The sequence below is a fragment of the Frankia nepalensis genome (assembly GCF_016786325.1).
GTDB lineage: Bacteria > Actinomycetota > Actinomycetes > Frankiales > Frankiaceae > Pseudofrankia > Pseudofrankia nepalensis.
Genome location: NZ_JADWYU010000139.1, coordinates 26,769 through 84,439, shown reverse-complemented (window position 1 = coordinate 84,439; position 57,671 = coordinate 26,769). Strand labels below are relative to the sequence as shown.

Below are 57,671 nucleotides of genomic sequence, written 5' to 3'. Positions count from 1 at the left end.
CCGAGCGGGCCGACGTCGCCCGGGCCACCGCGGCGGCGCGCGCGGCCCTGGGGGAGGACCGGTTCGCCGTGGAACGGGCGCGCGGCGCCGAGCTGGGCGCCGCCGGCCTCGGCCTCGCCGACGGCCTCGCCGACGGCCTCGCCGACGGCCGCGTCACGGCCGGCATGGACACCTAGCGCCGGAGCCGTGATGGTTCGCCCCGGTTCGGAGCGGCGCGCGAGGCGGGTGATCATCAGTTGCTCGCGGAAACGGCGAGGAGACTGGTTGTCGGTCGAGCCATTTCCGCGGGCATTCGGCGATCAGGCCGGCGGTCGGGCGCGTGCTGGCCGGGCGAACGTCGCCGGCATCGACACCTGGCGCCACGCGGGCGGGTCACTCGGCGGCGGGCCCGTAGACCAGGTGGACCACGCCGGTGGTGAACGGCGTGGCGGAGCGCAGCGCGAGAGGCACCGAGGCGCCGTCGGCGAACAGCTTCTTGCCCTTGCCGACCACGAGTGGGTGTACCAGCAGGTGCAGTTCGTCGACCAGACCCTGCTCGAGCAGCCAGCGGACGAGGGTCGCGCTGCCGGTGGTGCCGAGCTGGCCGTGCCGTTCCTTGAGCCTGAGGATCTCCGCGCGCACGTCGCCCTGGACCAGCCCGGAGTTCTCCCAGGCCGCCTCGGCGAGCGAGCCGGACACCACGTACTTGCGGGCACCGTTCATCGCCGTCGTCGTCGGGTCGTCGGGGTCGGCGCTCGGCCAGTAGGCGGCGAACTCCTCGTAGGTGCGCCGACCCAGCAGCGTGGCGTCGCTCTCGGTCATCAGCTCGCCGACGACCGCGCCCATCTCGTCGTTGAAGTACGGGAAGTGCCAGGTCTCCGGCGCCTCGATGACGCCGTCGAGCGAGATGAACAACGCGGACTTGATGACTCCCATGATCTTCTCCTTCGTAAAATCGGGCTGTGCCAGTGGAGGCGGCCCGGTCGCGGATTTGGGCTGGTCGTGCCGGTTCAGGAGCGCTTCGGCTCCAGGCGCAGGACGGTGATCCCGCACTCGAACGGCCGCGCCGCGACGACGTCGAACCGCTTATGGCCACCGGTGGTGGGGAACACGGGGATGCCCGCCCCGATCGCGACCGGGTTGACGAACAGGTGCAGTTCGTCGAGCAGGTCCGCGGCGATCAGGCTGGTTACCAGCCCGCTGCCCCCGTAGGCGATCAGATCGCCGCCGGGCCGCGACTTGAGCTCGTTCACGGTCTCGACGAGGTCGCCACCGGCGATGGTCGCGTTCTTCCATGGCGACGCGGTGAGGGTCTTGCTGACCACGACCCGCGGCGTGTTGTTCATCCAGTCGATGGTCGCCTCGTCCTCACCCTCGGGCCGGGACTCCCAGGCGGGAATGAAGCCCTCGGCGAGTCTGCGGCCCAGCACGATGCAGTCGACCGGCTTCACGAGCTCGTCGGCGTAGGCCTTGAGGTCGTCGGACCAGCCGAACGTCATCCAGTCCATCTCGCCCTTCGGCCCGCCCATGTACCCGTCGACCGTGACCTGGGTCTGGAGCTTGAACCTGCGCGTCATCTTGGTACTCCCTGATTCCCCCCGGCTCGCGGTCCGGGCCGGCTGACAGATCCGACAGTGCCCGAACGCCCTTACAACCCTCTTCACACCCACTTACGACGTCACCCCAGCAGCCGGTCGTGCCCAGAGCTCCGTCCGGCATGTCGAGTCGTTTCGCGGTTCGAGTGGCGTACCGGTCGAGTCGGCGTGCCATGACCGAGGAAGCCGCCCGAGGCGACGCGCCGGCCGGCCCCGACGACGCCGACGCGTGCGGGCAGTCCACGACGTACCCGCACGGAGACGGCGTCGCCTTCCACGCCGGCCACCGGCCTCGGACCCGCCGCCGTTGGCAACCTATGGTTGCCATTCCGGCACGCTTTGCGACGACCCGGTCGTGGCGCGACCCTGAAGGGGCGAGTTGCGCGGACCGGTGCCGACTGGTGGGCACCGGCGAGCACGAGAGAGAGGAGCGCTCCATGTCGGCACAGGTGCTCACGCTGGGGGGCGACCGGCAGACACTCTCGGACGAGACGGTCGAGGAGATCCGTGCGATCTTCCGGGGGACGGTTCTGACTTCGGACGACGTCGGGTACGACGAAGCGCGGGTCATCCAGAACGCCATGCTCGACCGCAGACCAGGTCTCATCGTCCGGTGCACCGGGACCGCCGACGTCGTCGACGCCGTCAGGCTCGCCACGGAGCGAAACCTCCTCGTCGCCGTCCGAGGCGGCGGCCACAGTATCGCCGGGACCTGCACGGCCGACGACGTTTTGATGATCGACCTGTCGGCGATGCGAGGTGTCTGGGTGGACCCGGAACAGCGGCGTGTGCGGGTCGCGGGCGGCGCGACCTGGGGCGACGTCGACCGTGAGACGCAGCTGCACGGGCTCGCGGTACCTGGCGGGGTCGTGTCGACCACGGGCGTGGCTGGTCTTACGCTCGGGGGTGGAATCGGCTGGCTGCACCGCAAGTACGGGCTGGCCTGCGACGCGCTGCGCGCGGCCGAAGTGGTGACGGCCCGCGGCGACATCGTGCGTTGCGGCGCATCCGAGCGCGAGGACCTGTTCTGGGCGCTGCGCGGCGGCGGCGGCAACTTCGGCGTGGTGGTGTCCTTCGAGTTCGAGGCCTATCCGCTCGGTCCGGTCGTCTGGAACGGCATGGTCATCTACCCGAGCGACGCCGCCGCCGAGGTACTCCCGCGCTGGCGGGACTGGACATCCACCGTCCCCGACGAGGTCACCAGCCGTGCCATGTTCTGGTCGTTGCCAGCGGTGCCGGAATTCCCGCCCTCCGTGCACAACCGCGATGTGCTCATCACGGCCGCCTTGTACGCGGGTGACCCGAACCAGGGTCGACGGGTGTGCCGGGAGCTTGCCGAACTCGGCAGACCGCTCGCCGACATGAGCACGGCCCTGGCGTACCGGACGGCGCAGTCCGCCCTCGACCCCCTCTTTCCCAAGGGCGGGTTGCAGAGCTACTGGAAGTCCGTCTACCTGGACCGGCTCGACGAGGAGGCGACCGCGTTCGTGGCCCGCGTCGGTCAGGACCGCCCGCACCCGAAGACCTTGGTGCACACGCCGCTCATGGGCGGCGCCATGTCGCGGGTCGGCGCGACGGAGACCGCGTTCGGTGATCGCAGTGCCCGGTACATCCTGAGCCTTGACGGAAACTGGCTGGACCCAGCAGACAACGACGCGAACATCCGCTGGGTGCGCGACGCCTACGATGAGGCCGTCACGCTGCGGGCCGCGTCGGGCACCTACCTCAACTTCGGCGGCGACGCTGATCTCGACGACGCCGACCGGGCACGGGCCTGGGGACGCAACGTCGAACGTCTTCGGCGAGTCAAGCGCGACTACGACCCGGAAAACCGCTTCCGGCTCAACCCCAACATTCCCCCCGCCGAGAGCTGAGGCGACGCCTTGGGATAATGGTGGCCGCACGCCGCAACTGCGCGCCGACGCCCTTATCGAGATCGCCGAACGCGTCCTGGGCACCGGACCCTTCCGCTGTCCCGCGGTGACGGGCTGCGTCAACGCGCCGGTGCCGGCGTGTTTGGTCCCGCGGTCCTACCGTTGGGAGGGCAGTGTCCGATGGCGGGTCGTCGAGGTGGTGGCGGATGGACGAGCCGAAGATCGACTATGAGGCCGTCTTTCGGGATCTCCCCAGCGCGACCTTGTTGCTAGCCCCTGAACTCATCATTCTTGCCGCCAACGAGGCATATCTCCGGGTGTCGGGACGTAGGCGCGAGGACCTGCTAGGGCGTTACCTGTTTGACGCTTTTCCGGACAATCCGGAACATGGGTCGCCGTCGGGGGTGTGCGGGCTCGGCGTGTCGCTGCGGCGGGTGCTGGCGACCGGGGAGCGCGACACCATGGCGATCCAGCGTTACGACGTGAAGACGTCAGGGCATTCAGACGTGTTCGAGGAGCGGTACTGGAGCACGGTCAACACCCCGGTGCTTGATCCTGACGGGCAGGTGGCGTTGGTGGTGCACCGGGTGGAGGAGACGACCGACCTGGTCCGTGGGTGTGCTGGTGAGCTGGGGGAGGAGCAGCGGCACGCGCTGGAGGCGGAGCTGATGGCCCGTGCTCGGGAGCTGCACGAGGTGAACGAGCAACTGCGCCGAGCGCACGCGCGGGAACGTGAGGTGGCCCTGACCCTCCAGGAAGCCATGCTGCCCGCGCTGGCGCCGACCGGGCGCGTCAAGGCGGCCGTGCGCTACCAGCCGGCCGCCAGCACGATGAACGTGTGTGGCGACTGGTACGACCTGGTGGAGCTGTCTGAGGACCGCGTCGCGGTGGCCGTGGGCGACGTCGTTGGCCACGGACTGTCGGCCACGGGCACGATGGGCCAACTGCGCAGCGCGCTGAGCGCCGTGGTCCGCGTGGCCGACGGGCCCGCGGCCGCCCTGGAAGTGCTGGACAGGTACGCACGGTCGGTAAAGGGCGCCGAGTCGACCACCGTCGTGCAGGCGGTCGTCGACTACAGCACGCTCACCGTCACCTACAGCCGGGCAGGTCATCCGCCACCGGCGCTGGCGTGCGTCGGCGGCGACGTGGAACTCCTCGACCAGACCGTCGACCCGCCGCTGGGCGCGAGCCCGGAACACCTGCCCCGGTCCCAGGCCACCGCCACGTTCGCGGACGGGGCCACGCTGACGCTGTATACCGACGGCCTGATCGAACGCCGAGAGGAGAACGTCGACGTCGGGCTGTCCCGCCTTGCCGACAGTCTCGGCCGCCACGCGGGACTCGGTCCGGACGCACTGGCCGACGCGCTGCTGGCCGAGGTGGGCGGCGCGGACCGCGAGCCGACCGACGACACCGCCATCGTCGTCATCCGACTCTGACCGACCCGCTCACTGCCCCGTAGCCCATCTCGGGCCGGCCAGCGCGGCGATGCGGCTCAGCCGCCGAGTCGCGGTCACGCGCTGTCGCGGCTCTTCGATCTTCTGCCTCCCCGCTGGCGCGCTTACGTTGCAGGGCGCCCGCCGCTGGGAGCAGGCCGATCCGCGCGCATCCGGCGGTTTCGAGCCTTGAGGACGCCGTCGAGCTCACGAACGGCCGGCGCGGGTGGCCCGCGGGTACGTCGCCAGGCGTAGGCGGAGTCCCGCTCGTGGCATGACGCGGAAGCGGCGGGATCCCGGCATGGTCAGGCGTTATGACAACCATGACGCCCGGCCGTCCGGTCGGGTCCGCGCGCCCGGTCCCGGCGCGTCCCCTGCTGCGGCCGGGGCGGCGCAAGGCGGTCCTGGTGGCGCACGTGGTCGCCGCCGGTGCCTGGATCGGGATCGACGTGATGATGGCCGTGCTCGTCGGAGTCGGACTTGGCTCCGACGACCTCGCCAGCCGGGCGGCGGCCTTCCAGGCAATCGGCCGATTCCTCGCCGTGCCGATGCTCGTGGTCGCCATCGCCTGCCTGGCCACTGGGCTGGTGCTTGGCTGGGGCACGCGGTGGGGCCTGCTCCGGTTCTGGTGGGTGACCATCAAGCTGGTGATCAACGCGGTGCTGGTGGCGCTGGTCGGTGTGGCGCTGCTGCCGGGGATGGGCGAGGTCCGCGAGCACGGTGAGTCCCTCGCCGCCACGGGCGCGGCGACCGGCGACATGTCGTTCCTGGTGTTCCCGCCCGCGGTGTCGCTGCTCGCGCTGCTGGTCGCGACGGTCCTGTCGGTCTTCAAGCCCTGGGGCCGTGTCCGGCCGCCGGCCGGTCGCGGCGCCTGACGTGCGCCGGCGCGGCCCGCCGGCTCGGCCCCGCGCCGGCGACTCCCCGGGCGACAATGGCGCCATGGCGCCCGTTGCCGCCTACCGGCCCGCCCCCGGCGGCCGCGCCGCGCGCGGTGGTCTCGCCGGCGCCGCGGCCTCGGCCGTCCCGCCCGCGGCCCTGGCGGTGCTCGCCGTCGCCGGGACCCTGCTCGCGGACCCGCACACGCGGCCGTCGCGCGGCATCGACGCCGGCGGCCTCGTCCTGGTCGTCGCGGCGAGCCTGGCGCTCGTCGCCCGCCGCCGCTGGCCCGTGGTCACGCTGGCGGTGGTGACCTCGTTGGTCACGGCGTACCTGTGGCTCGGCTACACCTATGGCCCCGTGCTGTTCCCGTTCGTGTTCGCCATGTACGCCGTCGCCCGGCACCTGCCCGCGCGGGTGGCGCTGCCGGCCGGGACGGTGGCGCTCGCGGTGCTGCTCAGCCACATCTTCGTCAGCGAGGCGGCGCTGCCCGGGCTCGCGGGGCTGCTGCCGGGGTCCGCCTGGGCGGCCGTGCCGTTCGCGGTCGGGTTCGCGGCCAGGACCCGGGCCGACGCCGAACGGCGCGCGCGCGAGCAGCACGTCCGCCACCACGTCGACGCCGAACGTCTCCGGCTCTCCCGCGAGGTGCACGACGTCGTCGGCCACGGCCTCGCGGCGATCAACATGCAGGCGAACGTCGCGCTGCGGTCGGTGACCCGCAACCCGGCCCGGGTCGAGGAGGCGCTGAAGGCGATCAGCTCCTCCAGCGGCGCCGCGCTCGACGAGCTGCGGGCGGTGCTCACCCGCCTGGGCGAGACCGACGACCCGGCGCCGCGGCAGCCGCGGACCGGGCTGCGCGACATCCCCGCGCTCGCGCGGCGCCTCGAGCAGACCGGGATGAGGGTCGTGGTCGACGGCGACGGGCCCGAGCACGTGCCGCCGGCCGTCGACCTGGCCGCCTACCGCATCGCGCAGGAGGCCCTGACCAACGCCCTGCGGCACGGGCGGGGTGACCTGGCCGGCGTCTCTATCCGGCACACCGCGACCGAGCTCAGCCTCACCGTGACCAACCCGACGGGCGGCGACCGTGCCGCCGCGGCCGCGACCGGCTCCGGGCTCGGCGTCCCGGGGATGCGGGAGCGCGCCGAGGCCGTCGGCGGCCGGCTCGTCGTCTCGCCGGGGCCCTCCCGGTACGAGGTCCACGCCGTCCTGCCCCTGGAGGCGCCCTGATGATCACCGTGGCCGTCGTCGACGACCAGGACCTCGTGCGCCGGGGCCTGCGCAGCCTCCTCGAGGACGAGGACGACCTGGACCTGGTCGCCGAGGCCGCGGACGGCCTGGACGCGATCGCCGTGGTCCGTCGCGCCCGGCCGGACGTCGTCCTGATGGACATCCGGATGCCGGGCGTCGACGGCCTCGAGGCCACCAGGCGGATCATGGCCGATCCGACCCTGGAGAGCACCCGGGTGATCGTGCTCACCACGTTCGAGGTCGACGAGTACGTCCTGGACGCGCTGCGGTTCGGCGCGAGCGGGTTCCTGCTCAAGGACGCGCCGCCCGACGACATCCTCGCCGCGATCAGGGTGGTGCACGACGGCCAGGCGCTGCTGTCCCCGTCGGTCACCCGCCGGGTGGTCCGGCAGCTGGTCGAGCGCAAACCGCGGCTGCTGCGCCCCCATCCCCAGCTGTCCGACCTGACCGCCCGGGAACGCGAGGTCGTCGCCCTGGTCGGCCGGGGCCTGTCGAACGCGGAGATCGCCGCCGAGCTCGTGGTCAGCACCGCCACGGCCCGCACCCACGTCAGCCGCGCCATGATCAAACTTGCGGCCCGTGACCGCGCCCAGCTCGTCGTCTTCGCCTACCAGTCCGGCCTGGTGGACTGACCGGTGCCCGACGGCGGCCCCGGCCCGCGCCGCGGGCGGGCAGGCGCCAGACGGGACCACCAGGCCGTGGCTGCCTACCGCGCCTCGCGCGCGCGAGCCCTGGCGATGATCTCGTCGGCGGCGAGCGGCCAGGGCGCATGGTGGCTCAGGCACATCGGCGTCGTGACCCGCTGGAACGGCAGGCCCTCGCTGGTCGCGTAGAACTCGCCGACGCCGAGCCGGCCGATCTCCGGGGCCTCGCCGCCCAGCGCGGCCGCCAGCTCGCGGGCCGCGTCGATCTGGGCCGGCGCGTTCAGCCGGCCGAAGAACCAGGTGGCCGCGCGCGCGAGAACCTCTTCGCGCAGTCCCCTGGGGGACTGGGCCGCGAGCACCAGGCCGAGGCCGTGCTCGCCGGCCTCCGCGGCGAGCGCCAGAGTCGCGCGCGCGCTCGGGGTGGCCGCTCCCGCGGGCGCGAACGCCTGCGCCTCGTCCTGCACGAACAGGCCGGCGAGTCCTCGGCCGGTCGCCGGGGCGCTTCGCGCCCAGGCCGCGAGCGCCAGCTGCAGCCGGCCGACGAAGCGCTGCCGCTCCTCGTCGGCCGCGAGCCCCAGCAGGCTGACCACCGACACCCGGGCGCGCCGGCCCGGCACCGGGGTGAGCAGCTCGGCCGGGTCGACGTCGCCCTCGGCGCTCAGCGGCCGTCCGTCGTCGCGGCCGGGTGTCCACACGACGACGTCGGTGGCCTCCAGGTACTCGCGGGCGAGCTCCGCGTCGCCGCCCGCCCAGCCGACCGGCGGTGCCGGCCAGGCGTCGCCGAGGCGGGCCAGCTCGCCCGTCGCGTCCAGCACCACCGACGACACGCCGCGCAGCGCGCACCCCTCGACCAGGCGGCGGACCAGCGCCGTCTTGCCCGCCCCGGACCCGGCGAACACCACCGTGGGCTGGCGCAGCGCCGTGAGCGGTACCCGCGCGGGTGCCCGCGTCCCGGCCACGGCCCCGAGCACCAGGCCGGCCGGGCCGTCGCCGTCCGGGCCGGTGAACGGACCGTCGGCGGGCCTCGGCGCCCGCGGCGTCACGGGCGGCGGCGTCGGTTCCACGGGCGCGGCCGGCCGAGCCGCCACGGCTGCCCGCGCGGCGACCGGGACGAGCAGGGGTACTCCGGCGGCCGGGGGAGCGGACACGGTCGGCTCGACGGACGTGGCCGGCTGGGCCGTCGCCACCGGCTGGTTCCCGTTCCGCGTTGGCGGGGCGAGCGGGGCCGGCCGAGCCAGGGAGATGAACCCAGGCTCCGCCGCGGCCGGCGGCGCGATCGGCGGCGCGGCCGTCACCCGGGTGACGGACACCGCCAGCGGTTCGATCAGGTCGCCAACCCGCGTCGTGTCGCCGACGTCCGCCGCGCCAGTGACGTCCGCCGCGTCGCTGACGTCCATCGTGTCGCCGACGCCCGCCGGGCTGTCGACATCCACCGGGCTGTCGACGTTCGCCGTGTCGCCGACATCCGCTGTGCCAGGAACGCCCGCCGCGCCGGCCCCCGCCGTGTCATCCGCCGCTTCTTCCACGTTCGGCGTGGGCGCGCCCTGCTCTTCTGACAGCCACGCGGCGGCCGTGGGCGCCGCCGACGCCGACATGGGCGTGTCGACGGCCACGGCGGGACGCGCGGCCGGCGGCGTTACCGGCACCAGCACGGGTTCCACGGCCACCCGCGATCCGTCCCAGGCCGCGGGCACCGCCGGCGGCGCGGGCACCGTCGGCACGACGGGCGGAGCCGGGGACGCGAGGGCAGCCGACGGAGCGGGCGCGGTCCGCCCGGCCGGAGCGGTCGACGAGATCGTCGCCAGCGGCGGCGCCCCGGGCACGAGCTGCCCGGGGCCGGGAGTGGACGGCTCGTCCGGCGTCGCCGCGCCGGGCAGCGGGACCGGCACGAGCAGCGGCGACCGGGCCGGATCGGCGCGCTCCTCGTCCGGGGCGATCCGCCAGGGTGCGCGAGCGGCCCGCCCGCCGTGGGCCGCGGCGGGCGCCGGCCGGGCTTCGGCCTCGGCCGGGGCGGGCGGTCCGGGCACCGCCGGCGCCGGCGGCGCGAGCGTCCCCGAGGCCGGGGCCGCCGGCGCGGACTCCTCCGGGGCCGGCGCCGCCGTGGAACCCGTCGGAGGCACCGGGATCGCCCAGCCGGCCGGAAGCGCCACCATCGCGGCGTGGTCCTGAGCGGTGGCCACCGCTGGGACGGCCGGCGGCGCGGAAGCATCCAGGGCCGACGCCGCGGGACCGGCCACGGCCGTGATCGTGGGTGCGGTCGGACCTGTGAACGCGGCCGGACCCGTGAACGTCGCCGGCCCGGTGAACGTGGCCGGACCCGTGAACGTGGCCGGACCCGTGAACGTGGCTGGACCGGTGGGCGTGGCCGGACCCGTGAACGCGGTTGGGCCGGTGGGCCTGGCTGGGCCGGTGGGCGTGGCCGGATCGGTGGGCGTGGCCAGCGCCGCGGGGCCGGCGAAGGCGGCCAGCGGTGCCGGGACCGGCGCGCCGGCGGGCGAGGCGGGTGCCGCCAGGGCGGCCGCGGCCGGCACCGGCACAGGGAGCGGGGGGAGAGGAACCGGCGCCGGCGGGAGACGCGGCGGGCCGGCTGTCTGGTGCGGGCCGGCCGTCTGGGAGGAGGTCACCACGAACGGGGCGCGGATGGCCTGCGCCCCCGGGGCGGCCACCACCGGCGGGTAGGGCCCCGGCTCGGGGACGAGCTCGGCGTGCGCCGCTCCCAGGACCGCGGCGAGCAGGGGTGTCGAGCTCGCCGGGCGGCGGGCGAGCAGCCACGTCTCCAGCGCCGGGTGACGGCCCTCGAGGAGCTGGCGCAGCGCGGCGAGCGTGCGTACGTCCTCGTCGACCAGCAGATGGGTCAGGCCGCCGGCCCGCTCGAACGCCTCCACCGCGTCCTGCGTCTTCGCGCCCTTGCTCCACTCGGCGGTCCGCAGCACGACGAGCGAGCGCCGGCGCGCCGGCGGCCCGTCGGCCCCCGCGGGGGCGACGCGGCTGACACGGCCGCCCACGCCCGCGCCGATCCCGGTGGCGAGCCCCGCCATCGTGCAGGCGTTGTTCAGCCTGGTCAGCACCGTGCCCGGGTGGGTCGTCAGGATCGCGCGGAACGACCAGTGGGCCTCGTCGCCGGTGCTCTCCGCGAGCACCCTGCGCAGGCGCGCGTGCAGCGCTGGCTTCGCGCTCGGCCGCGCGTCCCGGCTGAAGGCGCTGCCCGCCGGGCCGAGTTCGGCGATCCAGGCGTCGAGCCCGGCCCCAAGCAGGTCCGGGACGAGTTCGTCCTCGGCGCGGTCGGTCAGCGCCTCGAGCCCCGGCGCGGCGGCGCGCAGCCGCGCCCAGGCGACGTCCAGCTCGGCGAAGCCGACCACGAGCCGGCGGCCGGCCGGCCCGTCGAGGTCGAAGGCCGGCGCCGTGGGGCGCCCCGTCACCGTGATCGCGCCACCGTCACCGACCTCGATCGGCGTGTCGCCGGCGGGGCGCGGGACGAGGGCGGCCGCCTCCGGCTCGCTGACCGCGTCGAACGAGGACAGTTCGAGATAGGAGCCGGCGGCCAGGCAGGACCGCACGTGGGCGTCGATGCGCCGCAGCAGCTCCCGTGGGGTGTAGTCGCCGGCGGCGAGCAGTGCCTCGCGGCGCACCGGCCAGGTCGGGTACGGCGGGGTCAGGCCGATCGCCCGGTAACGCGGCGCGAACCGGCGGGCGACGAGCTGCTCGGCGAGCTCGCCGCCACCGATCACGTTGAGCGGGCTGATCACCCGGAACCGGTCGCGGACCGAGCGCACCGCCTGGGTCGCGACCAGGTCCCAGGTGATCGGCAGACAGGCGAGCAGGCACAGCGTCCGACTCGTCAGGTCACGCAGCCCGAGCAGCCCGTCGGCGACCTCGTTGACGATCGGGCTGATCCACCGCGCCGGCTCGTCGGCCTCGCCGTCCGGCGCGCGGGGCCCGCCGGGCGCGCCGGCGTCGTCGCTCGCGCGCTCGCGGCCGGCGGCGGGCGCGGCCACTGCCTCATGAGTCCTGCCCGACTCGCGAGTCCCGCCCGCCTCGCCGTCCGCGGCGCCGTTCGAGACGTCATTCGAGACGTCGTCGGGGTCCCGCGCCGGGTCGGCGGACTCCGGGCCGCGCGGCAGCTGGGTCTCGGCGGTGGCGGTGTCGATCTGGTCGACGGCGATGACGGTCGGGCCGGTCAGCGCCAGCAGCCGGGACAGCTCGCGGACGATCTCGGTCGCCGGCTTGGCCGGCGCGCGCATGCCGCGCTCGGCCCGCTCGTTGGGGAACCGCTCCGCCATCGACTGCAGGTAGCCTCGCCCGACGTCCTCGTCGTCGAGGTCGTCCGAGCCGAAGAGGACCAGCGCGCGCAGCGTGTCCTGGCAGTCGCCGCCGAGGCGGCGGTCGTGGCTGCGCAGGGCGACGACGAAGTCCTTGAGGTGCACCGGCTCCAGCGGCACCTTGCCGGCCACGGCATCGGTGATCGCCGCCGAGGCGCCGACGACGTGGGCGAGGCGGCGCAGGAACAGCCGCAGCTGGGTCTCGCCGCCGTCGACCGGCCGGGTGAGGCCGTCGACGATCGCGCCGGCGACGCTCTCCCAGAACGGGGTGCCGCCGCCGAGCGGGCCGACCAGGAAGAAGTAGCCGCCGACGGCGTGGACTTGCTCGCGCACCCAGCCCAGCAGATGCGTCTTGCCGGCGCCCGCCTGCCCCTGGATGACCAGGCCTGGCGGGTTGTCGTCGGGGCTGACCTCCGACCTGTGCGGCCAGGTGCCGGCCTGCGTGTCGCGGAGCGCGTCGAGGAGGGAGCCCACCGTGTCGGCGTGCAGCCCGTCGACGTGCGCGGGCGACGAGGCCCAGACCCCGTCGGCGGTGCGGATCCAGTTCAGGTTGAGGGCGGCGAAGGCGTCCCGCTCGGTGGGCGGCATCGGCGTCAGCCCTCGATCATGATCAGATGTTTGGGCTGGCCGCCGATCTCGACGGCCTCGCGCCGGTCCGCGCCCGTCAGGCCCTTCTGGTCCTCGTCGGGCGCGACCGTGACGCCGCGGGCGCGGTTCATCCGGCGCAGTGCCTCGTCGACGTCCGCCCGGCCGACATCCGTGCCGACGCGTGGGCGCAGGTCGGCGAGGCGCACCCAGTCGCCGGGCCAGCGGGCGAGCGTGCCGTAGGCGATCCGGATCCGCCGTTCGGCCTCGTCCGCGCCCGGGTCGTCACCGTCCGTAGGACCGTCGGCGTTCCTCGGATCGCCATTGCCCCTCGGATCGCCGCTGCCCCTCGGATGGCCACTGCCCGTCGGCCCGCTGGTGTCCGTCGGGCGGGGGCCGTCGTGCCCGGCGACGGGCGTGGGGTCGCCGGCGAGGCCGGGGCCGCCGCGCTCGGGGGTGGCCAGGGCGGGGGAGAAGACGTCGGCGAGGCCGAGACCGGCGCGGTCGAGGTGGCGGCCGAGGCCCGCGAGCAGGGCGTAGACGGCGCCGACCGGGATGACCACGCGCTCCTCGGGCACCGGCGCGGACAGCTCACGCCGGCAGCGCGCCCAGCCCGCGTCGGTCAGCTCGTGGACGTAGGAGCGGCCGGCGCGCCGGCTGGTCACCAGTCCCAGCTCGCCGAGGCGCCGCCGGTCCGCGCCGTCCAGCGAGAGCCGGTAGCGGGCGACCAGCTCGGGGTTCGAGACCGCGGCGCCCGCGGCCATGAGCGCCAGCAGGAAGCCGACCTGACTTCCCGTCAGCCGGTCACCGGGCCGCCCGCCGCCGCGCGCGCTCGGCTTCACACCCGACATCCCGCCAGACCCTCTCCGCGTGCCAGACCGCGCCCCGAAGCGGCCCGGCGCGGGCCGGCCCGTCGCCGGCGGCGCGGCCGGAGGTTCGCCGCGCGGCGGGCAGGCCAGGGGCGCGAAACACCACTTCGCCGGTCCTAGGTTGGCATACCGCTCTCCGGCGGCGCTGCGCGCCCTCCGGCCAGCGCGCCGGCCCGCGGCCGGGTCCACCAGTCGACGCACCCGGCCGGGGATCCGACAAGCCGCCCGGAAACTCCTGACTTTCCGGAGAAAAACATGATCGCATAGCCTTCGGCCCGAAGGGTAAGGCCTCGCGCGAGAGTGGAGCCTCCGGACCGGCGGGCGCCCGCGTCGGGTCAGAATGTCCCATGGTGTGACCGCGGCGCCGATCGTGCGCGCACGTCGCGCGCCGCCGTCATCCGGTAGCCGGATGCCATCCCGTGGTGCAGGAGCGGCCGCGGGCCGAGAGGAGACGAGTACTGGTGCTCACGCCGCTGGGCGACGCTGACCCGCGCCAGATCGGGCCCTATCGCATCCAGGGCCTGCTCGGCAGGGGCGGCATGGGCGCGGTCTACCTCGGCTTCTCACCGGCGGACAAGGCGGTCGCGGTGAAGGTGCCGACCCCGGCGCTGGCGCGGGACGAGGAGTTCCGAGGGCGCTTCCGCCGTGAGGTCGAGGCGGCCCAGCGGGTGCGGGGCCGCGCCGTCGCCGCCGTGCTCGACGCGGACGTCGACGGTGAGCGGCCCTGGATGGCGACGGAGTACGTCGAGGGCGCGAGCCTGGCCGAGGCGGTGGCCGACCGGGGCCGGCTCGACGACCGGCTGCTCACCGGGCTCGCGGTCGGCCTCGCGGAGGCGCTGGTCGAGATCCACGCGGTCGGCGTCGTGCACCGCGACCTGAAGCCGGCCAACATCGTGCTCGCCTGGGACGGGCCGCGCGTCATCGACTTCGGCGTCGCCAGCGCGACCGGCGCCACCCGGCACACCAGCACCGGCATGCTCGTCGGCACGATCGTCTGGATGGCGCCGGAGCAGCTGCGCGGCGAGCGGGCGGGCCCGGCGGCGGACATCTTCGCCTGGGGCGCGTGCGTCGCGTTCGCCGCGACCGGCCGGCCGCCGTTCCACGCCGGCAGCCCGCAGGCGGTCGGCGTCAAGATCGTCAGTGAGCCGCCGGACCTCGCCGGGGTCCCGACGACGCTGCTGCCGACGATGCGGGCCGCGCTGGACAAGGACCCGGCGCGCCGCCCGTCCGCCGTCGAGCTGCGCGAACGGCTGCTGCGTGGCGACGCGGTCGGCGCCGCCGTCGCGGGGGCCCGAGGGGCCGACGACGACCGGTACGCGACCGCGCTCGCCCAGCTGTGGGACCTGCCCGCGGGTGGGCGGGCGGCGTCGGCGGCGACCCCGCCCGCGACGCCCGCCGCGCCGGCCGGCTGGCGGGACACCCCGCCCGCCCCCCTCCCAGGGCAGCGTCACCAGCAGCCGACGTGGGCGCCGGGCGCCCCGTCGACACCCGTGCCGGTGCCGCACGACCCGCGGTCCGGCCCCGGCGGTCCGGCATACCGGGGGGACACCGGCTACGGCGGTCCGGCCTACCGGGACACCGGCTACGGCGGTTCCGGGTACCGGCCCGGCGGCGTCGGGGCGGTCGGTTCCCAGGCCGCGTCACCCCGGCGGCGTCCGGTCGCCACGGCGCTGCTCGCGGTCGCCTTCCTGCTCCTGCTCGGTGGCGCCGCCGTGGCCGCTTTCATGCTGGCTGACCGTGACCGGGGCGGCGACCCCGGCGCGTCGCCCAGCGCCTCCGCCGTCACCACCCCCGGCAGCCCGTCCGCCGAAGGCACCACCGATGGGCCGCCGACCTCCCCGCCGCCCGGTACGCGGACGACCCCGCCGCGTTTCCTGAGCGCGCAGGACGTCGACCGGATCGTCGACGAGCAGGGCTACGAGGCCGAGATGGCGACCTTCGACCAGAGCCGCGATCTCAACGTCGTCATCGGCCACCGGCCCAAGCCGGGGGGCGACGACGCCGAGGCGGTCCAGTACCAGGCCTTCGTGTTCGCGAACGGCGAGTTCCAGGGCACCGACACCCTCGAGCCCAGCGGCCGCCTCACGCTGGTCGAACACACGAAGACCTACGTGATCCTGGAGTACGGGACCTACGCGGTCGGCGACGAGGACTGCTGCCCCAGCGGGGCCAAGCGAATCCGCTACGACTGGGACGGGACCGCGTTCAGGGCGCAGAACGAGGACGAGATCCCGCCGGTGGACCCCAAGGTCGACGGCAGCCGCCGCTGACCCGAGCCGTCCTCCCGCTCGGAGCTGAGATTCACGGGCCCGCCGGTCGAACCCGTAACGACGCCGGGAACGGGTGGGGTGAGCGTGTGAAGCCGGGGCGCGGGGGCTAGGCCGGCCGCATGGCGGAGGTCGCTCGGAATCGAAGGCTCCGGGTGGGAGCCGCGCTGCCGGCCACGCTCGGCTGTCTTCCCTGCGTGCACGAAGCTCTGGGATGATCGGGGCTGTTGCTGGATGATTGCGTGGCTTTTGAGACTTTCCTGGGTATGCGGGCGGTTTTTCGGACGCTCTCGAGCGTCTTCCGCAACGTTCGTGTGAGAGCTGTCCAACTATCGACAGGTCGAGGTCGCTGGAAAATCCCCCGCTGTCGGTTAACTGTTGAGAAGGTGATGGGCAGGGGCGGCGCCAGCTCCAGCGGTCTCGAGCAAAGACCCAGAGCGCATTCCGGCGCCGCCAGGGCTTCAGGGGGACTCGTGCTGGCACCACTCACGGACGCCGATCCGCGCTCGATCGGTCCGTTCCGGCTGAGCGGCCGGCTCGGCGCCGGCGGCATGGGCATCGTCTACCTCGGGTTCGGGCCCGATGACCGTCCGGTCGCGGTGAAGGTGCCAGCCTCCGAGCTGGCCGGCGATCCGCGCTTTCGGGCCCGGTTCCGGCGCGAGGTCACCGCCGTCCAGATGATCAGTAGTAACTCGGTGGCGCCGGTGGTCGCCGCCGACACGGAGGCCGAGACCCCGTGGCTCGCCACCGAGTACATCCAGGGCGCCACCCTCACCGACGCGGTGCACGCCCGAGGACCACTCGCGCCGCGCCTCATGGTCGGCTTCGCCGCGGGGCTCGCGGACGGTCTGGTCGCGATGCACGCGATGGGGGTCGTGCACCGCGACCTGAAGCCAGGCAACGTCGTTCTCGGCTGGGACGGCCCGAAGATCATTGACTTCGGGGTCGCGCTCACCACCCGCGCGCTGCCCGCCGTCGGCGCGGCCGCCGGTTCCGACCCCGACGTCACCTACGCGCGTACCCAGGACGGCCAGCGGCTCGGCACCTTCGTCTGGATGGCACCCGAGCAGCTGCGCGGCGGGCCGGTCGGCCCGCCGGCCGACGTGTTCGCCTGGGGCGCCTGCGTCACCTACGCCACGACGGGGCACGGCCCGTTCCGGGCCGACAGCTTCGCCGAGACGATCGCCCGCATCCAGCGCGACCGGCCCGACGTCGACGACGTCCCGGACCAGCTGGTCGACCTGGTGCTCGCGGCGCTCGCCAAGGACCCGGACGAACGCCCGACCGCGACCGAGCTGGTCAGCCGGCTGGTGCACCGCGCCGTGAACACCCCCGTCGAGTCCGACCGCGCGATCGAGACCGCGCTGCTGCCCTGGGTCGCCCAGCCGCCCACGCCGCCGCCGCTCGGCGTGCCCGCGCCCCACGACCAGGCCACCCCGCCGCGCCGGCCGTCCACCTCGCCGCCCTGGCAGTCCGCGTCGCCCTCGACGCCCCCGTCGACGCCGCGGTCCTGGCCCTCCGCCGCCTCGACGCCGCCGCGCGGCCCCTGGGGAGCCACGCCGCCGCCCGACGATCCGTCGATTCCGGGGGCCGAGACGCTGCTCGCGCCGCTTTCCCCGCCGGGTCCTGGCGGGCCGCCCAGGCGCCGCCCACCGCGGGACTATCCGCCCGCGGGCGACCACGGCGGCGACGGCTGGCGCGGCTGGGACGACGAACCAGCGGAGCAGCAGACCCTGCTCGCGCGGACCCACCCCGAGGCCGCGGTGGGCGGGCGGGCGGCCTCCGCCGGCGGCCGCTCGGCGGTGGACGGGGAGAGCGGGGCGGGCCGTCCGCGGCCGCGCGCGGCGCGCTCGCCGCCGCGTCGGTGCTGCTGATCTCCGGTGGCGTGGCGGCGGCACTGCTGCTTTCCCAGCCATCGGACGGCGGTGGCACCGGCGAGCTGCTCACCGCCACGCTGACCAGCACTCCCGCCGCGAGCACTCCCGCGTCCCCCGGCGTCACCTCGCTTGGCGTGACCTCGTCCCCGGCCGAGCCGTCGTCGGCGCCGCCGTCGACGCCCGCGCCGGCCGCGACCGGTTCGAGGCGGCCGCCCCACACGCCGACGCCCACCCCGACGCGGACGGCCACCCCGACCCCGACGCCCAGCCCCACCCCGACGGCCTCCGTGTCGCCCTCGGCCTCGTCCTCGCCGTCCGTGTCGCCATCGGCGTCGCCGACGGACGGCGGGGCCCCGCGCACAAGCGCGCCTCCTCCGGAGGACCCGGCCGCCCCCGACCCGAACTGAGCCCCGCCTCCCCGAGAACCCCTCCCACCCGAGCCGGGGTCCTCGGGGGCCGCTTCCCACCAGTCGGACCGCTCTCGTCACCGGTGACGCGATCGGTCCGACCGATCTCGGCCGCTGGCCCGGGACTGTGGGATCCGCGCGCGGGCGCCGCGGCGAGCCGGACCTGTCGAAGATCGACGGGCCGGCCCCGGCGGGGCTTCGCCGAGTCGCCCGGGGCGTCCACTGAGGGCTCGGTCGTCACCTATGTCGCGCGGACGAACGAGCGCGTACCGGTGCGTGGCTCGCGGCCGCCGGTCATGGCGCGGCGCTCGAACCCGCCGCACTCCTCGGAACGTCCGAAGAAAATTTGTCAGATCCGGTGATCTGAAGAAGGATCTCCCGTGTAGCGGTGGATGCGATGACGGATATTCGTATTTGGCGTCGCGATGGTCGCGATCTTGCTCCGGGAGGTCCCATGGCTCTGCCTGCCTTCGCGGCCGTCACCGACTCCCAGCGTGCCCGGCGGGCCGACGCGTCGACCGCGCCGGCGGTCCCCGGCGAACGCCCCGAGCCAGGCGACTCCCGGGACCCGGGGGCACGAACCGGCGAGCGTTCCCCGCGCGCATCGCCGACGAGAACCGTCGTCGCGCCCGAGGAGGTGCCGGCGGTGCTCGCGCGCCACGTCCTGGTCGACGGGCTCGACCTCGTCGTCGACCTCGACGCGAGCCGTGGGCGCACCCTCGTCGACGCGCGCACCGGCGCGGCCTATCTCGACCTGTACAGCTTCTTCGCCTCGGCCCCCCTGGGAATCAGCCCGCCAGAGCTGGCGGACGACCCGGCCGTGCTGGCCGAGCTCGGCCGGGCCGCGGTCAACAAACCGGCGAACCCGGACGTCGCGAGCGTGGCGTACGCCGAGTTCATCGCGACCTTCGCCCGAGTCCTCGGCGACCCGCGCCTGCCGCACCTGTTCTTCGTCGAGGGCGGCGCGCTGGCCGTCGAGAACGCGCTGAAGTGCGCGTTCGACTGGAAGAGCCGCCACAACGAGGCCGCCGGTCGCCCACCGGCGCTCGGCACCCGGGTCCTGCACCTGCGGCACGCCTTCCACGGCCGCGGCGGCTACACCCTCTCGGTGACCAACACCGATCCCGTCAAGACCGCCCGGTTCCCGACGTTCGACTGGCCGCGCGTCGACAGCCCCGCGCAGGCGTTCCCGGTGACCGAGGCGAGCCTGGCCGTGGTGCGCGCCGCCGAGGCGCGGGCCCTCGACCAGGCACGCGCGGCCTTCGCGCGGTATCCGCATGACATCGCGTGCTTCCTCGCCGAACCGATCCAGTGCGAGGGCGGCGACCGGCACCTGCGCCCCGAGTTCCTCGCCGCGATGGGTGAGCTGGCGCACGCGCACGACGCGCTGTTCGTCCTCGACGAGGTACAGACCGGCGTCGGCGCCACCGGCGCGCCCTGGGCCTACCAGCGGCTGGGGCTCACCCCGGACGTGGTCGCGTTCGCGAAGAAGGCGCAGGTCGGCGGGGTGATGGCTGGTGGGCGCGTCGACGAGGTCGCCGACAACGTGTTCCGGGTGCCCGGGCGGATCAACTCGACCTGGGGCGGCGGGCTGGTCGACATGGTGCGCTCCACCCGGCTGCTGGAGGTCATGGAGCGCGACCGGCTGTTCGAGGCGGCGGCGCGCGGCGGCGAGCGGCTGCTCGCCGGCCTGGTCGCGCTCGCCGAGGCGTGCCCGGGGCTGGTGTCCAACGCGCGCGGCCTCGGGCTGATCTGCGCGCTCGACCTGCCCGACCGGACCCGGCGTGACGAGACGCTGCGCCGGCTGCGCGTCGACGAGCACGTCCTCGCGCTGCCCGCCGGTGACGTCACCGTCCGGCTGCGCCCGGCGTTGACGATCACCGACGACGAGATCGACGCCGCCCTCGGCGCCCTCGGCCGCGTGCTCGCCGCCCTGGCCGACAGGTGCGCCTGACGATGAAGCCAGGCCACCATGATCCTGTGTCCTTCTCGGGCGTGGGGCATCGACAAGGACACAGGATCCTGGGGCACCGAGGCCTGGCGGCGCGGGTCGCCGGCGCTGGCCCGGGCCGATCCGAACGGCTGGACAGACGAGAACTGGACAGAAGAGAACAGGACCGACCGACCCGGAGGCGGCGATGACCCTCGTGCACCCACCGCTGGTGGCGCCCATGATCGAAGGTGTCGAGACCGAGGGCGCGACCGTCGCCTCGACCAACCCGGCGCGGCCCGGCGAGGTGGTGGCCGAGGTCCGGCTCGCGGGGCCCGCGGTGCTGGTCGCGGCCGCGCGGGTCGCGAAGGTGGCCCAGCGCGGCTGGGCGGACGTGCCGGCCCCGGTGCGCGGCACCGTCATCGGCAACTTCGGCCGGCTCGTCGAGGACAACGCCGAGACGCTCGCCCGCCTGGTCACCCGCGAGGTCGGCAAGCCGCTCGCCGAGGCCCGCGGCGAGGTGCGGGAGATCATCGACACCTGCCGGTTCTTCCTCGGCGAGGGCCGCCGCCTCTACGGCGAGACCGTTCCGTCCGAGATGCCCGACAAGCAGCTGTTCACGTTCCGTGAGCCGGTCGGCGTCATGATGGTCATCACCGCGGGCAACTTCCCGGTCGCGGTGCCGAGCTGGTACCTGGTGCCAGCGCTGTTGTGCGGCAACGCGGTCGTCTGGAAGCCGGCCGAGTACGCCGCCGCGTGCGCCAGGGCGCTCACCGAGCTCGCCCAGCACGCGGGCCTGCCGCCGGGCGTGCTCTCGATGGTGCCGGCCGACGGGCCGTCGACCGCCGACGGGCTCGCCCAGGCACTGGCCGCCGGCGTCGTCGACAAGGTCGGTTTCACCGGTTCGACGGCGGTCGGCCGGCAGATCGGCGCGCTGTGCGGCCAGCACCTGCAGACTCCGTGCCTGGAGCTCGGCGGCAAGAACCCGATGGTCGTCACCCCCGACGCCGACATCGACCTGGCGGTCGAGGGCGCCCTGTTCGGCGGGTTCGGCACCGCGGGACAGCGGTGCACCTCGCTCGGCACACTGATCGTGCACGAATCCGTGTATGCCGGGTTCAAACGCCGCTTCGCCACCGCCGTCGAGAACGCCCCGATCGGCGACCCGATGCGGGCGGTCCTCTACGGCCCGCTGCTCGACGCGAAATTCGCCGCCGCCTACGAGCAGCACCTCGGCCTGATCCGCGCCCACCACACCGTGTTCGGCTCGACCGCCGCCGGTCTGATCGGCGTCGGCGCCCCCCGGCGCGGCTTCGTCGGCGACCTGGACCGGGGCCACTACTACCACCCGGTCGTCGTCGACGGCCTGCTTCCCGACGACGAGCTGTTCCGCGAGGAGACGTTCGGCCCCATTGTCGGCCTGACCACCTACCGAACCCTGGACGAGGCGATCGAGCTCGCCAACCTCCCCGGCTACGGCCTGTCGAGCGCCATCTACACGAACGACCCCGCGACGGTCTTCAGGTTCCGCCGCGGTATCTCGGCCGGAATGGTCAGCGTCAACAACTCCACGTCCGGCGCCGAGGCTCACCTCCCCTTCGGCGGCAACGGCCGCTCCGGCAACGGCTCCCGGCAGTCCGGCCGCTGGGTCCTCGACCAGGTGACCCGCTGGCAGTCCGTCAACTGGGACTACTCCGGCCGCCTCCAGAAGGCCCAGATGGACACGGCCGTCCCCCCGGCGGACCTGGCCTTCCGGCTCGACGCCTGACGGCCGCGAGAGGCGTGTCCGCCGCGGCCGGTCCGGGCCCGTTCGGGAGCCGCCTGGCGTCTCGGCCACCGAGGCGCCCGGCGGGCTATGGACAGGGCTCGGGGTAGGGGACGTCGGAGACGCGGCGGGACCACTCGGTGGTGGGGAGGCGGTTGGCGGGGTCGGCGCAGGCGTGGTCGGCGACGCGGGCCGGGGAGATGTCCCAGAGGCGGGCGGTCTGGTCGGCGCCGGTGGTGGCGAGCAGCGTGCTGTCCCGGCTGAACAGGACGTCGTCGATCCGCCCCTCGTGACCGGTCAGGGTGGCCAGCGGAACGACGTTGCCGCCGCGGCCGGCGGTGTCCCACAGATAGGCGGTGCCGTCGCCGCCGGAGGTGGCGAGCAGCAGGCCGTCGGGACTGAACGCGACGTCGTTGACCTGGTCGGTGTGGCCGGTCAGGCTCGCCAGCGGCGTGACGTCGGGGCCGCGGCGGGCCGTGTCCCACAGCCGGGCGGTGCCGTCGCCGCTGGTGGTGGCGAGCAGTCTCCCGTCCGGGCTGAACGCGACGTCGCCGGCCCAGCCCTCGTGCCCGGTGAAGGTGGTGACCGCCTCGACGTCCCCTTGGCCGGAGGTCTCCCAGAGGCGGGCGGTGGCGTCCTGGCTCGCGGTGGCCAGCAGCTTGCCGTCCGGGCTGAACGCGAGCTCGTTGACGCCGCCACGGTGGCCGAGCAGGGTTGCCCGCGGGGTGTCGGTGTCGACCAGGCGGGCGAGGTCCCAGAGGCGCGCCGTCCCGTCGGCGCTCCCGGTGGCGAGCAGTTTCCCGTCCGGGCTGAAGGCGACCTCCCCGACGACCTTCTGGTGGCCGCTGAACGTCGCGATCGGGGTGACGTCGTCGCCGCGCCGGGCCGGGTCCCAGAGGCGGACCGTCCCGTCGATCCCGCCGGTCGCGAGCAGTTTCCCGTCGGGGCTGAACGCGAGGTCCCAGACACCGTCGACGTGGCCGACGAGCGTCGCGACGGACCGGACGCCCAGACCGCGCCGGGTGGTGTCCCACAGCCGGGTCGTGCCGTCGGCGCTGACCGTCGCGAGCAGCGTCCCGTCGGGGCTGAACGCGACGTCGCCCAGCCAGTCCGAGTGGCCGCGCAGCGTGGCCAGGGCGACGACGTCGCCGCCGCGCCGGGTGGTGTCCCACAGCCTGGCCGTCAGGTCGGTGCCGGTCGTGGCGAGCAGCTTGCCGTCCGGGCTGAACGCCACGTCGGCGATCGCCGCCTCGTGGCCGGTGAACGTGGCGGTCGGGCTGCCCGGGGAAAGGTAGGCGGCCAGCAGGCTCAGGTGGGCCTCGCGGGTCGGCGCGGCGCGGTAGGCGGCGAGCGCGAGCTGGCGGGCGAGCGCGGGCTGCTGGTCGCGGGCCTCCAGCGCCGCCGCGGCCAGCTGCCGGGAAGCCCGCTCGGCCGCCGCCCGCGTATCCGCTTCGCCGCCACCGCCGCGGCCCGGCAGGATCACGAGCAGCGTCAGCGCCACGGCCAGCGCGGCCCCCGCCGCGACCGCCAGCGGGAGCAGCCGGCGCCGCCGGCCGGAGCGCGAGCCGCCTGCCGGACCGGGACCGGTGGGCGCGCCGCCGCGCGCCGACGGATCGCTGCGCGCGCCAGGACTCGGGTCGCTCGTCGGGCCTGGCCGGGTCGGGGCCACCGACCATGTGCCGGGCGGCGTCGACGAGACCGAGGAGATGGACGTGGGCGGCGGGCTCGGCATGGTCACCAGACCCGCCACCGGCTGGCCGGCCAAGCTGCCGGACGGGGGGCCGGTGGTGGGATCCTGCCTGGCGCGGCCACCCTGGAGGGCGTCCTCCAGCCGGGCGGAGAGCTGGACGGCGGTCGGGCGCCGGCGCGGGTCGAGGCGCAGCGCGTCGGCGACGATCGACCGCAGCGGCGCGGGAACCCCGCGCAGATCGGGCTGGGGATGCCCGTTCGGGTGGATCCGGTCGTCCCACCGGTCCTCCCCGAACGGCGGCCGGCCTGTCGCGGCGAACACGATGACGCCGCCCCAGGCGAAGATGTCCGCCGACGGGCCGACCCGCTCGCCGCCGGCCTGCTCGGGCGCCATGAAGGCGGGTGTGCCGGCCTTCTCTCTCGGCCGGTGCGAGGCGCTGTCCACCTCGAGCGCGAGGCCGAAGTCGATCACCACCGGGCCCTCGCCGGACAGCAGCACGTTGGCCGGGGTGAGGTCGCGGTGGGTGGTGCCCGCGCGGTGGATCGCCCGCAGCGCGTGCGCGACCGCGAGCGCCAGCCGTTCCAGGCCTCCGGGCGCGAGCGGCCCGCCGCGGCGCACCTGATCGAGCAGCGACGGCCCGTCGATGAACTCCGTGATCAGGTAGGGCCTGCCCCGGTCCGTGCCGGACCCGAGGACCTCCGCCGTGCAGAACCGGGCCACTCGCTGGGCCAGCCGGACCTCCTGCTCGAACATTCGCAGGAAGTCCGGGTTGGCGGCATGGTCCGCGCGGACCACCTTGATCGCAACGAGCGGGCCGGCTCCCGCGCGGCCCAGGTAGACGCTGCCCATCCCGCCGCGGCCGAGCAGCCCTTCGAGGCGGTAGGGGCCGACCTGCCCCGGGTCGTCGGCGGCCAGCGGCCTCGCGCGACTCGGCAGGTTGCCGGGCGGTATCGAGCCACCCGGTATCAAGCCACCCGGCCCGGATTCCGCGCGCTCATGACCTGGAGGCGTCACCATCGTGGCCTCGACCGGCCACGTGCCGACATGACCCGTTCTCGCCCCCGCCGCACGGACGTCCCCTGTCAACCGTGGAAAGCCGGCCGGCGGACCCGGACAACTCGGCAATCCCGAACCTACCGCGCAGAGTAGTCAACTGTTTTGGAATCTCGGCGTTCGGGGTCAAGGGGCGTCCCTCGACGCCCCCGCACCCAGCGCGGATGGCGCGGCTGACCGCGCCGCGCCGGGTGGCGAACGCTGCGGCGGCCGGTGCCGCGTCTGGTAGCCGCCGGCCGAGAGTGGGCCAGGCGCCGATCAGGCGGCCTCGCCGGGCTACGGGCGGGCCTGGGTCATGGGCGGGCCTGGGTGATGGGCAGTGCGCGCCGTGGGTAGTGCGCCACGGACGGGCAAGGGCGCGCCACGGCGGGGCTCGCGCTACGGGCAGGGCTCGCGGTAGCGGAGGTCGGGGAAATGACGGTCCCAGTCCTCCCTGGTGAGCAGGTAGTTCCCCTCGGCGCAGGCGCGCTGGGCGATCCGGTCCGCGTCCAGGTCCCAGAGGCGCGCGGTGTGGTCGTTGCTGGCGGTGGCGAGCAGTTTCCCGTCAGGGCTGAACGCGACGCCCTCGACCGCGGCGTCGTGGTTCGTGAGCGCGGTCAGGGAGCCGACGTTGGGGCCGCGGCGGGCGGCGTCCCAGAGGCGGACGACGCCGTCGCCGCCCGCGGTGGCGAGCAGGGTGTCGTCGGGGCTGAACGCGACGTCGTACACCGTGCCCAGGTGGCCGACGAACGTCGTCAGCGGCTGGATGTTCTCGCCATGCGCCGTGGCGTCCCAGAGCCGGACGGTCCCGTCGTCGCCGCGGGTGGCGAACAGGGCGCCGCTGGAACCGAAGACGACGTCGTACACCGCGGAGGTGTGCCCGACGAACGTGGCGACCGGGTCGTCGGTGTCCCCTTGGGTGGCGGCGTCCCACAGCCGGACCGTGTGGTCCTCGCTGCCGGTGCTGGCGAGCCACTTGCCGTCCGGGCTGAACGCGACGCCGAAGACCTGGCCGGTGTGGCCGGAGAACGTGGCCAGCGGCGTCGCGGCGTCACCCTGGCTGGCGGCGTCCCAGAGGCGGACGATCCCGTCGTCAGCGGTGGTGGCGAGCAGCTTCCCGTCAGGGCTGAACGCGAGGCCCCAGACCCTGCCCTCGTGACCACCGAGGACCGCCGCCGCGGCGATGTCCGAGCCGCGGCTGGCCGCCTTCCACAGCCGGGCGGTGCCGTCCCAGCCCGCCGTGGCGACCTGCGTGCCGTCCGGGCTGAAGGCGACGTTGGCGACCGGATCGGGATGGCCGGTGAACGTTGTCAGCGGTGTCACGGCGTCGCCGCGGCTGGTGGGGTCCCACAGCCACACGCCTCCGTTGGTGCCGGTGGTGGCGAGCAGCTTGCCGTCCGGGCTGAACACGGCGCCGGAGGTACCGGGGGCGCCGGGGGCGAGCACGGCCAGCGGCGCGATGTCGCCGCCGCGTCCGGTGCTGTCCCAGAGCCGGGCGGCCCCGTCCGCGCCGCGGGTGGCGAGCAGCTTGCCGTCCGGGCTGAACGTGACGCTGCGGATCACGTCCGTGTGGCCGGTGAAGGTGGTCGCGGCGCCGTCGGCCGTGACCAGGGCGGCGAGGACGCTGTCGCGGGCCTCGCGGGTGGGTGCCACGTGGTAGGCCGCGAGCGCCAGGCCGCTGGCCAGCGCCGGCTGTGGGTCGCGGACCCGCAGCGCCTCGGCGGCGAGCAGCGCCGACACCTCTTCGGGGCTGCCGCCTTCCGCTTCGCCACCCCCGCGGGTGAGCACGACCAGCGGCACCGCCACCGCGAGCACGGCGACCACGGCGAGCACCGCGAACAGGACGCGTCGGCGCCGGGCCGGCCGCGCGCCGGGCGGCGGTGGCGGTACGGGCGCCGGTGGCACGGACGTCGGTGGCACGGATGTCGGCGGTGAGGTCCATGTCGGGGATGAGGTACCTGGGGAAGTCGGCGCGCCTGGGGAAGTCGATGCGCCCGGGAAGGCCGGCGCGCCCGACGCGGCCGGCCGGGCCTCGGGGGTGGCCGGCGGCCACGACGTCGGTACCGGCGACGCGGGCGGTCCCGGTGTCGTCAGCGCCGTCGGGGGCTCGGTGGCCGGCCAGGAGAGGGGCGAGCCGAGCGGCTGGCCGGTGAGGCGGGCGTGCAGCTGCGCCGCGGTCGGGCGCAGCGCGGGGTCGCGGTTCATCGCCTCGGCGACGACCGAGCGCAGCGGCTCGGGAACGCCGGTGAGGTCGGGGTCGCCGTTGACCACCTGGTAGAGCAGCGTCTCCAGGTTGCCGGTGCCGAACGGCGGCCGGCCAGAGGCGGCGAACGCCATGACGCCGCCCCAGGCGAAGATGTCCGCGGGTGGACCGATTTCCTCGCCGCGGGCCTGCTCGGGCGCCATGTACTGCGGCGTGCCCCGCAGAGCCCGGCTGAGCTGCGTGGTGGCGTCGAGCGCGCGGGCCACGCCGAAATCGATGACGATCGGGCCCTCGGGCGACAGCAGGATGTTCGACGGCTTCAGGTCGCAGTGGACCGCGCCGGTCTCGTGGATCGCGGTGAGCGCCGCGGCGACGCCGAGGGCGGTTCGCTCCAGCCGGGAAGGGTCCAGCGGCCCCGTACGCCCGACGACGGCCGACAGCGTCGGCCCTTCGATGAACTTGGTGACGAGGAACGGCTGCCCGTTGAAGACCCCGTAGTCGAGCACCTCGGCGGTATAGGCGCCCGATACTCGCCGGGCCAGCCGGATCTCCCGGTCGAACAGCCGGCGCGCGGTGGGGTTGGCCAGAAGCTCGGAGCGCATGACCTTGACCGCCACCCGGCGCCCGTCCGGCCCTCGGCCGAGGTACACGCTGCCCATGCCGCCCTTGCCGAGCAGCCGCTCCATCCGGTAGTGCCCGATCCGGACCGGGTCCAGGAACGTCAGCGGCCGCCCCGGCACCTGCCCCGCCCCGGGGCCGCCGGCCGTGGGGGCCGCCGGCCCAGGCCCGGCGGGCTGGCCGCCGGTCGGTGGCGCGTCGCCACCCGTGGTTCCCTCGCCGGCCCTGGCCTCGTCGCCTACCGGCCCGGAGTCGCCTACCGGCCCGGAGCCGCCGTCCTTTGGCGGCCCGTCCGGCGATGGGCCGCCAGCGCGCAAGTCATCAGTCGGTGTCACCGCGGTCGACCCCTCGTCCCACCGGACGGGTGCCGTTCTCGTCCTGACGAGTCGCGACCGAGCCGCATCGACGTCTCCCCCGACCTGCCACCGACCCGGCACCCCGAATGATCCCGACCATACTCATGGCTCACGCGAAAAGCGCAGGACCTGGCGCCAACGTCGTGAACCCGACCATTGGGGTGGGGCGAGCGGGGCGCGACGGGCGGGCCGGCCCGCCGAGCCGGTCCCGGGCCTCTGGCGGGCGCGGCTTTCCGCCACCTCGTCGCGTTCTCGCCGGCCGCGGCCATGCAGGCGCTCGTCACCGCCGGCGGCTGGTAGTCCCGGTGGGGGAGAAGGTGCGCAGCCGTAGGCTGTTGGCGACCACGAAGACGCTGGAGAAGGCCATCGCCGCTCCGGCGAGCATCGGGTTGAGCAGCCCGAAGGCCGCGAGCGGGAGGGCCGCCGTGTTGTAGGCGAACGCCCAGAACAGGTTCGTCCTGATCGTGCGCAGCGTGGCGCGCGACAGCTGGATCGCGTCGGCCGCGCCGCGCAGGTCGCCCCGGACCAGGGTGAGGTCGGCGGCCTGGATCGCGACGTCGGTGCCCGTGCCCATGGCCAGGCCCAGGTCGGCCTGGGCCAGCGCCGCCGCGTCGTTCACGCCGTCGCCGACCATGGCGACGACCTTCCCCTCGGCCTGCAGCCGCCGGACGGCGTCGACCTTCTCGGCGGGCAGGACCTCGGCGAGGACGTGGTCGATCCCGACCTCGGCGGCGATCTCGCCGGCCACGGTCCGGTTGTCGCCGGTGAGCAGCACCGGGGTCAGCCCGAGTGACCGCAGCTGGGCGATCGCCTCGCGGCTGGTCGGCCTGACCTCGTCGGCCACGGCCAGCAGGCCTCGGGCCTCGCCGTCCCAGCCGACCGCGACGACGGTCCTGCCGTGCCGCTCGAGGGCCGCTCCCCGCTCGGCCAGCCCGGCGGGGAGCTGGAGCGACCAGTCGGCGAGCAGCTGGTCGCGGCCCACCACGACGGCGTGGCCATCGACGACTCCCTGGACGCCCCTGCCCTCGACGTTCGTGAAGTCCTCCGGGGCCGGCAGCGCGCCGATTTGGGCCGCGGCGCCCCGGGCGACGGCCCTGGCCACCGGATGCTCGGAGGCGCTCTCGAGGGCGCCGGCCAGGCGCAGCAGCTCGGCCCGGTCCACGCCGTCGGCGGGGACCACGTCGACCAGCGTCATCGTCCCGGTCGTCACGGTGCCGGTCTTGTCCAGCACGACGGTGTCGACCCGTCGGGTGGACTCGAGCACCTCGGGGCCCTTGATGAGCACGCCCAGCTGGGCGCCGCGGCCGGTGCCGACCAGCAGGGCGGTCGGGGTGGCCAGGCCCAGGGCGCACGGGCAGGCGATGATCAGCACGGCCACGGCGGCGGTGAACGCGGCGCCCGCGGGGAACCCGGCGCCGAGCCAGGCGCCGAGAACCGCCACGGCGAGCGCGATGACGACCGGCACGAAGACCCCGGCGACCCGGTCCGCCAGCCGCTGGACCGGGGCCTTGCCGGACTGGGCCTCCTCCACGAGCCTGGCCATCTGGGCCAGCTGGGTGTCGGCGCCGACCCGGGTGGCGCGCACGACCAGCCGGCCGCCCGCGTTCACGGTGGCGCCCGTGACCGGGTCGCCCTGGCTGACCTCGACCGGCACGGACTCGCCGGTGAGCATCGACAGGTCGACCGCCGAGCGCCCGCTGACGACGACGCCGTCGGTGGCGATCTTCTCGCCGGGGCGGACGACGAACTCGTCGCCCGCGGCCAGCTGTTCGACCGCGACCCTGCTCTCGACGCCGTCGCGCAGGATCGCGACGTCCTTGACGCCGAGCTCGAGCAGGGCGCGCAGCGCGGCGCCGGCCCGGCGCCTGGACCGCTTCTCGAAGTAGCGGCCGGCGAGCACGAACATCGTCAGGCCGGCGGCGACCTCGAGGTAGATAGAGCCGGCGCCGTCGGTTGGCCGGACGGACAGCGAGAAGGAGTGCTTCATCCCCGGGGTGCCCGCGGTGCCCCAGAACAGCGCGTACACCGACCAGAGCAGCGCCGCGAACGTGCCGATCGAGACCAGGGAGTCCATGCTGGCCGCCCCGTGCCGCAGGTTGACCCAGGTCGCCCGGTGGAACGGCCAGGCCGCCCAGACGACCACCGGCCAGGCCAGCGCGAGCGAGGCCCACTGCCAGTACTCGAACTGCAGCGCGGGCACCATGGCGAGCGCGATGACCGGGACGGTGAGCACCACGGCCCCGGTCAGCCGGTTGCGCAGGTCGACCAGCTCGGGGTCGGGCCGCTCGGCGCCCTCGTCGGCCCCGGCGTCGGCGGCCACCGGCCCAGCGGCCGGGGCCTTCCTGGGCGCGGGCAGCTTCGCGGTGTAGCCGGCCTTCTCGACCTCGGCGACCAGCGCCGCGGGGTCGTAACCCTCGGGAGCGGTGACCCTGGCCTTCTCGGTCGCGAAGTTGACCGCGGCCGCGACGCCGTCGAGCCTGTTGAGCTTCTTCTCGATCCGCGTCGCGCACGAGGCGCAGGTCATCCCGCCGATCTCGAGCTCGATGCTGGTGCCCGCCGCGTCCGGGCGGGCAGTTGAGGTGGCCACCGCGTACTCCCTCCCTTCCACGTGTCCGGTCAGTGCTCGTTCCCGGCCGTGGAGCCGGTGCCGTCGCCCGCCGCGGCGTCGACGACGAATGTGGCTGTGTGTACCCGCCCGTCGACCTGGAAGTCGAGGTAGAGCAGGTAGCGGCCCTCGGTCGGTGCCTCGGTCGCGAAGTCGATCCGCGGGCCCGAGAGGTCGCCCACGACTGGCTCCTCGCCCTCGGGGTGGACGTGCAGATAGGCCAGGTCACCCTGCCGCAGCGCCACCAGGTGGCCGAACGCGCCGAGATAGGGCTCAAGGGAGCGGACCGGCGCGCCGTCGCGGGTGATCTCGAAGCCCAGGTCGGACAGCTGACCCGCGCGCAGGTCGCCGCGCAGCTCGACCGTGAACCCGTCGACCCGCGACGTGGTCGAGACGTGCGCGGCCGCGGTCGGGGCGGTGTCGTCCGCGGTGTCGCCCACGACGTCGACCGCCCGGGTGAGGGTGACGGGGGGAGCACCGGCCCCGTCCCCGCCCGCGGGCACGAAGTCGGCGAACACCCGGTACGTCCCGGCGGTGGTCCACGTCCACGGGATCGACCAGGTGCCGTCGGCGCCCATCGTCGGGTGGACGTGCCGGAACTGGCCGCCGTCGGAGCGCACCACGATCAGGTGGAGGTCCTTGTCGTGCGACGTGGTGTACGCCGTCAGCGGGTCGCCGTCGGCCCCGCGCACCTGGAACGACAGGGTGCCGGCCTCGCCGGTCCGGCCGGGAGCCGTCACCTCGCCCAACCGGTAGCCGTCCTGCTCCAGCCCGAGCCCGCGGACCGACGGGCTCGCGGACGCGCCGTGGTCCATGGGGTCCGCCCGCGCGGCCTCCGTCCACGCGTCGACCTTCGACTCGGGGACGAGGAACGACCCCGCGGCGAAGGCGCCGCCGAACAGCAGGGCCAGGCCGGCGGCGTAGGCGGCGAGCCGGGTCGGGGCGTTCATCGCAGCCGGGCCGCCTCGTAGCCGGCCTCGTCGACGGCGGCCAGCACCCGCGTGTCGTCGAGCGGCTCGGCGGCCGTCACGACGAGGAGGCCGGTCCGCGCGCTGACCTCGATGTCCGTGACACCGTCGATCCTGCCGACCTCCTCTCGGACGGCGGTCTCGCAGTGCCCGCAGCTCATGCCCGTGACCTGGTACTCGCTCGTGACCATCGCGCTCACCCTCCCGTCGCATGGTACCCCCCAGGGGTACCTACGAGTCGTTTCTATACCCCTGAGGGGTAAGACGCAACCCAGCCGTCCCCGTCGCGACGGCGATCACCGAGTCGGGACCCAGGCCGCGCCGACGGGTCAGCGGCGCCGATGGGTCAGCGGCAGGGAGACCGGTAGGAGAGGTCGGGGACGACGCGGGACCACTCCGCGGCGGTGAGCCGGTCGGCGGGGGTGGCACAGGCCCCGGCGGCCGTGCCGTCGGGGTCGACGGCCCACAGCCGCAGGCGGTTGTCCCCGCTGGCGGTGGCGAGCAGGGAGCCGTCAGGGCTGAAGGCGACGGCCGTGGTCGCGTCGGGGTGGTCGAGGGTCGCGACCGGCCGCGCGTCGGGGCCGCGGGCGGCCGGGTCCCAGAGCTGGACCTCGGAGCCGCCGCCGGTGGCCAGCGTCCGGCCGTCCGGGCTGAACGCGACGGCGCCGACCCCGAACCGGTGCCCGGCGAAGACCGCCAGCGGCGCCGCGCCGGTGCCGCGCGCGGCGGAGTCGAGCAGCAGCGCGCCGCTGTCGGTGGTCACGGCGAGCAGCTTCCCGTCGGGGCTGAACGCGACGTCGACCTCGCCCCCGTCGCGGCCGCTCAGGAAGGTGGCCAGCGGGCGCGCCTCGGGGCCACCGGTGGCGGGCCACAGCCGGGCGACGCCGCTGGAGGCCCCGGTGGCCACGAACCGGCCGTCCGGGCTGAACGCCACGTCGGTGATCCAGTCGTCCGGGTCGGCGATGAGCACGGCGACCGCCGACAACACGAGGCCGCGCCGGCCGGTGTCCCAGACCCGGACGGCGCCGGCGCTGTCGGCCGTCGCCACGAGGCGCCCGTCCGGGCTGAACGCGACGTGCCACATCGAGGAGTCCCCGCTGTTCAGGACTGCCAGTGGTGGCACGTCGACGCCGCGTCGCGCCGGGTCCCACAGCCGGGCGGCGCCGTCGCTGTTCACCGTGGCCAGCAGCGACCCGTCCGGGCTGAACGCGGCCTCGTTGGTCGCCAGGTCGCCGTCGGCGAACGTGGCCAGCGGATGGTTGTCGTCGCCCCGGCTCGCCGCGTCCCACAGCTGGGTGGCGTCGCTGCCCACGCTGACGACCAGCGACCCGTCCGGGCTGAACACCGCCTGCTCGGCGTAGGGGTGCGGCAGGACGGCGACGGCCTCCGAGCCGCGGGAGGCGGTGTCCCACAGGCGGGCCGTGTTGTCGTGGGCGCCGGTGGCGCCGTCCATGTCCTCGGAGAAGTCGTCACCGGCGGCGCTGGCGAGCAGCTTGCCGTCCGGGCTGAACACCAGGTGCCGGGGCGTCACGGAGTGACCGCGCAGGACCGCGGCGCGCCGGTAGTGCGCGGGATAGGCGGTGAGCAGCGCGGCGCGCGCCTCGCCGGTCGGCGCGGTCTGGTAGGCCGCGAGCGCGAGCCGGCGAGCCAGGTCCGGGTCGTCGCCCCGGACCCGTCCCGCCTCGGCGGCCAGGAGTCGTGACGCCCGCTCGGCGGGCGCCCGGTCCGGGCCGCGCTCCGGCCAGACGCGCTCGTCCAGCACGACCAGGCCGGCGGCCACGAGGGCCGTCGCCGCGGCCACGGCCGCGAGCGCGCCGGCGAGACGTCTGGGCGACCTGACGACGCGGCTCGCGGCCGAGGCGGGCGTCCGCGCCGACGCCCGCCGCCGGAAAGCGTTCACCCGACCATCGTCCGTCCGCCGTCGGGCCCCGCGTCGTCAACCTGACGACACCGTTCCAGCCGCCGGCACCGTTCCCACCGCCGGCACCCTTCTGGAACGACGCGCGACACCGTCCGGAACGCCCGCGTGGTTCCGGCACCGGGACACCTCGCGAAACGTCGCCCCGGAACGGCGGCGCGGCGGCCGTGAGGCGGGATTGGTTGGCGTGTCCCGATTTGTGGTAGTCCTCATCCGCCGGGACTGCCGTACCGCCTGGCTACGCTATTGGCCAGTCGGTCGCGGAATGTCCCGCGGGCCGGCGCGGTGCCGTCGTGACGGGAGTCGACGTGATCTCACGGGTCCGCCTGCCGGGTGTGCACCACTCGGCGCCGGCGAGGTCAGGGCCGCCCAGGGACCCGGCGCCCAAGCCCGCGCCGCCGAAGACGCCGATGTGGCGGAACTGGCTGCTGCCGCTCGGGCTGCTGATCACCGCGCTGCTCCTGTTCGCCCCGAGCATGTCCGGCGGCCCGGCGTCGCTGGAGTACTCGGAGCTGCTCGCGCGCGTCAACGCCGGCGCGGTCGCCTCGGTGTCGGTCAACGACAAGGGCGCGGTCGACGGCAGGCTGAAGGACGGCACCGAGTTCACCAGCCAGATCCCGACCGCGCTCGACACCTCGGAGCTCGCCTCCCGGCTGGCCGCGAAGAACGTCCGGGTCAAGGGCACGCAGACCGGCGGCTCGTTCCTGGGGATCCTGCTGAGCTTCCTGCCGCTGCTGCTGCTCGTCGCGTTCTTCCTCTGGACCGGCCGGCAGGCGCGGCGCCAGCTGGCGGGCGGGCTCGGCGGCATCGGCCGGTCCCGCGCGAAGGTCACCGACACGGAGCGGCCCGAGACCCGGTTCGCCGACGTCGCGGGCTATGAGGGCGCCAAGCAGGAGATCAGCGAGGTCGTCGACTTCCTGCGCAACCCGGAGCGCTACCGCCGGGCCGGCGCGAAGGGCCCGCGCGGCGTGCTGATGGTCGGCCCGCCGGGAACCGGCAAGACCCTGCTCGCCCGCGCGGTCGCCGGCGAGGCCGAGGTGCCCTTCCTGTCCGTCACCGGCTCCGGCTTCGTGGAGATGTTCGTCGGCGTCGGCGCGTCCCGGGTGCGCGACCTGTTCGCCGAGGCACGCAAGCGGGCACCGTCGATCATCTTCATCGACGAGATCGACTCGATCGGCGGCCGTCGCGGCGGCGGCGCGTTCGGCGGCGCGAACGACGAGCGGGAACAGACCCTCAACCAGCTGCTCGCCGAGATGGACGGCTTCGACTCGGCCAGCGGCGTCGTCGTCCTCGCCGCCACGAACCGGCCGGAGACGCTCGACCCGGCGCTGCTGCGCGCCGGCCGGTTCGACCGGCAGGTCACCGTCCCGCTGCCGACCCAGTCGGAGCGCGCGGCGATCCTCGCCGTGCACGGCCGCGGCAAGACGCTCGGCGACGACGTCGACTGGGACGTCGTCGCCCGGGGCACCCCCGGCTTCTCCGGCGCCGACCTCGCGAACCTGGTCAACGAGGCGGCGATCCACGCCGTGCGCGCGGGCCGCGACGTCGTCACCGCCGAGGACCTGGGCGCGGCGCGCGACCGGATCCTGCTCGGCCGCCGGGAGGCGTCGAACGCGCTGCTGCCGGACGAGAAGCGCTCGGTCGCCTTCCACGAGTCCGGGCACGCGCTGGTCGCGGCGCTGTGCGAGCACGCCGACCCGGTGGCGAAGGTGACGATCCTGCCGGCCGGGATGGCGCTGGGCGTCACCGAGCAGCTGCCGGAGGCGGAGCGCCACCTCTACACCGAGGCCTACCTGCTCGACAGCCTGGCCGTCCGGCTCGGCGGCCGGGCCGCGGAGCTCGTGGTGTTCGGCTACGGCTCGACGGGGGCCGCGAGCGACCTCGCGGGGGCGACGGAGCTCGCGACCCGGATGGTGCGGGAGTTCGGCCTGTCGCCGGCGCTCGGGCCCGTCGGGTACGGCTCGCGCCAGCAGCGGTTCCTCGGCGGCGAGGAACTGGTCAGCCGGCCGTACTCGGAGGGCACCCAGAAGATCGTCGACGACGAGGTCGCCCGCATCCTGCGCGAGGCCGAGACCCGGGCCGTCGGCCTGCTGCGCGCCCACCGCGAGGCCCTCGACAGCCTGGCCGCGCTCCTGCTGGAGAAGGAGACGGTCGACGGCGCCGCCGTCGCCGAGGTCCTGCGGCTGACCGCCACCGTTCCGGCGCAGCCGGGCCCGGTCCCGGCCTCCGACACCGGCCCTGGCGGGGCCGGCGGGCCCACGCCGGCCACGGCGGGCCTGCCGGCCGGGCATCCCGCTTCGCCCACCACGACCTGAGGAGTCCGTTGAAGGGGTGGCTCTCGCGGCTGGCGCGCCGGCGTTCGGGTGCCGGCCGCGCCGGGACCACACCGCGCGGCGTGCCCGCGCAGCGGCCGGCGCCCGCGCGGCCGCCGGCACCGGCCGCAGGCGACGAGACCGACGACCTGCTCGACGCCGTGGCCGCGGCCGCGTTCGGCTTCGGGTCGTTGCGGCCGGGCCAGCGCGCCGCGATGCGGGCCGTCGTCGGCCGGCGCGACACGCTGTGCGTGCTGCCGACCGGCGGCGGCAAGTCCGCCGTCTACCAGATCCCCGCGCTGCTGCTGCACGGCCCGACGATCGTCGTCTCGCCGCTCATCGCGCTGCAGCGTGACCAGGTCCGCGGGCTGACGCAGCGCCTCGGCGGGCTCGACGGGTTCGTCGGCGACGGCGGGCACGCGGGCGGCGGCACGGACGCGCCGCGGGCCGCGGTGGCGGCGAACTCGCAGACGAGCGCCCGGGAGCTCGCGGCCGCGTTCGGCGCGATCCGGCACGGCACCAGCGAGTTCCTCTTCCTCGCGCCCGAGCAGCTGGCCAAGCCGGAGATCCGCGCGCTGCTGCGGGAGGCTGCGCCGTCGCTGTTCGTCGTCGACGAGGCGCACTGCATCTCGTCCTGGGGCCACGACTTCCGCCCCGACTACCTCCGCCTCGGCGAGGTCATCGACGACCTCGGCCACCCGACCGTCATCGCGCTCACCGCGACCGCCGCGCCGCCGGTGCGCCGCGAGATCGCCGACCGGCTGCGGATGCGGGACCCCGCCGAGATCGTCGCCGGCTTCGACCGGCCGAACATCCACCTGACGGTGCGCGCCTTCACGGACGACGCCGCCAAGCGGCAGGCGCTGGTCGAGTACGCGGCGGCCGAGCCCAAGCCGGGGATCGTCTACGCCGCCACCCGTCGCGCGACCGAACAGATCGCCGACGAGCTGTCCGGGCTGGGCCTGGCCGTGGAGCCCTACCACGCCGGGCTGGGCGCGGCGAGGCGCCGGCGGACCGAGGCCGCGTTCCTCGACGGCGGCCTCGACGTCGTCGTCGCGACGACCGCGTTCGGCATGGGGATCGACAAGCCGGACGCGCGGTTCGTCGCGCACGCCGACGTCGCCGACTCGCTGGACTCCTACTACCAGGAGATCGGCCGCGCCGGCCGCGACGGCGCCCCGGCCCGCGCCTGCCTCTTCTTCCGCCCGGAGGACCTGGGGCTGCGCCGGTTCTTCGTCGCCGGCCCGCCGGACCCGGTGGACCTGCGCCGGATCGCGGTCCTCATGGCGCACGCCGACGGCCCGATCGCGCTGGCCCGGCTCGCCGCCGAGGCGGGGCTGACGGACTCGGCGCTGCTCCGGCTGGTCGACCTGCTCGTCGACGCCGGCGCGCTGACCGTCGGCGACGACGGCGCCGTCGAGCAGCGCCCCGACGCCCCGGACCCGGCGACCGCCGCGGCCCGGGCCGCGGAACGGGCCGAGGCCCGCCGGACGCTCGACCGGTCCCGGATCGACGAGATCCGCGGCTACGCCGAGACCCGCGCCTGCCGCCGCCGCTACCTGCTCACCTACTTCGGTGAGCCCTACGACCGTGACTGCGGCGCCTGCGACCGCTGCGACGCCGCCCAGGCCGACGCGCCGGCGCCCCGCCAGGAAACGCCGCGAGACCGGGCCGCGCCCGCGGACGCGTCCCCCGCGGAGGCGACGCAGGCAGCGGTCTTCCCGGTGGGAACGAAGGTCCGCCACGAGAAGTGGGGCGCCGGCCAGGTCGTCCGCCACGAGGGCGACCGCGTCACCGTCCTGTTCGACGACACCGGCTACCGGACTCTCGCCCTGGCCGCCGTGCTGTCCCGAGGCCTGCTCACCCCGCTCGACCAGCACGGCGACGGCTCCGGGTCCGGCTGACGGCCGAAGAGCCCGGCCGCCCGCTTCCGGTTCGCGTCGCCATCCTGATCCGCCGGGCCCACGGCCCCGGCGTCGGCGTGCCGAGGCCGGGCATCACGGATCGCGCCGCCGCGGGGACGGGGCCCTGGTCGGGCCGGTCCCCGGTCGGCGTCGGTCAGTGGGGGACGGTGCCGCAGGATGCCTGGGTGGCGCCCTGGTAGCCGGTGAGGAAGGCGGCCTTGCGCTGCTCGGCGGAGCCGTGGGTCCAGGTCTCCGGGTCGACGCGGGCGCCGGCGCTGGCCTGGATGCGGTCGTCGCCGACGGCCTGGGCGGCGCGCAGGGCCTCGTCGAGGTCGGCCTGGCTGACGGAGACGTTGCCGGCCTTGTTCGCCAGCGTGCTCCAGACGCCGGCGTAGCAGTCGGCCTGCAGCTCCAGCTGGACCGACAGCTCGTTCTCCCGCGACGGGTCGGCCTGCTGGCCCTGGCGCATCCGCGCCTCGGTGCCGGTGATCGTCTGGATGTGGTGCCCGACCTCGTGGGCGACGATGTAGGCCTGCGCGTAGCGGCCCTGGGCGCCGAACTGGTTCTGCAGCTCCCGCAGGAACCCGAGGTCGATGTAGACCTTCTGGTCCGGTGGGCAGTAGAACGGGCCAACCTGCGACGACGCCTGTCCGCAGCCGGTGGAGACGCCCTCCTCGAAGTAGACGAGCGTCGGAAGGGTGTAGTCCTGGCCACCGCGCTGGAAGTCGGCGGTCCAGACCTCGTTGACCTCGTTGAAGACCTTCAGGACGAAGCAGTCGTCGTACTGATCGATCGCGCCCGAGGTGTTGCAGCGGGCCGCGAGGTCGGCCGCGGCTGACGCGCCGGCCTCCGAGCCGCCCGCGCCAGGACCCGCGCCCGGAAGGCCCTCGCCCGTGCCTCCGCCGCCCAGGAACGTCACCAGCAGGTAGATGATCACGCCGACGATGCCGGTGGCCCCGCCCCCGAGCGCGATCCGGCCACCGGTGCCAACCCCGCGGCGGTCCTCGAGCTGGGAGGTGTCCACCGACTGGTCGTCGAACCGCATGGCCTGCCCCTCGCGCCGCCGGTAACAATCCGGGCTTATCCCGCGGTAGCGGCCTGCCCGGAGCACCGAGTATTGCAACCGGGACGAAAGGCCCGCCGCCCGCCCCTGACACGAGAAGTGCCAGGGTGGCGGCGGTGGCCTGGTCGGAGGGCTCGGGGTCGCGTACGTGGGCTTGGCCCACTCACACGGGTGGATCCGCGCGCTCGCCGCCGGGCGGCCGGCGAGGTGCTGGATGGGGTGGCTGGTGGGACTGACCGTGGCCGATGCCGCCCGGGCCGTCGCCGGCCGCCCAGACGACCCGGCAGTCGGCGCAGGACGGGCCGGGCGACCAGCCCCCCTTCGAGGAGGCGCTGTGACCCGTGCGGCCCAGGTCGCGGTGGTGGGCGCACGCCAGGCGCAACAGGCGTGGCCAACGGGGGCTCTGACCGGTCAAACCCGCCCTCGGCCGTCGCAGGAGACGCACACGTCGACCGCGTGGGCACCGCGGTGCTCCCGCTGCACGAAACCGGTCCCACCGCAGCCGCCGCAGGTGAGCGGGCCGCGGTCGGCGTGCTCGTCCTCCGGTGGGGGGCCGTACTTGGCGCCGCCGCGCTTCTCATCGCGACCAAACCTCATGTCGCCCTGGCGGCGCCCAGTGGGTTTCATGATCCAAATTTTCGGGCGCTCTCGCGGCCACGCCAACGGGGCCCACCGTGGTCTCTTCGGGCGGTCGCCCGGTAACCGGTTCGTCGCCACCGCGGGCGGCCGTCACGGGTTCGCGCGGCCGGCGGGACATGCGGCCGGACACGCGCGGCGGCCGAGGAATCCGGCCGGAGAAGCACGACGGCCCGCTCCGGCGTCCGGAGCGGGCCGAGCACGTCCCGTGGGCGTGCGCGCCTCACGTCATCAGGCCGAGGCGGGCACTCCCAGGCGCAGGCGCTTCGGGTTGGCCACCGGGCCGACCGCGATCACGTCCGACTCGCCAGGGGCGGTCTCGACCGCTACCTGCTCGACGCCGGTGTCGCGCTGGCCGGGCAGCGTCCACGTACCGGCGGTCACAGCCGTTTCGTTCAGTTCCATCCGCGAGAACCCCCTCTGTTCGTCGACAATCGATGGGGGGACCGCTGGGGCATTCGCGGTCCACACCAAAACGGTATCGAGCGGGCACGGATCGGCAGGCGTGAGCCCGGGCAGCGCACGTGATAGCTGCGTCACAGTCGATCAGAAGTGGTCATCCCGTGCCGAACAGGAGGGCGTCACTTGGGCGGGTGGGGAGAGCCGGCGGACGGGGGCGGCGCGGCGCCGGTCGGAATCGTGGGGGAGCGGGCCGCCGGGCCGCGGGAGCGTTGGGTGGACGTGGACGGTCCGGTGCACTACGTCGACTTCGGCGGGCCGGCCGACGGGCCGCTACTGGTCTGCGTGCACGGCCTCGGGGCGTCGCACACCACCTGGTGGGCGCTCGCGCCGCTGCTGACCGCGCGGGCCAGGGTGCTCGCGCTGGACCTGGCCGGCTTCGGCCGCACCCCCGTGGGGGCGCGGCGCGCCGACGTCGGTTCCAACACCCGGCTGCTCGCCGGCTTCCTCGGGGCCGTCGCGGGGGGCGCGCCAGCGCTGCTCGCCGGCAACTCGATGGGCGGCATGATCAGCGTCCTGCAGGCGGCGGCCGACCCGGGCTCGGTCGCCGGGCTGGTGCTGCTCTCGCCGGCGCTGCCGATCCCGCGGCTGCGCCCGCCGGACGCCACGATCCTCGGGATCTTCACCGGGATGACGCTGCCCGGGGTCGGGGCGGCGGCGCTGGCGCGCCGCCGGGCCCGCTACAGCGCGGCGGAGCTCGTGGAGCAGGCGCTGCTGCGCACGACCGTGGACCCGCGCCGGGTGCCGGCGGAGGCGCTCGCGGCGATGGTGGCGCTGTCGGCCGAGCGCGCGGCCCCAGGGAGGGACCTGGCGGGGGACGCGGCGATGGTCGCGGCGACCCGGTCGGTTCTCGGGACCCTTACGCGACCCGGCCGGCTCGCCGCGGCGGTCGCCGCGGTGACGGCGCCGACGTTGTTGGTGCACGGGCGCCGTGACCGGCTGGTGCCGGTCGCGGCCGCGCGGCGCGCGGCGGCCCGCCGGCCGGACTGGCGGGTGGAGGTGCTCGACGACTGCGGCCACCTGCCGCAGCTGGAAGCGGCGGACCGGACGGCCGCGCTGATCAACGGCTGGCTCGACGGCCCGGGCGCGGTCGCGGCGGCGTTGGCGGTCGGTTTCGCGGACCCGGCGGGGGCGCCGGGAGGGATCATGGACGGGGTCGTGTCGGGCGCGAAGGTTGTCGGACCCGAGGGCTAGGCTGCTGGCACCGCACCGACATCACCCCGATCCCGGACATCACCGCGATGTCCGCGTTGGGTGTTTTGTCCCGTACGGCCTCGCCCTGTACCCGACCTCGGCCCGAGCCTCGGCCCACGGCTCGGACCCTGGATGGAAGGCCTGACGTGTCCGACTCCTTCGTGCACCTGCATGTCCACACCGAGTACTCGATGCTCGACGGAGCCGCCCGGCTCAAGGACATGTTCGCCGAGGTCGGCCGGCAGAAGATGCCCGCCGTGGCGATCACCGACCACGGCTACATGTACGGGGCGTACGACTTCCACAAGCAGGCGACCGCGGCCGGGGTGAAGCCGATCATCGGTTGCGAGGCCTACGTCGCGCCCGAGTCCCGGCTGCTCAAGCAGCGGGTCCGCTGGGGTGAGCCGCACCAGAAGGACGACGACGTCTCGGGTGGCGGTTCCTACACGCACATGACCATGTGGGCGCGCAACGCCGAGGGCCTGCACAACCTGTTCCGGCTGAACTCCCGGGCCTCGATCGAGGGCCACTACATCAAGTGGCCCCGGATGGACCGGGACATCATCTCCGAGCACGCCGCCGGCCTGATGGCGACGACCGGCTGCCCGTCCGGCGAGGTGCAGACGCGGCTGCGCCTCGGTCAGCCCGAGCTGGCGCTCAAGGCCGCCGCGACCTACCAGGAGATCTTCGGTCCGGAGAACTACTTCTGCGAGATCATGGACCACGGCATCGAGATCGAGCGCCGGGTCCGTGACGGGCTGATCGACGTCGCCCGCAAGCTGAACATGAAGTTCGTCGTCACCAACGACTCGCACTACACCTACGAGTCGGAGCGGGAGACGCACTCCGCGCTGCTGTGTGTGCAGACCGCGTCGACGGTCGCCAACCCGTCGTTCCAGTTCGAGGGCTCGGGCTACTTCCTCAAGAGCGCCGACCAGATGCGCGCGATCGACACGAGCGACGCCTGGCGCGAGGGCTGCGACACCACCCTGCTCATCGCCGAGCGGGTGGACACCACGGGGATGTTCCCGAAGCACAACCTCATGCCGGTCTTCCCGATCCCGGAGGGCGAGACCGAGGAGTCGTTCTTCCGCGCCGAGGTGTGGCGTGGGATGGAGCGCCGATTCCCGGACGGCGTCGACGAGCGGCACCGTACCCAGGTCGAGTACGAGATCGGCGTCATCCTGCAGATGGGGTTCCCGTCGTACTTCCTGGTCGTCGCGGACTTCATCATGTGGGCCAAGAACAACGGCATCGCGGTCGGCCCCGGCCGCGGCAGCGCCGCCGGCTCGCTGATCGCCTACGCGCTCGGCATCACCGACCTCGACCCGCTCCCGCACGGCCTGATCTTCGAGCGGTTCCTCAACCCCGACCGCGTGTCGATGCCGGACATCGACATCGACTTCGACGACCGCCGGCGCGCGGACGTCATCCGGTACGTGACGGAGAAGTGGGGCGAGGACCGGATCGCCCAGATCGTCACCTACGGCACCATCAAGGCAAAGGCCGCCATCAAGGACTCGGCCCGGGTCCTCGGCTACCCGTACGCGGTCGGCGACCGGATCACCAAGGCCATGCCGCCGATGGTGATGGGCAAGGACATCCCGCTCCCCGGGATCTTCGACCCGAACCACCCGCGCTTCAGCGAGGCCGGCGAGATCCGTGCCCTCTACGAGTCCGACGCCGACGTCCGCAAGGTCATCGACACCGCCAAGGGCCTGGAGGGCCTGATTCGGCAGGCCGGCGTGCACGCCGCCGGCGTCATCATGTCCGCCGAGCCGATCGTCGACCACATCCCGGTGTGGCGCAGGGACGCCGACGGGTCGATCATCACGCAGTTCGACTACCCGACCTGCGAGAACCTCGGCCTGCTGAAGATGGACTTCCTCGGGCTGCGCAACCTGACGGTCATGGACGACGCCGTCCGCAACGTCGAGCGCAACCGCGGGATCAAGATCGACCTGCTGGGTCTCGGGCTGGACGACAAGACGACCTATGAACTGCTCGCCCGCGGCGACACGCTCGGGGTGTTCCAGCTCGACGGCGGCCCGCTGCGGTCGCTGCTGCGGCTCATGCGCCCGGACAACTTCGAGGACATCTCCGCCGTCATCGCGCTCTACCGCCCGGGCCCGATGGGCGCGAACTCGCACACCAACTACGCGCTGCGCAAGAACGGCCAGCAGGAGATCATTCCGATCCACCCGGATCTCGGCGACTCGCTCGACGAGATCCTCGGCACGACCTACGGCCTGATCGTCTACCAGGAGCAGGTCATGGCGATCGCGCAGAAGGTCGCCGGGTACTCGCTCGGCCAGGCCGACCTGCTGCGCCGCGCGATGGGCAAGAAGAAGAAGGAGATCCTCGACAAGGAGTTCGCCCCCTTCTCCGCCGGGATGAAGGAGAACGGGTACTCCGCCGCGGCGATCAAGACGCTGTGGGACATCCTCGTCCCGTTCTCCGACTACGCGTTTAACAAGGCGCACAGCGCCGCCTACGGGCTGGTCTCCTACTGGACCGCCTACCTGAAGGCCAACTACCCGGCCGAGTACATGGCCGCGCTCCTCACCTCGGTGCGCGACGACAAGGACAAGAGCGCGATCTACCTGAACGAGTGCCGCCGGATGGGCATCAAGGTGCTGCCGCCGGACGTGAACATCTCGGACGCGGACTACACCGCGCACGGCGAAGGCGAGATCCGCGTCGGGCTGGCCGCCATCCGCAACGTCGGCGCGAACGTCGTCGAGTCGATCATACGAACCCGCCGGGCCAAGGGCGACGTGGTCTCGTTCCCGGACTTCCTCGACAAGGTCGAGGCCGTCGTCTGCAACAAGAGGACGATCGAGTCGCTGATCAAGGCGGGCGCGTTCGACAGCTTCAACCACACCCGCCGCGGGCTGATCGAGAAGCACGAGCAGGCGGTCGACGCCGTGATGGCGGCGAAGAAGCAGAGCGCCCTGGGCCAGGAAAGCCTGTTCGGCGAGGTCGAGGACGACCCGTCCACGTCAGCCTTCGGCGCCATGGAGTTCTCCGACAAGGAGTGGGAGAAGCCGATCAAGCTCGCGCACGAGCGCGACATGCTCGGCCTGTACGTCTCCGACCACCCGCTCTCGGAGGTCGCGCACGTGCTGATGGCGAAGGCGGACTGCTCGGTCCCGGCGCTCGCGGACTTCCCGGACGGCGCCGTCGTCACCATCGGCGGCATCATCTCCAGCCTGCAGCGCAAGGTCACCAAGCAGGGCAAGGTCTGGGCGCTCACCACCATCGAGGACCTCGAAGGCGGCCTGGAGGTCATGTTCTTCCCCGCCACCTACGAGACGTGCGCGACCCAGCTGTCCGAGGACGCGATCGTCATCGTCAAGGGCCGGCTCGACAAGCGGGAGGACGCCCCGCGCCTCGTCGCCTCCGAGCTGACCGTGCCCGACCTGTCCGAGCAGGCGCTGTCCCCGCCCGTGGTGATCACCCTGCCGACGTCCCGGGTGAACCCTCCCACGGTCGACCGGCTGCGCGAGGTACTGGCCACCCACCCCGGGACCACCGAGGTCCACCTTCACCTGCAGTCGCCGCACCGGACGACCCTGCTTCGCCTCGACGACGCCTACAAGGTCCGTCGCACGCCAGCCCTCATGGGCGACCTCAAGGCCCTCCTCGGGGCCTCCGCGGTCGCCTGAGAGGGAGGCGCCGGTCTGACCGGCGCCGACCCGGCCGCGACCGGCGGGCGGCCGCCCGCCGCGGCCAGGACAGCGGTGAGCAGATCACGGTTGGCGACCGACCGCGGGTTGCGGGCGGCGGCGCCGGCCGCGTAGCGGATCGCGTCGCCCGCGAGCCCGGCGGCGAGCCTGGCCTCGGCGGCCGCGCGCAGCAACTCCTCGTGCCGGACGGCGAGGCGGTGGCGCTCGACGACCAGCCAGGCCTCGTATTCGGGGCTGTCGGGCAGGTGGATGCCCTGCAGAAGGTCGCCGTCGGCGTCGAGCAGCGCCAGCGGTTCGGCGGACGGGTCGAGGATCGCGCGCAGGTCGACGCTCATGGCCGCGGGCAGGCGGGCGCAGACCGGGTCCCCGAGGAAGAGCGTGGGCTCGCCGAGCGCCCGGCGCAGCTCGGCGAGGCTCCATCGCAGCGCCCCAAGCGGGTCGGCGGCCTCGCCGAACATCAGGTCGGCCAGGTGCCTGCGCCGCTGCGGGCGGTCGGCCAGCAACAGGTAGCCCAGCAGCGCCCAGGCCTTGCGGCCCCGGGGCGCGTCGGCGAGGCGGCCGTCGCGTTCGATGACCGGCCGACCCAGCAGCCGGATCCGCGTGGGCCGTGGGCGGTCGTGACGCGCGGCCGGCGGCTCGGCTCGGCGGGCGGCGGCGCGGGCGGGCTCTTCCCGGGCGGCTGGTGCGGCCACGGTCTCGATCGTCATCGGGTGGCCTCTCGGAGGTCGGCGGGAATCACCGCGGCCACCGGGCTCACCGGCGCCAGCGACGGTGCCGGGGAGTGCGGCGGTTCGACGGCCTCGAGGACACGCAACAGGTCGAGCCAGCTCACGAACGGCAGCGGGTCGGGGTTGCCTGCCCAGCTGACCTGGCCGTGCACGCCGGCGTCGGTGCGAACCAGGTCGACGACGACCCGCGCGGCGCCGGCCATCGCCGCGTCCGCTGGAGAGCCGCCCGTGGGCGCGCCCCCGGGCGGCCCGGCGGCGGATGACGTGGCGCCCGTGGGCGCGGCGTTGAGTGACATGGCTTCCCGGTCCTCGCGTGGCGTCGGTGAGGTGCCGAAAAGGTATGTCGCGCGTACAGGCCCTGGCCCCGGTGACGACCCTGGTATTCGGGCGGCCAGACCCGGGTGTGCCCTAGGGTTCGGCCCCGAGTCGGTCGGGCAGCTGGGCTCGGCTGGTTACCGCCAGCTTGGCGTAGACGTTGCGCAGGTGGAACTCCACCGTCTTCACGCTGATGAACAGCTCGCGGGCGATCTCCCGATTGCTGAGCCTGACGGCGCGCCGAGCGACCGCGAGCTCCTGCGGGGTGAGCAGGTCCGCGTCGGCGTAGCCCCGGGCGTGTGGGCGCAGGCCGCAGGCGGCCAGCTCCCGCGCGCAGCGTTCCAGGTAGGGCGCGGCGCCCAGGCGGTCCAGGATCTCGTGCGCGGCGCTCAGCTGCTCCGCGGCCGCCCGGCGCCGGCCGGATCGGCGTAGCAACGCGCCGTAGCCGAGCCGCAGCAGTGCCTCCTCGAACGGCATGTCCAGCCCGTCGAGGTGGGCGAGCCCGGCCTGGTAGGCCGCTTCGGCGCCGGCGCGATTGTCGCGGGCCGCCTCGATCGCCGCGCGGGCCCGGGCGGCGCAGGCCATCGCCTGCCGGCGGCGGCGTCTGGTCGCGAGCTGCTCGAACGGCACCAGCAGTTCGCTGGCCCGGTTGAGGTCGCCGAGTGCGCTCAGACCGTCGAGGACCTCGTACATCCAGATCAGGACGCCCGGATCGTCGAGGTAGCTTCCGGCGCCGAGTAGCGGGATCAGGGTCTGGGCGACCGTGGTGCCGTCGCCACGCGCATGAGCGATGGACACGACGCCGAACGCGTCGCGGATCGCGTCCACCGACTCCTCGGCGGCCGCGGCGCGCATCAGCCCCTCGGTCGCGGCCCAGTCGCCTCGGGCGGCGTACATGCTTGTCGCGAGCATGCGCCCGTAGTTGGCCAGGTTTCCCTGGTCGGTGTCCACCGCGAGGGTGAGGGCGAGATCGACGTGGACGACGGCGTCGTCCCAGTGGCCGGCGCGGAACTCGGCCAGCGCGAGCATCTGGGTGCCGTAGATCCGGAACGTCGCGGACCGGTCGCGGGCGGCGGCCAGCAGGCCGACGAGGTCGGCGCGGGCGCCGGCCAGGTCGTCGGTGGTCAGCCGCAGCTCCGCCCGGGCGAGCAGCCGGTCGAGGTCCACGACGGACGCCTGCGCCGGACCTGGCAGGTCAGCGACCTGAACGAGCGCCTCCTCGGCCCGGCCGAGCCGCCCCAGGCTGTTGAGCGGCATGAAATGGAGCATGTCGTCGAGGGTGCGCTCCGGCGGGGCGAGCCGCAGTGCCAGCCGTGCCCACCGGTAGGCCTCCAGCGGGTTGATGATCGACGCGTTGAGCTGGGCGAGCTGCCCGGCGATCCGGGCCGCCAGGTCGCGGTCGAGCTCCTGGCCGCCGGCGCCGACGGTGGGTTCCTGGCCGTCGGCTGGCGGCGCCGCCCCGTCGGCGACCACCAGTCGCCAGGCGTCGTCGAGCAGGGCGGCCGCGTCGGCGTGCCGGCCGGCGGTCAGCGCGATCCGGCCGAGCACATAGCTGCGCCAGCCGTTCTCGCCGAAGCCGCGCAGCGTGTCGACCATGGCCTCCTGGTCGGCGAGCTCGCCGGCCAGGACCAGGCATTCCGTGGCCTCCAGCGTGAGTCGTTCCCGCTCGGCACGCCGGGCGGCGAGCCGGGCGGCGGCGGACAGCTGGTCGGCGGCGGCGGTCCACGAACCGGCGCCGGCCTGGCGGCGGCCCGCGGCGGCGAGCTCCGCGGAAAGCGCCGGGTCCGGCCCGCTGGCGGCGCGCACGAGGTGGCGCAGCCGGACGGCCGGGTCGTCGACCAGGGCCGCGGCCCTGGTGTGCAGAGCGGCGCGGGCCGCGGGGCCGAGCTGCTGGTAGGCGGCGGCATGGGTCAGCGGATGCGGGAAGCCGATCGCGTGGTCGGGCAGCTCGGCGAGCAGGTCCGCCTGGACGGCCCGCTCCAGTGCCGGCAGCGGGTCGGCCAGCCCGGCGAGCGCCCCCGCGAGCGGCAGCGGGCAGTGCGGGCCGAGCACCGCGGCCGCGCCGACGAGCCCCGCCAGGTCCGTGCCGCCCTGGGCGAGGCGCGCCGCGATGAGCGGGGCGTAGGAGCGGGGCGCCGGCAGCGGCGCGCCCAGGTCGTTGAGCGCCGCCGCGGGCACCTGCGCGAGCAGGGCGCGCAGGTGCAGCGGGTTGCCCTCCGCGTGCGCCCGCAGCCGGTCCGCCGCCCGGCCGGACAGCGGCTCTCCGCCGAGCGCCGTCTGCAACGCGCGGACGTCGTCCGCGTCGAGTCCCGTCAGCCGCAGCCAGGGCGCGTCCGGCGCGGTCAGCAGCCGGCGCAGCCCGTCGGTCAGCTGGGGGCTCTCGACGTCGCGCGTGGTCAGCACCGTCAGTACCCGGTCGTGGCGCAGCCGGCGCAACGCGAAGGCCAGGGCGCGCAGCGACGGCCGGTCCGCCCAGTGGAGGTCCTCGACGAGCAGGACGACGACACCCGCGGTCTGCGCCTCGCCGATCAGGTCGACGAGCTCGGCGCCGACGACCAGCGGGTCGACGTCAGCGCCCCCGGCGCGCCCCCGGCCTCGCCCGGCCGCGGTGGCGGGCACGGCAGCGGGCACGGCGGCGAGGACCTGGTCGAGCACGCCGAACGCCAGGCTCGTCTCGTCCTCCTCGCCGCTGGCGCGCAGCACGCACGGCGGGGCCGTCTCGGCGATGAACCTGGCCACCAGGGAGGTCTTGCCGATGCCAGCCGGCCCTTCGACCAGCAGGGTGACCGGCGTGCCGCCGTCCGCCGTGGCGAACGCGTCCCGCAGCGTGCGCAGCGCCTCGTGACGGCCCACGAACGCCTCCCGCGCCGCCGTGCCGCCGCCGCTCGCCAGCATTCGCCCCCCGGACATGTCCCAGCCGAGCCCGGCGTCACCGCCTCCACGACCAGGGAGACCAGACCGGGCCTTCCAGAATCCCACGACCTGGGCGCATCGCTGGCGGCCGGGTCGGGCCGGCGACGGTCCGCGAGCAACCGCGCGGAACGCGGTAAGGTCGCTGCCGGAACATCCGGTTTCGGTATTCCTGCTGGCGTCCACTCCGGGTTGGTGGGGGATGGTTGTGCGTGCGCCCGCCGGGCAGGCGGCGGGTCCGGGCAACGGTCACGGCCATGGACGGTGGCATGACCGCGGCGCCTGACTCCGGCGGCGCCATCACGCCCGGCACGACGACGCCCGGCACGACGACGCCCGGCACGCCGCGACGCGCGCTGCCGCTCGCCCCGGCGGACCCGTCCCGCATCGGGCCGTACCGCCTGACCGGGCTGCTCGGCAGCGGTGGCATGGGCAGCGTCTACCTGGGGTCGTCCCCGACCGGCCGGCAGGTCGCGGTCAAGGTCGTGCGGGCGGACTTCGCGGCCGATCCCGAGTTCCGCCGGCTGTTCGAGCGGGAGGCACAGGTCGCCCGACGCGTCGCCCGCTTCTGCACCGCCGAGGTCATCGACTCCGGCGACGACGGCGGCAGGCCGTTCCTCGTCACCGAGTTCGTCGACGGGCCGACGCTGCGCGATGAGGTCGTCGAGCGCGGCCCCCTGGATCCCGCCCGACTCGAACGACTGGCGGTCGCCGTCGCGACCGCGCTGACGGCGATCCACCAGGCCGGCGCGGTCCACCGCGACCTCAAGCCCGCCAACGTGCCGCTGTCCGCGGACGGCGCCCGCGTCATCGACTTCGGCATCGCGATCGCGCTCGACAGCACCGCGCACCAGACCCGGCACGTCCGCGGCACCCCTGCCTACATGGCCCCCGAGCAGGCCCGTGGCGGGAAGATCGGATCCGCCGCCGATGTCTTCGCCTGGGGCCGGACAGGATTCGGTGCTCACCTTGCCTTCCCGGCTGTCTGTTAGGAAAGCGAAGGATCGGAACCAGCGATAACCGGCGGCCGGAGCGACGGTGACGGCGTGGCCGTGACGGGTGACCTGCCACCGTGGTGGTCGGGTCCCCGTCCAGACGGTCGTCGTGGTGCGGGCGGTCCAGCCGCGGGCCGCGGCGGGGGGCGCCACGACCGTCCCGGGACATCCGGCCGCCGGCCGCGCCGCGGTGGCCGAAGCCGCCGCCGCGACCGGCCCGCTCGCCGCCCTGACGCGCCTCGCCGTGGCCGGAACCACCGAAGCGGGGGCCGGCGCGGCGCGGCTCGCTCTGCGGGCGGGGCGCCGGCAGCGACCCGGGCTCGACCGGGGGCGCCGGCGGCCCGGCGATCTCGGCGACCAGCGGGTCACTTGGGGTGACCGAGGTGATCGTGGCCTCGACGCCGGCGGTACGCAGCATCGCGCGGACCTTGCCGCGGTCGGCGGCCAGCGTGACCAGCACGTCGGCGCCGTCGGCGCCGGCCCGGGCGGTGCGCCCGCCGCGGTGCTGGTAGGTCTTGGCGTCCTCCGGCGGGCCCAGATGCACGACGAGGCGGACGTCGTCGACGTGGATGCCGCGGGCGGCGACGTCGGTGGCGACCAGCACCCGGCGGGTGCCGTCCGCGAAGCCGGCGAGAGCCCGGGTCCGTGCCCCCTGCGGCAGGCCTCCGTGCAGCGGCTCGGCCGGCACGCCGGCCCGCCGCAGGTCGGCGGCGACGTGGTCGGCGTCGCGCTGGGTGCGCACGAACACCAGGGTGCGGCCGGCCCCACCGGCCAGCGCCGTGACGACCTCCAGCTGCCGGAACTTGTCGGCCGCCTCCAGGGCGTGCCGACGCAGCGTCGCGACCTGGCTGACCTCGGAGTCGACGGCGACCAGCACCGGCTCGGGCAGGTACTCGCGGACGAGCACCTCGACCTCCCGGTCCAGGGTCGCGCTGAACATCAGCCGCTGGCCGGTGGGCGACGTGGCGTCGAGGATGGTGCGCACCGCCGGCAGGAAGCCGAGGTCGCACATGTAGTCGGCCTCGTCGAGCACGATCGTCTCGACGTCGTCGAGCTGGCAGGCGCCCCGCTCCATCAGGTCGATCAGCCGCCCGGGGGTCGCGACGACGATGTGCACGCCGCGGCGCATGACCGAGATCTGCCGGGAGATCGAGGTGCCGCCGTAGACCGGCCGCAGCCACAGGCCGAGCGACCGTGACAGCGGGTCGAGCGCGTCGCTGACCTGCTGGGCGAGCTCCCGCGTCGGGACGAGGATCAGCCCGCGTGGGCGCAGCGGAGTCGCCTGGCCGCGCCCGGCGAGCCGGGCCAGCATCGGCAGCCCGAAACCGAGGGTCTTGCCCGAGCCGGTGCGCGCCCGGCCGAGCACGTTCTCCCCGGCGAGCACGTCGGGCAGAGCGGCGGCCTGCACCGGGAACGGCGCGGTGATGCCGCGCTCGGCCAGCGCCCGGACCAGCTTGGGCGGCAGGCCCGCCGCCTCGAACGACTCGGCCGGCGGCCGGGGTTCACGGGTGGGCAGCGGCGGGCGCGCCGGGCGTCGCGGGAAGCTGCTGCCGCGGCGCGGGCCGCCACGGTGCCCGCCTGATCCACCGGACCCGCCGTGGCCGGAATGGCCGCCCGAGCGGGCGCGCCCGCGCGCGGGACGCGCCGGCCGGCCACCCGTCTGCGACGGGCCTGGCGTGGCGCTGGTGGGGTGTGTCGCGGAGTTGCTGGGGTGAGACAGTGGAGCCACCGATCAGGTCGGGGCCACCGCGCGCATGCGCGAACACGAGCCGGCGGCCGGTATGCGGGGCCGGCTTCGCGAGAGCTGCCCGGGGACCGTCCCCGGCTGACGCCACCGCCCACCGATGTCACGAACTGACCGATGGCATTCCTCCTGGATTCGCGGGCGAATCCGGGAGTACCCCTCGGTGAGCCAGGTGGACCGGCACGCGCTTCTTCGCGCCGACCTCACGCCCCGCCGACCCCCGAGGCTCGCGGGAGGCGTAGGCGTGTGACGGCAGGAACAGCCGTCAGGGTTCTCACCGTACATGCCGGACCGGCCTTGACGGACGTGGATGTGTGCTGGACAACCCCGGTGCCCTTGCTGGCCTGGCCTACGGGCCCCGCGCCGGGCACGCCGGCGGCCCCATGCCGTGCGTGCCCGGGCGGGCCGGCGGCGCGGTCGCGCCACGGAGTCACGGGCGTCTCGGGACACGGAAAGCGGTCCGAAGGCTACAGCACGACCTCGGTGACGAGGTGGATCAGCGTGCCGGCGAGAGCGCCGACGACGGTGCCGTTGATCCGGATGAACTGCAGGTCACGGCCTACGTGCAGCTCGATCCGCCGGGACGCCTCAGCCGGCTCCCAGCGGGCGACCGTGTCACCGATGATGGCCGCGATGTCGCCCTTGTACCGGCCGACGGCCCGGGTCGCCAGGTCCGCGGCCGTCCGGTTCACCGAAGCCGCCAGTTCGGGGTCGCTCGTGAGCTTGAAGCCGAGGGTGGCCAGGTGCGTGCTCGCCGCGCGCCGGGCCACGCCCAGCTCGTCGGTGGACAGGTCGAGCAGAAGGCCCTTCGCGGTCGCCCACATCCGACCGATCGCGTCGGCCGCCACCGGCGAGGCCAGCGCCCGCGCCTTGAGCTCCTCGACCTTGGCGCGCAGGTCCTGGTCGGTCTTCAGCTTGCCGGCGAGGTCGACGAGGAAGCCGTCGAGGCTCTGGCGCATCCTGTGGCCGCGGTCCGCGCGCAGCGCTCCGACGAGCTTCAGCGCCTCGCTGTAGACCTTGGCCGCGACCGCCTCGTTGAGCCACTTCGGGGCGAAGCCCGGGGCGCGGTCCAGCACGGCCAGGTGCACCGCGTCCGGGTGCTCGATCAGCCAGCCCTCGGCCTGCTCGAGCAGCACGTCCACGGCGCGGTGCTGCAGGCCGTCCTCGATCGCCCGTTCGAGCAGGACGCCGAGCACCGGCGCCAGCGGCACGTCCACCAGGCGGGGCACCACCGACCGCTCGACCAGCTCGACGACCAGCTCGTCGTTCGCCTTGCGCAGGGTCGAGGCGATCCGGCCGGCGATCTCGGAACTGACCCGGTCGGCGTGTACCGGCTGGCACAGCCAGGCGCCCACCCGGTTCGCGACCTCGATCTGGTTGACCTTGTCGCGGACGATCGCCTCGGTGAGGAAGTGGGTGGCGACGAACGACTGCAGGCCGCGGCCGAGGTCGTCCTTGCGCTTGCGGATGATCGCGGTATGCGGGATCGGGATGCCCAACGGGTGGCGGAACAGCGCGGTCACCGCGAACCAGTCGGCGAGCGCGCCGACCGTTCCCGCCTCGGCCGCGGCCCGTACGTACCCGACCCATCCGGGCGCGTCGTGCCACAGCGAGGTCGCCACATAGGTGGCGATGGCGAGCAGCAGCAGACAGGTGGCGACCACGCGCATCCGGCGCAACCCGGACCGCAGCGCCTCCTCCTCCGGTTCGCCCGGCCCGCCGTTCATCGCCTTCCGCCTTCCCCCGTCAACGGCCATCGCGGGCGCGGGGGAGCGCCATGCCGTGCCTCCTGGTGACCGATCAGCGGTGTGGTCGCTGTGGGGTCACCTTACGGCCCGAAGGGGGTGGGCCGTGGTCGTCGGCCCTGGCTCGTGATCACCGCCTGGCGCCCGACCCGGCGATGATCGCCGAGCCGGGCGCCGGATGGTGCCCCGGTACCGCCTTAAGGGGCGAGCGCGTCGAGCAGCGGGCTGGAGAAGATCCGGTGTGGGTCGAAGCTGTTGAGCGTCGCCACCGCCGTGTCGAAGGTGTCCCCACCGGGCTGGCCGGCGCGCAGCGAGTTCGGCACGGTCGTGCCGATCGCCGTGGGGTTCGCCCACGCGGCGGCGCTCGTGTAGCCCCAGCCCTTGGACCACTCGACCCGGGCGGAGGCGTAGCTGCCCGAGTAGTTCGAGAAGATCCACGCCTCGACCTCGGCGTAGAACTGGTTCGCGTGCGGAGTGCCCGGCACGGTCAGGATGTCGAGCCAGACGGCGACGTCCCACTCCGGGTGGTCGGGCCGGGGCCGCACGGCGGACAGCTGGGGTGAGCCGGCCGAGGCCACCCCGACGTCGCCGGCCGCGTCCAGCCCGGTGACCCGGATCTCCACCGGGCCGTTCATCGGGTACTGGCCGTTGTTCCGGTACGTGTTCAGCTTGTTGTTGTAGTAGGTGCAGAACTCGTTCACGACCCGCTGGATGTTGGCCCGGGTGGTGAGGATCGCGTAGCCGTTCGCGGTGACCCGCAGCGTCGTCGGCCGGACGTAGAGCAGCAGGTCCTTCGACCAGCCCCAGATGTCCCAGGTCGACGTGGTGATCAGCCCGGCGCCGACGACCGCGATCTGCGTGCCTCCCAGCGTCGGCGCGAGCTCGGGGTGGCCGGAGGACAGGTCGGCGACGAGGTCGGTGATCGACGCCGGGAGGCTGTCCGAGAACGAGTAGTTGTAGGGGCTGGAAACCTGGCGGGACAGGAACGGCTTGTTCGGGCTGCGGGACCAGACCTTCAGCCAGGGGTTGTCGGTGAACGGGAACCAGATCGCCTCGACCCGGCCCGAGGTGGTCGCGTACCGGCCGAACGAGCGGGACCCGGCCGAGGCGGGCGCCGCGAACAGCGTCGTCCACGGGATGTCGAACCAGCTCTGGCAGCGCAGCCGCTGGTTCGCGCCGACCTGCAGCGTCACCTCGGTGATGAACGCCCGGCCGAGGTGCGCGGCGAACGCCTTCGACGCCGCCTCGGACCGGTTGAACGTGCGCAGCGCGTACTGGCTGGTCGCGGAGTTCCAGACGACGGCGGTCAGCGAGGTGATCAGGTTGGACAGCGACCCGTACGAGGTGCCGGGCACCCGGGTCTCCCCGTCGGCCGGGATCGCGCTGCCGTGCGCGGCGATCGCGAGCACACCGCCGACGCTGAGGTCGCCGGGCGCGGGGGTGTGGGCCAGGCCGTAGCCGGCCGACTGTAGCTGGGTGAGCAGGCTCTCCATCGACACGCCGGTCTGCGCCCGCACGGTGGCTGGCGTCGACCCGGAGGGGCCGTTGATCGTCACCGACTTCAGGTTCACCGTCGTGTCGACCAGCAGGACGTTGTTGCCGGTCGAGCCCGCCGGGACGGTCAGCGGCGACCAGTTGTGCCCGAACCCGCGCGGGCGCAGCTTGTAGTTGTTGGCCCGCGCCCAGTTCGCCAGCGTCACCACGTCCGCCGGAGTGCTGGGCGCGGCCGTCCAGATGCCCGTGACCTCGATCTCGCGGGACCAGTTCTCGAACGTCTGCCGGTAGAGGGAGATCCCCGCCGGGAAGTTCGGCGGCGCCGGTGGGTCCGCGTAGGCCGCCGTGGCCGTGAGCACGGGCGTCCAGCCGGCGGCGGTGACCGCCGCCGCGCCGACCGCGCCCGCCAGGACCGTCCGTCGGGTGCCGCCTCTGCCGGCCGTCTCGTCCGCGGGTAAGCCGGCTGGCCCGCCGCCGTCCGCCTCCCCGCCCGAATCCGCGCCGCCGATGTCGTCCCGTCGTCCCATCGCGGTCTCCCTGTGTGCCGGTGCGAGATCCGTACCCGCAGTACCCGAGGCTCGGGATTTCTGACGGGTCATCAGATCGTGGGAGCACGACAGTAAGAGGGCGGATGGAGCAAGGTCAACGGGTTGTTGCGGGGCGCACCAAACCCGCTGGTGGCGGCGTTCCCAGGAAGGGAAGCCGGCGCGGGCGGCGACGGCCGCCGCTGACAGCGTCCTTACGCGTCGTCAGAACAGAGGCCGGTGGTCACCTCAGGTGGCTACGGTTGCCGCGGTGCCCGGGCGCGCCGCCCGGCGCCGCCGATGGCCGGGCGCGCCGTCGGCCGCGGCGGCTCCGAACGCCGATCACGGCCAGGTCCACGACGGCGGTGGCCCCGACGAGGCAGAGCAGCGCGGCGGGCAGCGTCCAGCCGGCCGAGGCGAACAGCCCGGCGACGACGCCGCAGAACACCACGGCGAACAGCGCGAGCGCGACCCGCAGCCGCGTCGCGCTCCGGGCCGGTGACGCCCCGGTGACCGCGGCGAACCGGCCCACCGGACGACGCCGCGTCTCCGGCTTACGTTGGGGAGGAAGCATCCGAGTCACGTCGTCCGTTGTGCCCCGGCCGTCCCGCGGCGAACCGTGGGACCGCCACCTCGCGGCCTCCGCCGCCCGCTGGCCCGCGTGCTTCTCGCGCCGGCGGTCAGCCGGCGGGGTGGTCGCGCAGCCGGTCGACGACCTCGCGCCAGTCGTCGCCGCGGCGGGCCGCGATGCCGGCGAGCACGGTGGTCAGCTGGTCGGCGGGCGCCGGGTCGGGTGGCGGGCCGGCGGCCAGCATCGCGCGCAGGTGGGGCAGCTCCCGCGCGTCGCGTTGGGCGAGAACCCGCTGGTACTCCAGCGCGATCGGGTTGTTGGGCTCGTCGGTCTCGCGGCGGCGGATCTCGGTGACCGCGGCGCCCATCGCGCAGTGCGTCACCACCAGGTAGGCCTCGTAGGCCTCACGCCGGTCGAACCCGTGCCGGACCAGCACCGCGATCACGACCTCCAGGGTCTCGACCATCCGGTCCAGCCCGAAGCCGCCGTTCATGAACTGGGCCAGCAGCGCCGGCGACTCGACGAGCGCGCGGCGGATGACGTCGGCCCACTCCAGCAGCCACGCCGCCCAGTGCTGGCCCCGGTCCGTCGGCAGCTCGATCCTGGCCGCGGACTGCTCGGCGGCCAGTCGCAACAGGTCGTCGCGGCCTCGCACGTAGTGGTACAGACCGGGCACGCTCACGCCGAGCCGCTCGGCCACCGAGCGCAGGCTGACCTGGTCGATACCGATCTCACCGGCGGCCCGGGCGATCGTGGCCCGGTCGATCCGCGGCGGACGCCCCACCCGACGTTCGACCATGCCAACCCTCCCGCCGCCCGCGCCGCGTCCCCGGGCGCTCTTTCCAGTCTGACCGAGACCGCGCGGCGCGCCGTGGATCACGCCACCCCCGGGCCGGGCGGGATCTCGGCTCCGGGGGTTCGCCGGTTAGCTGACGGTCTGTCAGAATCCGCCCGCGTCGCCGTCTTGCGCCGCGTTTCGACTCCCGCGAGCCCGGGCTGGCCGGCACCTCGATGGCCGACCGCCACGCGGCCGCCCATCGAGATGTGCTACCGGTGCCCCGGCCCGTAGGGGAAGGCCACCGCACGGTCGTGGCCGACGCCTGCTCGGCCTGGCCCTGGTCCGGGGGGCGGGTCGGACCAGGGCTGGGGCCAGAGGGTCAGCGCTTCGTGAGCCTGGCGATGGCGGCCTGGGCCTCCGGGGTCTTCGACGCGGCCGTGAAGACCTCGCCCTCCAGGGCCGCCGCCGTGTGCAGCTCGGCGACCAGCGCCCGGGGGTGCAGCAGCTGGCGGACCGCCGCGAGCGCGCCCGCCGGGCGGGCCAGCAGTGCCTCGACCCGGTCGGCGACCTTGGCCCGCAGCGTCTCGGCGTCGGCCACGACCTCGGTGACGATCCCCGCCTCAGCTGCCTCCGCCGCGCTGAACACGTCCCCGAACAGCAGCAGCCGCGCCGCCCGCCCCGGTCCGGCGATCCGCGGCAGCAGCACGGACGACGCCGCCTCCGGGACCACGCCCAAATTCACGAACGGCATCCCGAACTTCGACCGGGCCGTCGCGTACACGAGGTCGCAGTGCAGCAGCATGGTGGTGCCGATGCCGATCGCCGCGCCGTCGACCTCGGCGACGAGCACCTTCGACGTGTCGATCAGCGCCCGGATGAAGCGGGCTGTCGGCCCGGACGGCTCCAGCACGTCACGCTCGGCGATGTCGGCCAGCTCGTTGCCGGCGGTGAAGGCCCCACCGCTGCCGGTGAAGACGACCACCCGGACCGACTCGTCGGCCTCCGCGCCCACCAGGGCGTCCCCGAGCGCCTGGTACATGTCCTGCGTGATCGCGTTGCGCTTGTCCGGCCGGTTGATCCGGACGGTCAGCACGCCGCCCACGGTCTCGGTCTGCACGTGATCGGTCATGGCCGTCTTCCTACCAATCCTCGCGGCGGCGTGCCCCCGCCCGTGAACCACACGACAGGCGCCGAGCAGGGTTCCGACACGGCGCGGCCGGCCCAGCGTCCTCGGGTAACTGGCACCACCCCGGCCGCGCCGGCCCCGCGCGAACCACGAAACCGAGCCAGGAACCGACCCAGGACCGGGACCGAACGTTCGGGGCTACCCGGTACCGGTCCTGTCGGGCGCCCAGCGCCCGACGGCGAGCGTGCCGGCGCCCGGCCGCGAAACGCCCCCGGAAGCTGGAGCGAACCACGAAACCCAGCCAGGAACCCAACCCAGGACCGGAACCGGACGTTCAGGGCTACCCGGTACCGGTCCTGTCGGGCGCCCAGCGCCCGACGGCGAGCGTGCCGGCGCCCGGCCGCGAAACGCCCCCGGAAG

The 57,671-nt window shown here is 74.6% G+C and carries 37 protein-coding genes and 1 pseudogene (1 of these 38 only partly in view); 16 read left to right on the top strand and 22 right to left on the bottom strand.

The window, feature by feature from the left end:
- Positions 1 to 176 carry the 3' portion of an ATP-binding protein gene (locus tag I6A81_RS20375; RefSeq protein ID WP_203010273.1) on the top strand. Its footprint begins 2,530 nt before the window's first position, so the window shows 176 of its 2,706 coding nt (coding positions 2,531-2,706); its start codon lies off the left edge, out of view; its stop codon occupies positions 174 to 176.
- Between the two features lie 196 nt (positions 177 to 372).
- On the opposite strand, the gene I6A81_RS20370 is transcribed toward I6A81_RS20375, so the two are convergent.
- Positions 373 to 915 (bottom strand): dihydrofolate reductase family protein, encoded by a 543-nt coding sequence (locus I6A81_RS20370; RefSeq protein WP_203007468.1) that lies wholly within the window; start codon positions 913 to 915, stop codon positions 373 to 375.
- Between the two features lie 74 nt (positions 916 to 989).
- Entirely contained in the window at positions 990 to 1,556 is a 567-nt protein-coding gene (locus I6A81_RS20365) for a dihydrofolate reductase family protein (protein ID WP_203007467.1), read from the bottom strand.
- A 455-nt stretch (positions 1,557 to 2,011) separates the two neighbouring features.
- Here I6A81_RS20365 and I6A81_RS20360 point away from each other — a divergent pair, with 455 nt between their 5' ends.
- The 5 genes from I6A81_RS20360 (at position 2,012) to I6A81_RS20340 (ending at position 7,643) form a co-directional block, all read left to right on the top strand.
- A complete protein-coding gene (locus I6A81_RS20360) occupies positions 2,012 to 3,448 on the top strand; it encodes an FAD-binding oxidoreductase (protein ID WP_203007466.1) in 1,437 nt (478 codons plus the stop codon).
- A gap of 206 nt (positions 3,449 to 3,654) precedes the next feature.
- Positions 3,655 to 4,887: a PP2C family protein-serine/threonine phosphatase gene (locus I6A81_RS20355; protein WP_203007465.1), complete on the top strand. Its 1,233-nt coding sequence runs from the start codon at positions 3,655 to 3,657 to the stop codon at positions 4,885 to 4,887.
- 311 nt (positions 4,888 to 5,198) lie between these two features.
- Complete coding sequence (locus tag I6A81_RS20350; RefSeq protein ID WP_203007464.1) at positions 5,199 to 5,759, top strand: hypothetical protein; 561 nt, start codon at positions 5,199 to 5,201, stop codon at positions 5,757 to 5,759.
- A 64-nt stretch (positions 5,760 to 5,823) separates the two neighbouring features.
- Positions 5,824 to 6,990, top strand: a complete 1,167-nt coding sequence (locus I6A81_RS20345) for a sensor histidine kinase (protein WP_203008049.1) — start codon at positions 5,824 to 5,826, stop codon at positions 6,988 to 6,990.
- Positions 6,990 to 7,643, top strand: coding sequence for a response regulator (locus I6A81_RS20340; protein ID WP_203008050.1), 654 nt, complete (start codon positions 6,990 to 6,992; stop codon positions 7,641 to 7,643). The genes I6A81_RS20345 and I6A81_RS20340 overlap by 1 nt, the downstream gene beginning before the upstream one ends.
- Positions 7,644 to 7,717: 74 nt before the next feature.
- Here the strand turns inward: I6A81_RS20340 and I6A81_RS20335 are convergent, their stop codons facing one another.
- Both I6A81_RS20335 and I6A81_RS20330 read right to left on the bottom strand, forming a co-directional pair.
- Positions 7,718 to 12,562 carry a hypothetical protein gene (locus I6A81_RS20335; RefSeq protein ID WP_203010272.1) on the bottom strand — a complete coding sequence of 1,615 codons (4,845 nt, stop codon included), beginning with the start codon at positions 12,560 to 12,562 and terminating at the stop codon, positions 7,718 to 7,720.
- Positions 12,563 to 12,567: 5 nt separating this feature from the next.
- The gene (locus I6A81_RS20330) at positions 12,568 to 13,410 is read right to left on the bottom strand and encodes a PIN domain-containing protein (protein WP_203007869.1); all 843 of its coding nucleotides are present in this window, start codon (positions 13,408 to 13,410) and stop codon (positions 12,568 to 12,570) included.
- Between the two features lie 479 nt (positions 13,411 to 13,889).
- On the opposite strand from I6A81_RS20330, the gene I6A81_RS20325 reads away from it, so the two are divergent.
- From I6A81_RS20325 to I6A81_RS20305, 5 genes are all read left to right on the top strand, one after another.
- Positions 13,890 to 15,698, top strand: a complete 1,809-nt coding sequence (locus tag I6A81_RS20325; protein ID WP_203010271.1) for a protein kinase domain-containing protein — start codon at positions 13,890 to 13,892, stop codon at positions 15,696 to 15,698.
- A gap of 470 nt (positions 15,699 to 16,168) precedes the next feature.
- The gene (locus tag I6A81_RS20320) at positions 16,169 to 17,569 is read left to right on the top strand and encodes a serine/threonine-protein kinase (protein WP_203010270.1); all 1,401 of its coding nucleotides are present in this window, start codon (positions 16,169 to 16,171) and stop codon (positions 17,567 to 17,569) included.
- Positions 17,560 to 17,979 (top strand): hypothetical protein, encoded by a 420-nt coding sequence (locus I6A81_RS20315; RefSeq protein WP_203010269.1) that lies wholly within the window; start codon positions 17,560 to 17,562, stop codon positions 17,977 to 17,979. The genes I6A81_RS20320 and I6A81_RS20315 overlap by 10 nt, the downstream gene beginning before the upstream one ends.
- A gap of 454 nt (positions 17,980 to 18,433) precedes the next feature.
- On the top strand, positions 18,434 to 19,933 hold the full coding sequence (gene lat, locus I6A81_RS20310; RefSeq protein ID WP_203005974.1) for an L-lysine 6-transaminase: 1,500 nt from the start codon (positions 18,434 to 18,436) through the stop codon (positions 19,931 to 19,933).
- 184 nt (positions 19,934 to 20,117) lie between these two features.
- Positions 20,118 to 21,677 carry an aldehyde dehydrogenase family protein gene (locus I6A81_RS20305; protein WP_203005975.1) on the top strand — a complete coding sequence of 520 codons (1,560 nt, stop codon included), beginning with the start codon at positions 20,118 to 20,120 and terminating at the stop codon, positions 21,675 to 21,677.
- A gap of 85 nt (positions 21,678 to 21,762) precedes the next feature.
- On the opposite strand, the gene I6A81_RS20300 is transcribed toward I6A81_RS20305, so the two are convergent.
- From I6A81_RS20300 to I6A81_RS20275, 6 genes are all read right to left on the bottom strand, one after another.
- Positions 21,763 to 24,381, bottom strand: coding sequence for a WD40 repeat domain-containing serine/threonine protein kinase (locus tag I6A81_RS20300; protein WP_203005976.1), 2,619 nt, complete (start codon positions 24,379 to 24,381; stop codon positions 21,763 to 21,765).
- A gap of 414 nt (positions 24,382 to 24,795) precedes the next feature.
- Complete coding sequence (locus I6A81_RS20295) at positions 24,796 to 27,552, bottom strand: WD40 repeat domain-containing serine/threonine protein kinase (protein WP_203005977.1); 2,757 nt, start codon at positions 27,550 to 27,552, stop codon at positions 24,796 to 24,798.
- Between the two features lie 301 nt (positions 27,553 to 27,853).
- On the bottom strand, positions 27,854 to 30,160 hold the full coding sequence (locus tag I6A81_RS20290; protein ID WP_323132734.1) for a heavy metal translocating P-type ATPase: 2,307 nt from the start codon (positions 30,158 to 30,160) through the stop codon (positions 27,854 to 27,856).
- A gap of 29 nt (positions 30,161 to 30,189) precedes the next feature.
- Positions 30,190 to 31,128: a heavy-metal-associated domain-containing protein gene (locus tag I6A81_RS20285; protein WP_203005978.1), complete on the bottom strand. Its 939-nt coding sequence runs from the start codon at positions 31,126 to 31,128 to the stop codon at positions 30,190 to 30,192.
- Positions 31,125 to 31,337, bottom strand: coding sequence for a heavy-metal-associated domain-containing protein (locus tag I6A81_RS20280; protein WP_203005979.1), 213 nt, complete (start codon positions 31,335 to 31,337; stop codon positions 31,125 to 31,127). The genes I6A81_RS20285 and I6A81_RS20280 overlap by 4 nt, the downstream gene beginning before the upstream one ends.
- Positions 31,338 to 31,492: 155 nt before the next feature.
- Positions 31,493 to 33,046: a WD40 repeat domain-containing protein gene (locus I6A81_RS20275; protein WP_203005980.1), complete on the bottom strand. Its 1,554-nt coding sequence runs from the start codon at positions 33,044 to 33,046 to the stop codon at positions 31,493 to 31,495.
- Positions 33,047 to 33,372: 326 nt separating this feature from the next.
- Here I6A81_RS20275 and ftsH point away from each other — a divergent pair, with 326 nt between their 5' ends.
- Together ftsH and I6A81_RS20265 are read left to right on the top strand one after the other, a co-directional pair.
- Positions 33,373 to 35,379 (top strand): ATP-dependent zinc metalloprotease FtsH, encoded by a 2,007-nt coding sequence (ftsH, locus tag I6A81_RS20270; protein WP_203005983.1) that lies wholly within the window; start codon positions 33,373 to 33,375, stop codon positions 35,377 to 35,379.
- 80 nt (positions 35,380 to 35,459) lie between these two features.
- Positions 35,460 to 37,280 (top strand): RecQ family ATP-dependent DNA helicase, encoded by a 1,821-nt coding sequence (locus I6A81_RS20265; RefSeq protein ID WP_307874782.1) that lies wholly within the window; start codon positions 35,460 to 35,462, stop codon positions 37,278 to 37,280.
- A gap of 154 nt (positions 37,281 to 37,434) precedes the next feature.
- On the opposite strand, the gene ypfJ is transcribed toward I6A81_RS20265, so the two are convergent.
- The 3 genes from ypfJ to I6A81_RS20250 form a co-directional block, all read right to left on the bottom strand.
- Positions 37,435 to 38,325 (bottom strand): KPN_02809 family neutral zinc metallopeptidase, encoded by an 891-nt coding sequence (gene ypfJ, locus I6A81_RS20260; RefSeq protein WP_203005657.1) that lies wholly within the window; start codon positions 38,323 to 38,325, stop codon positions 37,435 to 37,437.
- A 429-nt stretch (positions 38,326 to 38,754) separates the two neighbouring features.
- Positions 38,755 to 38,970: a hypothetical protein gene (locus tag I6A81_RS20255; protein WP_238430123.1), complete on the bottom strand. Its 216-nt coding sequence runs from the start codon at positions 38,968 to 38,970 to the stop codon at positions 38,755 to 38,757.
- 240 nt (positions 38,971 to 39,210) lie between these two features.
- Entirely contained in the window at positions 39,211 to 39,384 is a 174-nt protein-coding gene (locus tag I6A81_RS20250; RefSeq protein ID WP_203005656.1) for a hypothetical protein, read from the bottom strand.
- Between the two features lie 270 nt (positions 39,385 to 39,654).
- On the opposite strand from I6A81_RS20250, the gene I6A81_RS20245 reads away from it, so the two are divergent.
- Positions 39,655 to 40,632, top strand: a complete 978-nt coding sequence (locus I6A81_RS20245) for an alpha/beta fold hydrolase (RefSeq protein ID WP_307874781.1) — start codon at positions 39,655 to 39,657, stop codon at positions 40,630 to 40,632.
- A 146-nt stretch (positions 40,633 to 40,778) separates the two neighbouring features.
- On the top strand, positions 40,779 to 44,300 hold the full coding sequence (gene dnaE, locus I6A81_RS20240; protein ID WP_203005655.1) for a DNA polymerase III subunit alpha: 3,522 nt from the start codon (positions 40,779 to 40,781) through the stop codon (positions 44,298 to 44,300).
- Here the strand turns inward: dnaE and I6A81_RS20235 are convergent.
- From I6A81_RS20235 to I6A81_RS20225, 3 genes are all read right to left on the bottom strand, one after another.
- Positions 44,228 to 45,013, bottom strand: a complete 786-nt coding sequence (locus I6A81_RS20235; protein ID WP_203010267.1) for a hypothetical protein — start codon at positions 45,011 to 45,013, stop codon at positions 44,228 to 44,230. The two genes, dnaE and I6A81_RS20235, sit on opposite strands and share 73 nt — an antisense overlap.
- 11 nt (positions 45,014 to 45,024) lie before the next feature.
- Positions 45,025 to 45,345, bottom strand: a complete 321-nt coding sequence (locus I6A81_RS20230; RefSeq protein WP_203005653.1) for a hypothetical protein — start codon at positions 45,343 to 45,345, stop codon at positions 45,025 to 45,027.
- Positions 45,346 to 45,457: 112 nt separating this feature from the next.
- Positions 45,458 to 48,274 carry a helix-turn-helix transcriptional regulator gene (locus I6A81_RS20225; protein ID WP_203005652.1) on the bottom strand — a complete coding sequence of 939 codons (2,817 nt, stop codon included), beginning with the start codon at positions 48,272 to 48,274 and terminating at the stop codon, positions 45,458 to 45,460.
- A 257-nt stretch (positions 48,275 to 48,531) separates the two neighbouring features.
- On the opposite strand from I6A81_RS20225, the pseudogene I6A81_RS20220 reads away from it, so the two are divergent.
- A pseudogene (locus tag I6A81_RS20220) lies at positions 48,532 to 49,161 on the top strand (serine/threonine-protein kinase); the annotation flags it as partial.
- Here the strand turns inward: I6A81_RS20220 and I6A81_RS46245 are convergent.
- From I6A81_RS46245 to I6A81_RS20190, 6 genes are all read right to left on the bottom strand, one after another.
- Entirely contained in the window at positions 49,082 to 50,998 is a 1,917-nt protein-coding gene (locus I6A81_RS46245) for a DEAD/DEAH box helicase (protein WP_407661340.1), read from the bottom strand. The pseudogene I6A81_RS20220 and the gene I6A81_RS46245 sit on opposite strands and share 80 nt — an antisense overlap.
- A 482-nt stretch (positions 50,999 to 51,480) precedes the next feature.
- Positions 51,481 to 52,740, bottom strand: coding sequence for a DUF445 domain-containing protein (locus tag I6A81_RS20210; protein ID WP_203005650.1), 1,260 nt, complete (start codon positions 52,738 to 52,740; stop codon positions 51,481 to 51,483).
- Positions 52,741 to 52,955: 215 nt separating this feature from the next.
- Positions 52,956 to 54,779, bottom strand: a complete 1,824-nt coding sequence (locus I6A81_RS20205; protein ID WP_203005649.1) for a cholesterol oxidase substrate-binding domain-containing protein — start codon at positions 54,777 to 54,779, stop codon at positions 52,956 to 52,958.
- 241 nt (positions 54,780 to 55,020) lie between these two features.
- Positions 55,021 to 55,350 carry a DUF6343 family protein gene (locus tag I6A81_RS20200; RefSeq protein WP_238430121.1) on the bottom strand — a complete coding sequence of 110 codons (330 nt, stop codon included), beginning with the start codon at positions 55,348 to 55,350 and terminating at the stop codon, positions 55,021 to 55,023.
- A 106-nt stretch (positions 55,351 to 55,456) separates the two neighbouring features.
- Positions 55,457 to 56,146, bottom strand: a complete 690-nt coding sequence (locus I6A81_RS20195; RefSeq protein WP_203005648.1) for a TetR family transcriptional regulator — start codon at positions 56,144 to 56,146, stop codon at positions 55,457 to 55,459.
- 358 nt (positions 56,147 to 56,504) lie between these two features.
- A complete protein-coding gene (locus I6A81_RS20190) occupies positions 56,505 to 57,254 on the bottom strand; it encodes an enoyl-CoA hydratase-related protein (RefSeq protein ID WP_203005647.1) in 750 nt (249 codons plus the stop codon).
- Positions 57,255 to 57,671: the final 417 nt, after the last annotated feature.

Excerpts from the sequence above, each read along its gene's own strand:
- I6A81_RS20280 (WP_203005979.1), bottom strand. The coding sequence starts at position 31,337 with ATGGTCACGAGCGAGTACCAGGTCACGGGCATGAGCTGCGGGCACTGC.
- I6A81_RS20340 (WP_203008050.1), top strand. The coding sequence starts at position 6,990 with ATGATCACCGTGGCCGTCGTCGACGACCAGGACCTCGTGCGCCGGGGC.
- I6A81_RS20230 (WP_203005653.1), bottom strand. The coding sequence starts at position 45,345 with ATGTCACTCAACGCCGCGCCCACGGGCGCCACGTCATCCGCCGCCGGG.
- I6A81_RS20350 (WP_203007464.1), top strand. The coding sequence starts at position 5,199 with ATGACAACCATGACGCCCGGCCGTCCGGTCGGGTCCGCGCGCCCGGTC.
- I6A81_RS20200 (WP_238430121.1), bottom strand. The coding sequence starts at position 55,350 with ATGCTTCCTCCCCAACGTAAGCCGGAGACGCGGCGTCGTCCGGTGGGC.
- I6A81_RS20300 (WP_203005976.1), bottom strand. The coding sequence starts at position 24,381 with ATGGTGACGCCTCCAGGTCATGAGCGCGCGGAATCCGGGCCGGGTGGC.
- I6A81_RS20250 (WP_203005656.1), bottom strand. The coding sequence starts at position 39,384 with ATGGAACTGAACGAAACGGCTGTGACCGCCGGTACGTGGACGCTGCCC.
- I6A81_RS20285 (WP_203005978.1), bottom strand. The coding sequence starts at position 31,128 with ATGAACGCCCCGACCCGGCTCGCCGCCTACGCCGCCGGCCTGGCCCTG.
- I6A81_RS20360 (WP_203007466.1), top strand. The coding sequence starts at position 2,012 with ATGTCGGCACAGGTGCTCACGCTGGGGGGCGACCGGCAGACACTCTCG.
- I6A81_RS20205 (WP_203005649.1), bottom strand. The coding sequence starts at position 54,779 with ATGGGACGACGGGACGACATCGGCGGCGCGGATTCGGGCGGGGAGGCG.
- I6A81_RS20345 (WP_203008049.1), top strand. The coding sequence starts at position 5,824 with ATGGCGCCCGTTGCCGCCTACCGGCCCGCCCCCGGCGGCCGCGCCGCG.
- I6A81_RS20210 (WP_203005650.1), bottom strand. The coding sequence starts at position 52,740 with ATGAACGGCGGGCCGGGCGAACCGGAGGAGGAGGCGCTGCGGTCCGGG.
- ypfJ (WP_203005657.1), bottom strand. The coding sequence starts at position 38,325 with ATGCGGTTCGACGACCAGTCGGTGGACACCTCCCAGCTCGAGGACCGC.
- I6A81_RS20190 (WP_203005647.1), bottom strand. The coding sequence starts at position 57,254 with ATGACCGATCACGTGCAGACCGAGACCGTGGGCGGCGTGCTGACCGTC.
- I6A81_RS20225 (WP_203005652.1), bottom strand. The coding sequence starts at position 48,274 with ATGTCCGGGGGGCGAATGCTGGCGAGCGGCGGCGGCACGGCGGCGCGG.
- I6A81_RS20370 (WP_203007468.1), bottom strand. The coding sequence starts at position 915 with ATGGGAGTCATCAAGTCCGCGTTGTTCATCTCGCTCGACGGCGTCATC.
- I6A81_RS20355 (WP_203007465.1), top strand. The coding sequence starts at position 3,655 with ATGGACGAGCCGAAGATCGACTATGAGGCCGTCTTTCGGGATCTCCCC.
- I6A81_RS20305 (WP_203005975.1), top strand. The coding sequence starts at position 20,118 with ATGACCCTCGTGCACCCACCGCTGGTGGCGCCCATGATCGAAGGTGTC.
- I6A81_RS20330 (WP_203007869.1), bottom strand. The coding sequence starts at position 13,410 with ATGTCGGGTGTGAAGCCGAGCGCGCGCGGCGGCGGGCGGCCCGGTGAC.
- lat (WP_203005974.1), top strand. The coding sequence starts at position 18,434 with ATGGCTCTGCCTGCCTTCGCGGCCGTCACCGACTCCCAGCGTGCCCGG.
- I6A81_RS20255 (WP_238430123.1), bottom strand. The coding sequence starts at position 38,970 with ATGAAACCCACTGGGCGCCGCCAGGGCGACATGAGGTTTGGTCGCGAT.
- I6A81_RS20335 (WP_203010272.1), bottom strand. The coding sequence starts at position 12,562 with ATGCCGCCCACCGAGCGGGACGCCTTCGCCGCCCTCAACCTGAACTGG.
- I6A81_RS20195 (WP_203005648.1), bottom strand. The coding sequence starts at position 56,146 with ATGGTCGAACGTCGGGTGGGGCGTCCGCCGCGGATCGACCGGGCCACG.
- I6A81_RS20365 (WP_203007467.1), bottom strand. The coding sequence starts at position 1,556 with ATGACGCGCAGGTTCAAGCTCCAGACCCAGGTCACGGTCGACGGGTAC.